Genomic DNA, 42,149 nt, shown 5'->3' with positions numbered 1-42,149 from the left:
CCCCCCCCCCCCCCGGCGCCCCCCCCCCCGGCCGGCCCCGGCCCCCCCCCCCCCCCCCCCGCGGAAGGTGCTGCCGGCGCCCGGGGCGCTCTCGACCGTCAGCGTGCCGCCCAGCAGGTCGGCGATCCGGCGGCAGATCGCCAGGCCCAGCCCGGTGCCGCCGTAGCGCCGCGCGATCGATGAATCGGCCTGGATGAAGTCGCCGAAGATGCGGTCATGCATGTCGGGGGCGATGCCGATTCCGGTGTCCTTCACCGCGACATGCAGCATCGATCGCCCCCCCGGCCTCGGGTCCAGCCCGACGGTCACCTCGATGCCACCCTCCGAGGTGAATTTGACGGCGTTGCTGAGCAGGTTGATCAGCACGCGGCCGAGGCGGCGGGGATCGCTGCGCAGGATCGCCTCCGGCGGCGCGTCGATCGACAGGGTCAGCCCCAGCCCCTTGGCCGCGATCTGAGGGCGGATCAGCTCGACCGCGTCGGCCACCAGCCGGCGCAGGTCGAAATCATGCAGGTCGAGCGCCTCCTGGCTGTTCTCCAGCCGGGCGTAGTCCAGGATCCCGTCGATCAGGTCGAGCAGGGACTTGCCCGATTCCTCGGCGATCTCCAGGTAGCGGCGCTGCTCCTCGCCCAGGCGGTCGCGGTCGAGGATCTGCAACATCCCCAGCACGCCGTTCATCGGCGTCCGGATCTCATGGCTGACCACCGCCAGGAAGCGGGACTTCGCCTGGTTGGCGACCTCGGCGGCGCGTTTGGCCCGGCGCGCCTCGCGCTCCTTGGTCACCGCGCGGTTGCGGGCGGCGGCGAGTTCTGCGGTGCGCTCGCTGACCTTCTGCTCGAGTCCTTCATTCGCCTGCAGCAGATCCGTGCGCGCACCGTCTAGGGCGGTGAACAGCCGGGCATTCGCCAGGGCGATCGCAGCCTGCCCCGCCAGGACCTGCACCACCTCGAGCCGGCGCGGGCTGAAGACCCCGGTGGCGAGGTTGTTCTCGAGATAGATCAGGCCGTCGACCTGGCCCCGCTCGTCCAGCGGGGCGCACAGGATCGAGGCGACGCGGTTGGCCTGGATGTAGGGGTCCCGCAAGAATTCGGCCGAATGCTGGGCGTTGTCCAGCACCAGGGATTCGCGGGTGCGCAGCACATAGGACAGGACCGACCGGGGCACGGCGCCGCTCTCCTCCAGCCGCCCGGATCCTTCGCCGGCGAGCACCGAGATCTCCCGGTCGCGGCCGACGGCCTCGACATACAGGCCGTCGTCGCGCCGCAGCACCAGGACGCCATAGGACGCGCCGGCGCTCTCCTGGATCGCCCCCAGCACCCGCTGCACCAGCTGGCCCAGGTCGATCTCGCGCGAGATCGAATGCGCGGCCCGCAGCACCGCCCGGAAATCGATGTCGTCCTCGCCGGCCGGGCTGCCGGCCTCGCGCAGCGAGGCGCGCCCGGCGCGCGACCGCATCGCCAGGCGAGGGAATTCCTGCTCCAGCGCCGTCACCTTGGCGGCAGCCCCCCAATACCCGTACAGCGTCGCCGCCTCGCGCAGATGGGCCGTGCCGGCGACCTCGTTGCCCAGGCCGAGGCAGAAGCGCCCGGCATATTCGTTCGCCAGCGCGGCCTGATGGGTCAGCTTGGCGGCCTCGGCCCGATGGATGGCGTCGCCGTACAGGCGCAGCGCGTCGGCGGTCCGCCCCTCGGCCCGCGCCAGCTCCGCCTCGACCAGGCTGTTCATGGCGCCGAAATTATGCGGGCTCAGCTCGCTCCAGCCCCGCAGCTGGTCACAACGCGCCGCGAAATCGTCGCCGCGGTCGCCGTCATCCGCCAGCGCCGCCAGCAGCAGGAAGGCGACGCCGTCGGCTTCGACCGCGAGGCCGGCAGCGCCGGGCAGGTTCGCCAGCGTCGGGCCGATCAGGCGCCGGGCCGCGCCGAGATCCCGGAACAGCAGGGCCAGCTGCAGCCGGCGGATCAGGTAGTTGGCGCGGGCGACCAGATCCAGCGCCTGCAGATGGGCATCCTCCTCCGCCTCGCTCCGGACCCGGTCTCGGGCCATGCTGGTGGGCGCCGGCGTCCGGCCCATCAGCGCGGCGGCGAAGTCGACCTGCATCCGGCAGTGCTCGGCCGCCGTCCGGTTGCGGTCGCCGATCAGCCGCAGATGCTCCTCGCCGATGCGGGCCACCTCGGCCAGCGTCCCGCCGCTGCCCAGCAGGTGGATGACATAGGCCGAGGCATGATAGGAGCCGAACTGGATGTCGCCCATCTCGAAGCCGGCGCGGATGCCGTCGAGGTTGAGCTGCAGCGCCCCCGCCAGCGGGTGCAGCCAGTGCCGTAGGAAATAGGCGTAGACGAAGGTCACGCTGGCGGTCAGCGGGTGGCCGAGCCGGGCGTCGAGGGCGATCGCGGTCTGGGCGAAGGCGTCGGCCGTCACGCTGTCGCCCGTCATCCCCCGCAGCGTCAGGGCCAGGGTGACGATGATCCCGGGCGCCAGCGTGTCGCTGCCGTGCTGCAGCATCAGATTGGCGTTGCGCAGCGCCATCAGCGCGAACAGCGCCGGCTGCAGGGTGTTGTGCGCGTCGGGGGCCAGGCGGAACAGGATCTGCATCGCCGCCGCCAGGCGCCGGTCGCGCAGGGGCGGCAGGTCCAGCAGCACCTCGGCCGGGCGCCCGGCCATCAGCCGCTGGAACTCCGCGAATTCGGCGCCGACGGCCTCGCGCTGCTGCTCCACCGTCACCGGCAGCTCAATGCCGACCAGGCGCAGCGCCCGGCGGCCGACCTCGATCGCCTCCTGCTCCATCAGCCGCGCGTCGAGCGACACAAGCTGCAGCATGGCCAGTTGCAGCCGGTGCTCGTCGTCCTTGAGCCGCGCGGCCAGCACCTCGACCTCCCGGTCGAAGGCGACATGGTCCTGGGTCAGCATCCGGCATTCGGCCAGCAGCAGCGCGCCCTCGGCGATGTCGGCGTAGCGGGTGTCCCAGAGGCCCGGGTCGCTCAGGCGCAGCCCGGTCTCGGCGTAGTCGCGGGCCGGGGCGAAGGCCGCTGCCGCCCGGGCCTGCCGGGCCGCGATCAGGTTGATCTCGGCGCAGCGCGCCCGCAGCGCCGGGTCGTCGTCCAGCGTGCCCGCGGCATTCAGGTGCCGGGCGATGGCGAAGGCGGCGCCGGGCAACTGGGCCTCGCCGGTCCGCTCCAGCAGCAGCAGGGCGATGCGGCGATGCAGGACCTCGGGATCGTCGGCCAGCCGGTCGGCGGCCTCGCGGATCCGGTCATGGGCGAAGCCGATGCCGCCGTCGCGGGCCACCATCAGCCCCTCCGCCACGGCATCGTCGAGGATCCGCCGCAGCGGCGCGTCGTCGAGGCCGAGCACGGCGCCGAGCAGCTCCGCATCGACCTGCATGCCCAGGCAGGCGCTGGTGGTCACCACGCGCCGCAGCTCGGCCGGCAGATGGCCGATGCGATCGGCCAGGAAGCCGACCACGTTGTCGGTCGCCTCCACCGCCGCGATGCGGTCCAGGTCCCAGGGTCCGGACGGACCGATCGCGCCGGTGTCGCGCAGATGGCCCAGCAGCTGGCGGGCGAAGAGCGGGTTGCCCAGGGTCTTGGCATGCACCAGGGCGGCGGCCGCCGCTGCCTGGTCCGGCCGGCCGCGATAGGCGGCGACCAGCATGGCCTCGATATCCCCCGGCGCCAGCGGCTGCAGGGCGATGCGGCGGAGCCCGGGCAGTGCGTCGAGCACGTCCTTCAGCGCCGGTTCCAGATCCCCGTCGCGGCAGGTGCCGATCAGCAGCAGCCCGCCGGCGGGCGCGGCGGCGCAGATCGGGCCCAGCAGTTCCAGGCTGGCGCCGTCCGCCCATTGCAGATCGTCCAGCAGCAGCACCAGCGGATGGTCCGGCGCGGCGAAGACGGCGACCAGGTCCTGCACCGCCTGCGCCAGCCGGCGTCCGGCCTCGGCCGGGGCCAGCACGGCGGCCGGCGGCTGCGGCCCGATCAGCCGGTCGAGCCCCGGCACCAGCTCGGCCAGCACGCTGGCGCTGCGGCCCAGCCGGTCCAGCAGCGTGGTGCGCCAGGCCGCGACCATGGCGTCGGGCTCGGTCAGCACGCCGCGGACCAGCCCGGCGAAGGCCTGGACCAGGCCGAGATAGGGCTCGTCGCGCTGCTGCTCGAACTTGCCGGCGGCGAAACGGCCGCCGGCCTCGGCCACGCGGTCGCGCAACCCGGCCGCCAGCGCGCTCTTGCCGATGCCGGGGGCGCCGGTGACCAGCGCGGCGCCGCTGCGGCCGGACCGCGCCGCGTCGAACGCCGCCTGCAGCTCAGCCAGGGGGGCGGCCCGGCCGTACAGGATCGCGCCGTCGCCAAAGCTGTCGCCGCCGGCGGCGAGGGCAAAGGCGGCGATGCGCCCGCCCGCGGCACCCTCGGGCGCGAAGCCGGCGCGGCAGCGTCCCAGATCGGCCGCCAGGTCGGCGGCGCTGCGGTAGCGGGCGGCGGCGTCCTTCAGCAGCAGCGTCGCCACGATCTCCGCCAGCACCGGCGGAAACCCCGGCAGCAGCGCGTCCAGCGGCTCCGGACGCCGGGTGAGATGGGCGTGCAGCAGCTCCAGCCGCTCCTCGCCGGCGAAGGGCGGCCGGCCGGCGAACAGCTGGTACAGCACGGCGCCGAGCGAATAGAGATCGGCGCGGTGGTCGATCGGCCGGTTCATCCGGCCGGTCCGCTCGGGGGCGACGGCGGTCAGGTCCTCCACCGCCGGCAGGGCCTCGGCCGGAACGGAGTCGCCGCGGTCGAGCAGCACGGCGCCGCCGAAATCGATGTAGTTGACCCGGTGATCCGCCGGGTTGACCACGATGTTGTGGGCCGACAGGTCGCCATGCAGCACGCCGCGCTCATGCACATGGGCGAGGCCGATGGCCAGGGCCTCCGCGACCGCGATCCGGCCGGCGAGGTCCGGCGGCGCCGCGGCGATCCAGTCGGACAGGGTGATCCCGCCGATATCCTCCAGCACCAGGGCCGGCCCTTCCGGGCCGTCCGGCTGCAGCCCGACCGGACGGACCACGAGATCGGAGTCGAAGCGGGCCAGAAGCTCGTGCTCGCGCCGCAACCGGTCGACCAAGCCGACCGCCGGCTCGCCAAGCGCCTCCTTCAGCACGACCGGGCGGCCGTCGTCGAGGACGGCCCGGATCACCGTGGTGGTGGCGGTGCGGTGGATGACCTCGCGGCGACGAAGGCGATGGGCGACGTCCGGCACGGTTGTCATCTCCCGGGGGCAAGGCTGGCGCCACCCTTGATCAACCTAGAGTAGCACTTCCGTCAACGCCCCGGTGATCCGCAGCTGCGGTTGCAGGCCTGCGGCTTTTCGCTGGAGGAACCACGGCCGCGGTGTCATGCTGGCGGTATAGTCCACTGCATTTTGATGACGCCATGATTCCGCCCCGGCCTCAGGCCAACGACAATTACAATCCGGCAGATGCCTGCGCGCTGCAGATCGGCGAGGTGAAGCGCCGCTTCGTCGCCAGGATCGCCTGCGCCGCGCAGGGAGGCCAGGGTTCCCGGTTCGCCGCCGTGTCGGATCGGTCCGTCCCGGAACCGCCCGAGGATCTCTGACGGGACGCCGGGCGGAGATCCGATCGCCAGCCGGTCAGCGGCGGCCGGGCGGCTCCGCCGTGGTCGCGCGGACGATCAGCTCCGTCGCCAGCCGCTGCGCCGTGCCGTGGGACGGCCCGGACTCGATCTGCGCCAGCAGCATCTCGATGGCCGCCCGGCCGGCGTCATTCGAGCGGGAGGAGATGGTGGTCAGCGGCGGATAGGTGCGGGCGCCCAGCACGTCGTCGCAGCCGACCACGCTGAACCCGGCCGGAACCTCGACCCCCAGCCCGGCCAGGCCGGCCAGCAGGCCCTGCGCCACCAGGTCGTCGAAGGCGATCGCCGCGGTGGTGCGGGCGGACAGCACGGCCGAGGCTGCCGCCATCCCGCCCTCATAGGACGGCCGCTCGGCGGCGACCTCGACGGCCTCGACCCCCAGCTCCTCCGCCGTCCGCAGCACCGCCGTCCGCCGCTGCTGGTTCGACCAGGAGGAGGGCGGACCGCCGATATAGGCGATGTGCCGGTGCCCCAGCGCCTGCAGGTGACGGACCGCCATCGCGGTGCCGGGCGCGCTGTCGATCAGCACCCGGTCCAGCCCCTCGATGTCGCGGTTGACCAGCACCACCGGCCGCCGGCCGCGCAGCGCCCGGATCGCGTCGTCGCCCAGGCGCGACGAGGCCAGGACGAAGCCGTCGACCTGCGCCGCCATCTTGCCGGTCAGCCGCTCCTCCTGGGCCGGGTCCTCGTCCGAATCGCCGAGGAAGACGCACAGGCCGGCGGCATCCGCCCGGGCCTCGGCCGCCCGGATCAGCGGCGGGAAGAAGGGGTTGGCGACGTCCGGCACGATCAGCGCGATGTTGCCGTAGCGGCCGGTCGACAGCGCCCGGGCCACCTGGTTCGGGGCATAGCCCAGCCGCGCGGCGACGGCCATGACATGGGCGACGGTCCGCGGGCTCAGCATCCCCGGCCGGCTGAAGGCACGCGACACGGTCGACCGCGCCACGCCCGCGGCGCGGGCCACCTGCTCGATCGTCGGGATGGATTTCGGCGGCTGGTCCATGGGGGCCCGCTGGTTCGGCTGCCACAGTCTTAGCGCGGCGGAGCGAAATGGTACATCGCTTCAAATTTGATCGTGCAACCGGTTGCGACTTGACATGCAACCGGTTGCACAACACCCTTGCGCCAGAAGGCCCGCAACGATCGGGCCGGCAGCAAGGGGGACTTCATGGGGACGTTCGACTGGGCGGTGCTGTGGGCCTATTTCCTGCTGATGGTCGGCATCGGCGTCTGGGCCCGCAGCCAGATCAAGACGGCGGCCGATTTCTTCACCGCCGGCGGCCGGATGCCGTGGTGGCTGTCCGGCGTGTCGCACCACATGTCCGGCTACAGCGCCGCGGTCTTCGTCGGCTATGCCGCGATCGCCTATACGGCGGGCTTCACCCTCTATGTCTGGTGGGCGATCGGCATCGCCTTCGCCATGGTGGTCGGGTCGGTGCTGTTCGCACCGCGCTGGTCGCGGCTGCGGCAGCGGCTGGCGATCATCTCGCCGCTGGAATACCTGTCGACCCGCTACAATATCCCGACCCAGCAGGTGCTGGCCTGGAGCGGCGGGGCGCTGAAGATCTTTGACGTCGGCGCGAAATGGACCGCGACCGCCCTGCTGCTGAAGGTGTTCGCCGATGTGCCGCTGGTCTGGGGCGTGCTGCTGACCGGCGGTGTCACCCTGATCTACTCCACCATCGGCGGCCTATGGGCCGACGCGCTGACCGATTTCAGCCAGTTCATCATCCAGCTCTTGGCCGGCATTGTCCTGTTCGTCGCGGTGCTGGCCAAGCTGGGCGGCGTCTCGGCGCTGTGGACCATCTGGGACCAGCTGCCGCCGGGCCATTCCCAGCCCTTCAACGGCCAGTACACGATCGTCTTCGTGCTGGTCTATCTGCTGATCAACACCCTGTCCTATAACGGCGGCACCTGGAACCTGGCGCAGCGCTTCATCGCCGCGCCGACCGGCGGTGACGCGCGCAAGGCGGCGCTGCTGTCCGCCGCCCTCTACCTGGTGTGGCCGCTGATCCTGTTCTTCCCGATGTGGGCGGCGCCGATCCTGCTGCCGAACCTGGACCAGCCGCAGCAATCCTATGCGCTCCTGACCCAGAGCCTGCTGCCGACCGGCCTGGTGGGGCTGGTGCTGGCCGGGATGTTCGCGCACACCATGGCCATGACCTCCTCCGACGCCAACGCCGTCTCGGCCGTCGTCACCCGCGACATCCTGCCGGTGATCTGGAAGGGCGCGCGCCGGATGTCCGGCCGGACCGAGCTGTTCATCGGCCGGCTCAGCACCTTCCTGTTCATCGCCCTGTCGATGGGCATCGCGCTGACGGCCGACAGCTTCGGCGGCGTGCTGGGGCTGATCATCCTGTGGTTCGGCGCGCTGGTCGGGCCGATCGCGATCCCGATGCTGTTCGGCATGCTGCCGGCCTTCCGGCGCTGCGGCCCGACCGCGGCGCTGGCATCCTGGGCCACCGGGCTCGTCGTCTTCGTCCTGGTGAAATATGTCTTCGTCGACCAGATCAAGGCGCTGAACCCGGACTGGACCACCTCGATCACGGTGGCCGGGCCGGTGCTGTGCTCGCTGGCCGTGTTCACCGTGATCGGGCTGGTGGCGCCGTGGCGGAACGCCGAGGCCGACGCCCTGATCGACGCGCTGGAGAGCGACGAGACGGCGGCGGCCGGCATCCCCGCCCAAAGCCCGAGCGCCAGCCGTGCCTGAGATCGTCTCGATCGCCGATCCGGCGGCGCTGCGCCGGGCCACCGCCCGCCATCTGGTCGACGACGTCCTGGCCTGGTGGCTGGCCAACGGCCCGGACGACCGCCATGGCGGGGTCTTCACCTGCTGGTCGAACGACGGCGGCCGGCTGCTGTCGCGCGACAAATACACCTGGTCGCAGGGGCGGTGGGTCTGGCTGATGGCGCGGCTGGCCCGCGCCGGGCGGCGCGGCCTGGTCGACATCGACCCGGCCACCTGCCTCGGCCGGGCCCGCCGCACCGCGGTCCTGCTGCGTAATCATGCTTTGCTGCCCGACGGCAGCACCGCCTGGCTGCTGGCGCAGGACGGCCCGCCGAAGCCGCCGGCGCCGGGGCAGGAGCTGCACGCCAGCGTCTTTGCCGACCTGTTCACCGCCCTCGGCTTCGCCGCGCTGGCGGCGGAGAGCGGGGAGGGGGAATGGGGCGAGCTGGCAGAGCGGTTGCTGGCGAATGCCGCCGCCCGCATCGCCGCCGGCACCGCGCGCACCGAGCCCTATCCGATCCGGGCCGGCTTCCGCGGCTTCTCGCTGCCGATGATCCTGGTCGGTGTCGGGGCCGAGGTGCTGGACGCGACCGGCTCCGCGGTCGCCGCCGACACGGTGCTGGGCGCGGTGCGCGAGATCAAAACCGCATTCCTGGCCGGCGACGACATCGCCGAGATGGTGTCGGCATCGACGGATGATGCCGACACGCTGCTGGCCCGCCACCGCACCCCGGGCCATGTGCTGGAAGCCTGCTGGTTCCTGCTGCAGGCCGGCCGGTCGCTGCGGCGCGGGGGCATCGCGGCCGGCTCCCCTCTGTTCGATGCCGGCACCCTTGCGGACGTCGCCGTCCACGCCGCGGCGCTGGGCTGGGACGAGGACCAGGGCGGCCTGTTCCGCTATGCCGACCGCGACGGCGGCGCGCCGCGCGGCCGTCGGACCGGCGACCGCTATGAGGACCTCGTCGTCGACACCTGGGACACCAAGCTGTGGTGGCCGCATGCCGAGGCGCTGTACACGCTGGCGCTGCTGCATCTCGAGACCGGGCGGCGCGACCTCGCCGCCTGGCACGACCGGCTGGCGGACTACACGTACCGGGTCTTCCCCGCCGGCCCGGGCGGCGAATGGGTACAGATCCGCGACCGCGCCGGGGCGCCGCTCGACAAGACGGTGGCGCTGCCGGTCAAGGACCCGTTCCATATCGCCCGGGCCCTGCTGCTGACGATCGAAAGGCTGGCGGAGGCATCGCCGGCCGAACGGAGCTCTGAATGACCATGCCCGCATCCGCCCCGGCCGGCGGCATCGATGTTCAGGTCCATCCCAGCCGCGCCGCGATGGGCCGGGCCGCCGCATCCGTCGTGGCGGCGAAGCTGCGGCGCCTGCTGCAGGACGGCGGGTCCGCCCGCATGATCTTCGCCGCGGCGCCGAGCCAGGCCGAGATGCTCGACGCTTTGGTGGCGGAGCCCGGCATCGACTGGGGCCGCGTCACCGCCTTCCACATGGATGAGTATATCGGCCTGGCGCCGGACGCGCCGACGCGCTTCGCCCTGTGGCTGCGGCGCCAGCTTTTCGACCGGCTGCCCTTCGGCGCCGTCCACCTGATCGACCCCGGCGAGACCCCGGCCGCGGCCGCCGCTGAGTACGCGCGCGTCCTGGCGCAGGCGCCGATCGACATCGTCTGCCTCGGCATCGGCGTGAACGGCCACCTCGCCTTCAACGACCCGCCGGTGGCCGACCTGACCGACCCGCTGGATGTGAAGGTGGTGGAGCTCGACGCCGTCTGCCGACAGCAGCAGGTCGACGATGGCTGCTTCCCCGGGCTCGCCGACGTGCCGACCCACGCCATCACCCTGACGGTGCCGCGGCTGCTGCGCGCCGACCGGCTGGTCTGCGTGGTGCCGGGCGCCGCCAAGCGCGAGGCGGTGCGCCGCGCCCTGAACGACCGGATCGGCGCGGCCTGCCCGGCGACGGCCCTGCGCCGGCATCCCGCCGTGACCCTGTTCCTGGACCCGGAGTCGAACCCCCATGGCTGACATCGACGCCGACGCCCTCTGCGCCGCCTATCTCGACCGCACGCAGGAGCTGATGCGCACGATCCTGGAGACCGAGCGCAACAGCCTGGACCGCGCCGCGGCCCGCCTGGCCGACCAGATCGAAGCCGACCGGCTGGTCCATGTCTTCGGCCCCGGCGGCCATTCCAACCTGGCGGCGCAGGAGATCTTCTTCCGCGCCGGCGGGCTGATGCATGTCTCGGCCATCCTCGACGAGGGCACGCTGCTGTCGAACGGCGCCCTGCGGTCGATGGCGATCGAGCGCACGCCGGGCTATGGCCGGGTGGTGATTGCCGATCGCGGCCTGGGGCCGGACGACCTGCTGATCCTGGTCAACGCCTACGGCATCAACGCCGCGCTGATCGATGCGGCGATCGAGGCGAAGCGGCGCGGTGCCTTCGTCATCGGGGTCAGCTCGCGCGGCCATGCCGACCAGACCGCGCCGGACCATCCCGCCCGCCACCCGACCAAGCAGAACCTGCACGACCTGGCCGACATCGCCATCGACACCAAGGTGCCGGTCGGCGATGCCGTCGTGCGGATCCCGGGGGTGGGCGAGCCGGTGGCGGCCGTCTCCACCTTCGCCAACGCCTTCGCGCTGAACTGCCTGATCATCCGCACCATCGCCAAACTGGCCGAGCGCGGCATCGAGCCGCCGGTCTGGCGCAGCGGCAACGCCCCGGGCGGCGACGAGGCCAATAGCCGCTTCATCGGCCGGTTCCGCGGCCGGGTGCGGTCGCTGTGATCACCGGCCGCGACCCGGCCACCGGCCGCAGCCTGGCGGTCACGGTCGCGGACGGCCGCATCGCCGCGATCGAGGACGGCCCGGCGGGCGAGACGGCGTGGCTGTCGGCCGGGCTGGTCGACCTGCAGGTCAACGGCTTCGCCGGGCACGACCTGAACGGCGGCGGCCTGGTGCCGGAGACGGTGACGCGGCTGGCATCGGTGCTGCGGGAAGGCGGCGTCACCAGCTTCCTGCCGACGCTGATCACCGCCTCCGAGGCCTCGATCACCGCGGCGCTTTCCGCCATCGCCGCGGCCCGGGCGGCCGATCCGCTGATGCCCCACGCCATCCCGGCGGTGCATGTCGAAGGCCCGCACATCTCGCCGGAAGACGGGCCGCGCGGGGCGCATCCGCGCGACCAGGTGCGGCCGCCGGACCTCGCCGAATTCGACCGCTGGCAGGCGGCCTGCGATGGCCTCGTCGGGCTGGTCACCCTGTCGCCGCATCACGAGGGCGCGCCCGACTACATCCGTGGCCTCACGGCGCGCGGCGTCCATGTCGCGATCGGCCACACCGACGCCTCGCCGGCACAGATCGCGGCGGCGATCGAGGCCGGGGCGAGCTTGTCGACCCATCTCGGCAACGGTATCGCCGCGATGCTGCCGCGCCATCCGAACCCGATCTGGTCGCAGCTGGCCGAGGACCGGCTGACCGCCAGCTTCATCGCCGACGGCCACCACCTGCCGGCCGAAGTGTTCAGGGCGATGCTGCGGGCCAAGGGGCTGGACCGCGCCGTGCTGGTCTCCGACGCGGCGGCGCTGGGCGGCCTGCCGCCCGGCCTCTACGACCAGCCGATCGGCGGCCGGGTCGAGCTGACGGCCGACGGGCGGCTCCGCCTCGCCGGCACGCCCTTGCTGGCCGGCGCCGCCCGGCCGCTGAAGCAGGACGTCGCCCTCGCCATCGAGATGGCCGGGATCTCGCTGGCCGACGCCCTGCGTCTCGCCACCGTCAATCCCGGCCGCTTCGCCGGCGCGCGCGGCGTGCTGGCCGTGGGCGCGCCGGCCGACCTGATCCGCTTCCGCTGGGCCCCGGGCGACCCGGATCTGGCCATCGACACCGTCCTGGCCCTGGGCGAGGAGCGGCCGTGAGCGACCTGGTGCCCGCCGGCGCGGCTGTGATCGACGTGACGCCGCCGGCCGGCCTCGCCATGTCCGGTTTCGCCGCGCGCACCAGCCCCGCCACCGGCGCGCACGATCCGCTGACCGTCCGGGCCGTGGCGGTCGGCGAGACGGCGCTGGTGGTCGCCGACGCCATCGGCCTGCACGAGGACAGCTGCCGCCGGATCCGCGACCGCGCCGGGCTCGCCGCCGGGCATCTGATCGTCGCCGCCACTCACACCCATGGCGGGCCCGTCGCCATGCCGGGACGGCTCGGCACGGGGCCGGACCCGGCCTGGCTGCAGCGGCTGGAGGATGCCTGCGTCCAGGTCGCCGCCGAGGCCCGCGCCGCGCGGCGGCCGGCCCGGCTGGGCTTCGGCATGGGCGCGGACCCGGGCATCGCCCGCAACCGTCGCCACGCCGGCGGCCCGGTCGACCCGGCGCTGCCGGTGTTGCGCATCCGGGAGGAGGGCGGGGCGGCGATTGCGGTGCTGGCCTGCCACGCTCTGCATCCGGTGGTGCTGGGCGCCGACAACACGCTGTTCACCGCCGACTATCCGGGCGCGGTCCGCCGCCACCTGGAGGCGGCGCATCCCGGCGCCGTCGCGATCTTCCTCACTGGCTGCACCGGCGACATCAACACCGGCCATCCGGCGCATGCATCGATCTCCACCGCGCCGCGGCCGGACCGGACCTTTGCCGAGGCCGAACGCATCGGCGCCCGGATCGCGCAATCGGCGCTGCAGGCGCCGGAGCAGCCGCTCGGCGGCGACATCCGCGCCGCATCGACCGAGCTGATGTTGCCTTTGGCGCGGACCGAAACCGAGGCGCCGGTTGTCCTGGCGGATGCCTGGCGCCGGGAGGCCGCGGCGGCGGACCCGGCCCGGGCGGCCCTGCTGCGATGCTGGATCGACTGGGCCGAACGGGTGGCGCCCCGGCCGCTGGCCCCATGGCCGGCCCGGGTCACCCTGTTCGACTGGGGCGGCGCGCGGCTGATCGGCCTGCCGGGCGAGATCTTCGCCCGGACCGGGCTCGACCTGCGCCGGGCGCTGGACGGCGACCCGCTTGCCGGCCGCACCATGACGTTCGGCTTCGCCGATGGCTGCCCCGGCTACATCCCGCCGGCCGGCGAGTACCGGCACGGCGGCTATGAGGTGGAGGAGGCGCACCGCTACTACGGCCTGCCGGCCGCCTTCGCGCCCGGCGCCGCCGAGAGGCTGGTCGACGCCGCGATCGGCCTGACGCGCCGCTGAGCAGCGCGTCAGTGTCCGCAAAGCCTCAGGCGAGGTATCGCTTGAACCAGGCGATCGTCCGGTCCCAGGCCAGCTTGGCCGCCGCCTCGTCGTAGCGCGGCGTCGAGTCGTTGTGGAAACCATGGGTGACGCCGGGATAGATGTAGGCCTCGTAGGTCTTGCCCCCTGCCTTCAGCGCCGCCTCATAGGCAGGCCAGCCCTTGTTGATGTCAGCATCATTCTCGGCGTAGTGCAGCAGCAGGGGCGCCTCGATGCGCGGCACGTCCTCCGGCTTCACCTGCGGTCCATAGAACGGCACGGCGGCGGCCAGCTCGGGATAGGCGACGGCCGCGGCGTTGGCGACGCCGCCGCCGTAGCAGAAGCCGGTGATGCCGACCTTGCCGGTGATCAGCTCGCTCCGCATCAGGAACTCGACCGCGGCGAAGAAGTCGTTCATCAGCTTGACGCGATCGACCGTCCGCTGCAGCTCGCGCCCCTTGTCGTCGTTGCCGGGATAGCCGCCGACCGAGCTCAGCCCGTCGGGGGCGAGCGCGATGAAGCCAGCCTTCGCCACGCGCCGCGCCACATCCTCGATATAGGGGTTCAGGCCGCGGTTCTCATGGACCACGACCACGCCCGCCACCTTGCCGGCGGCCTTGGCCGGGCGGACCAGATAGCCGCGGACCTCGCCATTGCCCTTGGGCGATGGGTAGGTGATGTACTCCGCGACGATGTCCGGGTCGGTGAACTCGACCTGCTGCGCCATCGCATAGTTCGGGCTCAGCGAGGCGAGGATGGCCGCCGCGCTCAGCCCGGTGACGGCGAAGGTGCCGGCGCGGTCGAGGAACTCGCGCTTCGTGATCCTGCCATGGACGTAGAAGTCGTAGAGCTCGAGCAGCTCCGGGTCAAAGTCCTGTGCCGTAAGACGGGTCATGAGGTCCTCCCCTTTCCATGAGGCCGCCTCAGGACTCCTGAAGCGGCTCCACGCACCTCACGTTCGTCACGACCAGACCCGTCGGTTGCAGACCTATTTCGCCAGCTCGGCCCGGATCTTGTCGACCTCGGCGGCGCTCATCTCGCCGACCGTGGTGACCTTGCCGTCCTGGATGCGCCACAGCCGGAACGGGCCGGTGATGTCGCCGTACTGGTCGAAGCTCACCGGGCCGATCACGCCCTCGTACTTGATCGGCTTGCCGTCCTTGATCAACTGCAGCGCCTTGGCGAACTCGTCCTTGCCGGCATGGATCGGCGTGCCGCCCTCGGCCACCACCTGCGGGATCGCCGCCTTGATCGCCGCGGCGTCGGCCTTGCCGGCCTTGGCGATGGCCAGCCCGACGATGGCGCCGGCGTCGTAGGAGCGGTCGGCCGCAGGCGCGTCCGGCTTGATGCCGCCGGAGAACGCCTCATAGGCGCCGTAGAAATAGTCGGTCGATGCCGTCTTGCTGGTGCCCGACGAGGTGCCGTAGGCGTCGTTCAGATACTGCGCGCCGACGCTGTCGATGAAGTCGCTTGAATTCATGCCGTCATTGAGCAGCAGCTTCTGCGCGCCGCCGCCCGAGATCCAGGCGCGGGCGATGGTGGCGCCGTCGACCGGGGTGCTGACCAGGTACAGCGCCTCCGGCTCGCCCGCCATGGCGGCGCTGGCCTCGGCGGAATAGCTCGCCTGCTGCTCGTTGTAGGGCGTGGTCGAGGTGATGGTGCCGCCGAGCTTGGTGTAGGCGGCCGAGAACTCGCGGACGATGTTGACGCCGAAATCGTTGTTGACGTGGATGATGGCGATCTTCTTCAGGCCCTGGTCGAGGGCGTATTTCGCCGCCGCCGTGCCCTGCAGCGCGTCCGAGGTGATGGTGCGGAAGAACACGCCGTTGGTCTTGCCGTCCCGGCCCAGCGCGGTCAGCGTCGGCGAGGAGGAGGCGGGCGACACCTGCACCACCCCGGCCGGCGCCGTCACTGAGGTCAGGATCGGGATCGACACCGAGGAGATGATGCCGCCGATCACCACCGGCACCTTCTTGATGTTGACCAGCTGCGTCGCCTGGTCGACGGCGACGGTGCCCTGGCTCTGGCTGTCGCGGGTGTCGGTCACCAGGTTGCAGCCGGCGGCGCCGCCGGCCTCGTTGATGTCGCGGAACGCCATCTCGACCGATTTGGCGCCGGCCTGGCCATAGGCGCCGGCCGGGCCGGTCAGCTCCATCACCAGCCCGACGGTGATGTCGCAGGCGGCGGCCGGCAAGGCGGGTGCGGCGACGGCCGCCACCAGGGCGGTGGTCAGAAGGAACTTTTTCATTGCTGTACTCCCTGTCTGTTGGGCCGGCGACCTGCCGCCGGCCGTTGTTTGACGACGGTCAGGCGGCACCCTTGTTCAGATTGTATTTCATGATCGCGCCGTGGCGGCCGTGGCGGTCGCGCTCCAGCGTGAAGACGTCGCCTTCGATCTCCCGCGCCCCCGCCAGCGCCTCGGCGATCAGGGCATGGTCCTCCTCGGTCAAGCCGAGACCGGCGATGGCGAGGTTGGCCGCGAGGTGGTCGCGGTTGCGGGCGCCGACGATCACCGCCGCCACGCCCGGCCGGCCGAGCATCGCGGCGCTGGCGACCGTGGCGATGTCGCTGCCCTGCCGGTCGGCGACCCGGCGCAGCGCCTGCAGCAGGGCCTGGAACAGGTCCCAGCCGCCGAAATCGTCGATGATCAGCTTGTATTTGACCAGCGACCGGTTCTCCAGCGCCTCCACCGCCGGCTCCGTCACGCCCAGCCAGCGGTCGCCCAGGAAGCCGCCGGCGACGGTGCCGTAGCACAGGAAGGCGACGCCGTTCTCGGCCGCGGCCCGGGCCATCCGCCCCTCCGGCCGGCGGTCGAGCAGCGAGTATTGCACCTGCATGGTGGCGAGCGGCACGCCGGCCTGCACGATCTCCAGCATGTGGTCGGTGTCAAAATTGGTGCCGCCGATCTTGTGGATCTTGCCGGCGCGGTGCAGCTCCTCGAGCCACAGCGCCGCCTCGCGCCAGCGCGGCGCGTCGTAGTCCCACCAGTGGAACTGCACGAGGTCCAGCCGCTCCAGGCCCAGGCGCCGCAGCGACTGGTCGATCACGGCCTCGACATCGGCCTTGCCGATCCGCGGCAGCACGTCCAGGTCGGGCACGAATTTGGTGTGAATCTTGATCCGGCCCAGCGCCTCCGCCCCGCGCAGGTCGCGATACTGCCGCCGGAAGCGGCCGATCATCTCCTCGACGCCGGTGTAGATGTCGGCGCAGTCGAAGGTGGTGATGCCGGCGTCGGCGAAGGCCACCAGGTCGGCCACCGGGTCGTCGCTGCGGACCGTGCCGTGGCCGCTCGACAGCTGCCAGCCGCCGCGGATCACGCGCGAGATCTCGTAGTCCGGGGCCAGCGGGAATCTCTGCATGGTCTCAGCCTCGGTCGTCTTGGAGCGGCACGGCGGTGGTCGCCGCGTGGCTGAACCGGCGCTTGCCGGTCCGGGTGATGCGGAAGCGCGACGAGCAGTTCGGGTCGGGGCAGGCGACCTCGGCGTCCGTCGTCATCCAGTCGTTGGCATGGGTCGGGCGCTGCTTGGCCGGCAGCAGCGGCAGCAGCGCCGCCAGCGAATAGATCGAGAAGCCCTGGCCCGGCGGCAGATGCAGCATTTCGCCGCGCAGCTCGAAATGGTCGCCGACCTTGGCGCCGCAATAGATCGGCCCGCCCTCGGGCGCCACCACCTCGACCCGCAGGTCGTACAGCTCGAAGCTGTCGTCGTGAGCGTCAGCCATAGGCTCTCTCCTCGGCATCCTCGGCATCGAGCCGCCCGCGGATCAGGCGGAACGATCGGGTGATGTCGTCGGTCAGCGCCCGGGTCGACCCGCCGGCATCGCCGCGCTCCAGTGCCGCGATCAGCTCCCAGTGGAAATGCGTGGCCGGGATGTCGCGCTGCTCGTCATGGATCTGCGCCGCGGCGCGGACATAGGGGCCGGATTGCAGCCACAGGCTCTCGACGATCGGGATCAGCACGGCCGACCCGGCGGCGCGGTAGATGGAGAAATGGAAATCGTGGTTCAGCTCCGACGTCCGGTGCGCCTTGTCCGCCTCGTCGCTGCGGAAGGCCGCCTCGCACGCCACCGTCAGCTGCCGCAGCCGGTCGAAATCCGCCGCCGACAGGTTGGGCAGCGCCAGCGCCGTCACCTGGCCCTCGATCAGGCAGCGGGCGCGGGCCAGGTCGTCCAGCCGCTCGCGGGTGATCAGCGGCACCCGCACCGAGCGGTTGGGCAGCGCCTCCAGCGCCTGCTCCGACACCAGGCGGCCCAGCGCCTCGCGCACCGGCATGGTGCTGGTCTGCAGCGTCTCGGCCAGCTCGACGATGCGCAGCACCTCGCCGGCGTCGAACATGCCGTGGATCAGCGACCGGCGCAGCTCGGCATAGACCCGGTCGTGCAGCGTCTCGCGCCCGACCGGCGACAGCGTGCGGCGCCGACTCATGCGGCCGCGTCCCTGCAAGGCACCGTATGTCGCTCGTCCCGATCGGGCATGGGCCCTCCAGGCTGTGGGCAGTTTGGCTGCCCCCAATTTTCTACTTGCCAACCCGCCGCGTGTAAACTTTGATCAAACATCACCGATCAAATTTGGTCCGAGGCGGATGCAGCCAGCCGCACATGCCCCGAACGCTTCCGCCGGCGCGCCCGTGATCGAGGGGCGCGACCTGGTCAAGCAGTTCGGCGGCCTGCGCGCGGTGGACGGCATGTCGATCGCGCTCGGCCGCGGCGAGATGCTGGGCCTGATCGGCCCGAACGGCGCCGGCAAGACCACGCTGTTCAACCTGCTCGCCGGCAGCCTGGCGCCGAGCGCCGGCACCATCAGGGTCGCCGGCCGCGCGCTGTCGCATCGGGGGCCGGAGCAGCGCATCACCCATGGCGTCGCCCGCACCTTCCAGATCCCGCGCCCCTTCGCCGAGATGACGGTGCTGGAGAATGTGCTGACCGGCGGCCAGAAGCAGGCGGGCGAGCGGATCTGGCTGAACCTGGTCCGGCCAGGCCGCGTCGCCGCCGAGGAGCGCGCGGCGGTGGCGAAGGCGCGGGCGCTGCTCGACTTCGTCACCCTGTCGCATCTGGAGCACGAGCCGGCGCGCGTGCTGTCCGGCGGCCAGCGCAAGCTCTTGGAGCTGGCGCGGGTGCTGATGGCCGACCCGCAGGCGATCCTGCTCGACGAGCCGGCCGCCGGCGTCAACCCGACGCTGCTCGAGCTGATCATCGACCGGATCCTCGAGCTCAACCGGCAGGGCCGGTCGATCCTGCTGATCGAGCACAATATGGAGATGGTGGCACGGCTGTGCGGCCGGGTCGTGGTGATGGCCGGTGGCCGGTATCTGACCGAGGGCACCGCGGACGAGATCGCGCGCAACCCGGCGGTCGTCGACGCCTATCTCGGCGGGGTGGCGTGATGGACACGGCCGCCCTCTCGACCAGGGACCTCGTCGCCGGCTACGAGCCCGACCTGCCGATCGTGCGCGGCGTCGGTTTCCGGGTGGCGCGCGGCGAGCTGGTGGTGCTGCTGGGGCCGAACGGCGCCGGCAAGTCGACCCTGGTCAAGGCGATTGCCGGGCTGGTGCCGGTCCATTCCGGAACGGCGGCGCTGGGGGCCACCGACATCACCGTCGTGCCGGCGCATCAGAAGATCCGCCACGGCCTGGCCTTCGTGCCGCAGACCGAGAACATCTTCGCCACGCTGTCGATCCACGACAATCTGCGCGCCGCCGCCGACATCCTGCCGAAGGACCGGCGGGCGCGGCGCATTGCCGACCTCTACGCCATGTTCCCCGATCTCGCGGCGCGGCCGTCGCTGCGGGCCGGCCAGCTGTCGGGCGGCCAGCGCCAGATGCTGGCGGTCGCCCGCGCCCTGGTGGTCGAGCCGTCGGTGCTGATCCTGGACGAGCCCTCGGCCGGCCTGTCGCCGAAGATCGTGGCCGAGGTGTTCGCCCGGCTGCAGACGATCAACCGCGCCGGCGTCACCATCGTGCTGGTCGAGCAGAATGTGAAGGCGGCGCTGGCCATCGCCGACCGCGCCGTCATCCTGGTCGAGGGCCAGGTGCGCCACGAGGGCCCGGCCGCCGGCCTCGCCGACGACCCGATCGTGGCCGAGCTCTATCTCGGCGCCCGCCGCCACGCGGCCGCGCCATGACCCCGCAGGTGCTGATAGACGGGCTGATCACCGGCGCGATGATCGGGCTCGGCGCCATCGGCGTGACCCTGACCTATTCGATCCTGCGCTTCGCCAATTTCGCCCATGGCGAGCTGCTGTCCTGGGGTGCCTATGCCGCGCTGGCCGCCGCCGGTGCGCTCGGCAGCGTCTCCGGCGGGCTCTTGACCCCGATCGGTCCATTCTCCTTCGGCTGGGCGCTGCCGATCGCGGCGCTGATCGCCGTGGCGCTGACCGGCGGGCTGGCGCTGCTGGTCGACGCGCTGCTGTTCGGCCGCCTGCGCGACAAGCGCAGCAGCATCATCATCCTGGTGATGGCCAGCTTCGGCGCGGCGCTGACGCTGCGCAGCCTGCTCGAATTCATCTTCACCTCGAAGCCGGCCTACTACACCAAGGCGCTGCAGATCGCCCTGCCGCTCGGCGGCGGCCTCAGGGCCACGCCCGACCAGCTGCTGTCGCTCGGCGTCGCCGCGATCCTCGTCCTCGCCGTGCATCTGATGCTGACCCGCACCGCGACCGGCCGGGCGATGCGTGCGGTCAGCGAGAATCCGCAGCTGGCCGGCGTCGTCGGCATCGATGTGCGCAAGGTGGTCCGCACCGTCTGGCTGATGGGGGCGGGGCTCGCCGCAATCGCCGGCATCTTCGCCGGGCTGCTGGTCCAGATCCGGCCGCAGATGGGGCTCGACCTGCTGCTGCCGCTGTTCGCGGCGGCGATCCTGGGCGGCATCGGCAGCGTGCCCGGCGCCATGCTGGCCGGGCTGGTCGTCGGCCTGGCCGAGGCGGTGGCCGTGCCGCTGGTCGGCGGCGAATGGCGCGCCGCCGTCGCCTTCGTCGTGCTGGTGCTGGTGCTGCTGGTCCGCCCGCAGGGCCTGTTCGGGAGGGCGGAATGAGCGTCGAGCTGGTCGCCTATGGCTGCTTCTTCCTGACCATGGCGCTGACCTATGCCGTGATGTGCCTGGGCCTCAACCTGCAATGGGGCCAGACCGGGCTGTTCAATGTCGGCGTTGCCGGCTTCGTCGCCATCGGCGCCTATGTCTCGGCGCTGCTGACCACGCCGGACGCGCCCGACCGCCTCGGCGGCTTCGGCCTGCCGATCGTCGTCGGCTGGCTCGGCGGGGCGCTGGCCGCGGCCCTGATCTCGTTCCTGATCGGGGCGCTGACCATCCGGCTGCGGGCCGACTATCTCGCCATCGCCACCTTCGGCGTCGCCGTCACCGTGCAGCTCTGCGCCCTCAATATGGTCTCGGTGACTGGCGGGCCGTTCGGCATCGGCTTCATCCCGCGGCCCTTCGCCGACCTGGCCGGCGACCCGCTGCTGTTCGGCCTGGCCAATCTCGGCGTGCTGGCCGCGGTCGTCCTGGCCCTCTACCTCGCGCTGGAACGGCTGGTGCGCAGCCCGTGGGGCCGGGTGCTGCGGGCGATCCGCGAGGACGAGACCGCGGCCCGTGCCCTGGGCAAGAACGCCCGGGCGTTCCGGCTGCAGGCCTTCGCCATCGGCGGCGGCATCATGGGGCTGGCGGGGGCGGCGCAGGCGCATTTCATCGGCTTCATCGCGCCCGACAACTACCTGCCGCGGCTGACCTTCCAGGTCTGGGCGATGCTGATCGTCGGCGGCTCCGGCAACAACCGCGGCGCCATCCTGGGCGCGGTCTTCGTCTGGGGCCTGTGGGCGGCCTCGGGCGGCGCGATCTCGGCCCTGTTCCCGCCCGACCAGCAGGCGCGCGCCGCCGCGCTGCAGATCGTCATGATCGGCGTCGCCCTCTGCGCCGTCCTGCTGCTGCGCCCGCGCGGCATGCTGGGCGAGGACCGCGTGGTGTCGCGCCATCTCGGCCGGCTGTCGCGCCGGACCATCAAGGAGACATCCCGTGCCGGCAACCCCTGAGCGCATCGATCTCGGCCCCGGGCTCTCGATCAGCCGCCTGGTCTGCGGCCTGTGGCAGGTGGCGGACCTGGAGAAGGACGGCACGATTCTCGACCCCGAGCGCGGCGCCGATGCCCTCGACGCCTATGCCCGGGCCGGCTTCGACAGCTTTGACATGGCCGACCATTACGGCAGCGCCGAGCTGATCGCCGGCCGGCTGCTGGCCCGCCACGGCAAGGGCCCGGGGCGGCCGGTCGCCTTCACCAAATGGTGCCCGGAGCCGGGGCCGATGACCGCCGCGGTGGTCCGCCGCGGCGTGCAGGACCGGCTCGACCGGCTCGGCGTCGACCGGGTCGACCTGCTGCAGTTCCATTGGTGGACCTTCGAGCATCCGGCCTGGCTCGACGCGCTGCACGAGATGGCGCGGCTGCGGGAAGAGGGGCTGATCGGCGCGATCGGCGTCACCAATTTTGACGCCGCGCATCTGGCGGTGGCGCTGGCCGACGGCGTGCCGGTCTTGACCAACCAGGTCTCGTTCTCCCTGGTCGACCGCCGCGCCGCCGGCGCGCTGTCCGATCTGTGCCGCGCCAAGGGCGTGAATCTGCTGGCCTACGGCACGCTCTGCGGCGGTTTCCTCTCCGACAAATGGCTCGGCCGGCCGGAGCCCGCCGCGATGCCGGACTGGAGCCGCTCCAAGTACAAGCGGTTCATCGACGCGGCCGGCGGCTGGGATGTGTTCCAGGGCATCCTGCAGGCCGCCGCCGACGTCGCCGGCAAGCATGGCGTCTCCCTCTCCAACGTCGCCACGCGCTGGGTGCTGGAGCATGAGGCGGTCGCCGCCGCCATCATCGGCGTGCGGCTGGGCGAGAGTGAGCACCGCGCCGACAACCTCGGGGCCTTCGGCTTCGCCCTCGACGCCGAGGACCGGGGGCGGCTCGACGACGCCTTCGCCGCGGCGACACCGATCCCCGGCGATTGCGGCGACGAGTATCGCCGGCCGCCTTATCTCACCGCCTCGGGCGACCTCAGCCACCATCTCGACGCCATCCCGTCGATCTACACCCCCGAGCCGGTGCCCGGCCGGCCGGACCGGCTGCGGGTCTCGTCCGGCAGCGTGTGGGAGCCGATCGCCGGCTACAGCCGCGCCGTGCGGGTGAAGGACACCATTCGCGTCTCCGGCACCACCGCCACCCATGGCGGCGACCGCTGCGTCGCGCCGGGCGATCCGGGGGCGCAGACCACCTACATCCTCGACAAGATCGCCGCCTCGATCACCGCGCTCGGCGGATCGATGGAGGATGTGGTGCGCACCCGCATCTATCTGCGCGACGCCGCGAAATGGGAGCCGGTGTCGCGCGCCCATGGCCGGGTCTTCGGTGCGATCAAGCCGGCCAACACGTTGGTCCAGGCCGGCGACCTGGTCGGCGACTACGAGGTCGAGATCGAGGTCGAGGCGGTCGTCCCCTGACGGGGCGGGCGGGCAGGGCGGTCAGATCGCGTCACGGACCCGGTTCCAGCTCTCCGCCATGTGGCGGCTGAGGATCGCGGCCAGGCGCTCCGGGTCCCGGGCCTCGAGGGACGCGATCATCTCCTCATGATCGGCCACGGCCGCCGCCCATTTCTCCTCGCTGCCATTGCCGATGAAGCGGATCCGCTTCAGCCGTGACTGCAGGATGCCGTGCACCGTCACCAGCGCCGCGTTGCCGGACAGGCGCAGGATGGCGGAGTGGATGGCCTGGTTCAGCTTGAAATATTCCAGCCGCTCGCGCCGACCGTAATATTCGAGCATCCGGTCGTGCAGGCCGCGGACCTCGCGGATGCCGGCATCCGAGGCATCGGCGCAGGCCAGCCGGCCGGCCTCGGCCTCCAGCAGGCCCAGCACCGCCAGCATGTCCTGGACCTCCTTGGCGGAGAAGCGCTTGACCACGGCGCCGCGGCCCGGGACCAGGTCCAGCAGGCCCTCGCTGGCGAGATATTTCAGCGCCTCGCGCAGCGGCGTGCGCGACACGCCGAGCTGCGCCCCCAACTGGCCCTCATGGATGCGTGCGCCGGACGGCAGCACGCCCTCGATCACCATGTCGCGGATGCGGCTGACGATCTGGTCGTGCAGCGACGGGCGGGCGATCGGGCCGCTCTCGGCCAACGCGTCCTGCAGAAGTTCCATCCCGTCCTCGCACCCCGCCGGCGGCATCGCCCGGCGGGGCCAAGCATGGCGAATAAGCCCGGCGGAGGTCAATCTCAGCATTCTGCATGCAGAGTGCAGCATGCTTGATGTGTGAATGCATGGCTGATACGGTGCCTCCAGAAGCAAGAAGATTTGGGGAGCACCGTGGCAGCCCAGCCCGACATCCGGCCGACCGAGACCGAGGTCTCCCGCCGTCCCGTCATCGCCCTGGCGATGGGCGACCCCGCCGGGATCAGCCCGGAGCTGACCGCCCGCCTGCTGGCGCTGGACGAGCTCCGCGCCGCCGCCCGGTTCGTGGTGTTCGGCGACCGCCGCATCCTCGATGCCGGGGCGCGGACGGCCGGCGTCACGCTGGACCTCGAGGTCACGACCGACGAGGCAGTGCCGGGCGACCGGCCGGTGCTGGTCGATCTCGGCAACCTCGACTCGGCCGAGGTGACGCCGCGCGAGGCGACGCTGGCGGGCGGCAAGTTCGCATCGGAGAATTTCCGCCGGGCGCTGAAGCTGGCCGCCGCCGGTGGGGCCGATGCCGTGTGCTTCACCCCGTTCAACAAGCAGGCGATGCGCTACGCCACCCCCGGCTACGACGATGAGATCCGCTTCGTCGCCGACGCCATCGGCTGGTCCGGCGCGGCGCGCGAGTTCAACATCCTGGACACGATCTGGAACGCCCGGGTCACCTCGCACATCCCGCTCTCGGCGGTGGCCGCGGCGATCACGGCGGACGGCATCCGGGCCGAGCTGGCGCTGACCGCCGGCTGCCTGCGCGCCTCGGGGATCGAGCGGCCGCGCATCGCCGTGGCCGGGCTGAACCCGCATGCCGGCGACGGCGGCAATTTCGGGCGCGAGGAGATCGAGGTGATCGGCCCGGCGGTCCGCGCCGCGGCGGCGGAAGGTCTCGATGTCGTCGGCCCCTATCCCGCCGACACCGTCTTCCTGCGGGCGCCGAAGGAAGGCTGCCACGCGGTGCTGACGATGTATCACGACCAGGGGCAGATCGCGATGAAGCTGATGGGCTTCGACCGCGGCGTCACCATGCTCGGCGGCTTTCCCTTCCCGATCTGCACCCCGGCCCACGGCACCGCCTACGACATCGCCGGGAAAGGCATCGCCGATATCGGCGCCAGCCGCGCCGCGGTGCTGCTGGCCGCCCGCATGGCGGCGCGGAGGCACGCCCCGCCGGGCTGATCCGGCCCGTCAATCACAATCAAAGGGAGGAGAACGCAGATGCTCAAGACATTGACCCTGGCGCTGGCCGCGCTGCTGCCAGCCGCTGCCGCCCAGGCCTGGGAACCCCAGAAGCCGATCGAGTTCGTCGTCACCTCGGGCCCCGGCGGCGGCACCGACAGCTTCGCCCGCGCGGTGCAGGCGATCATCGTCAAGCACAAGCTGGTCGACCGGCCGATCATCGTCAGCAACAAGGGCGGCGGCAGCGGCGCCGAGGGCTTCGTCTACGGCAAGGGCGCTGCCGGCGACCCGCACAAGCTGGTGTTCGGCACCAACAACGAATACCTGCTGCCCTTCGTCGCCAACCTGCCCTATGCGCCGGAGGACCTGACCCCGGTGGCGGCGATGGCGATGGACCAGTTCGTGCTGTGGGTGAACGGCGAGGCGCCCTACAAATCGGCGGCGGAGCTGCTGGCCGCGGCGAAGGAGAAGCCCCTCAAATTCGGCGGCAGCCAGTCCAAGGATGTCGACCAGACCCTGGTCACCATGGTCGGCGAGGCCACCGGCACCCGCTTCACCTACATCCCGTTCAAGAGCGGCAACGAGGCCGCGGTGCAGCTGGCCGGCGGCCATATCGCCGGCAACACCAACAACCCGAACGAGAATCGCGGCCAGTGGCAGGCCGGGATGGTGCGGCCGCTCTGCGTCTTCGCCACGCAGCGCCTCCCGGCCGGCCCGAAGGTGTTCGGCGATCTCGGCTGGGCCGACATCCCGCTGTGCCGCGACGAGGGCATCCCGATCGACAGCTACCAGATGCCGCGCGCCGTCTGGCTGCCCGGTGGCGTGCCGGCGGAGGCGACCGCCTTCTACACCGACCTGCTGCGCAAGGTCAGCGAGACGCCGGAATGGCAGGACTATTTGGCCAAAAGCTCGCAGAGCGGCCGGTTCCTGACCGGCGAAGAATGGCAGGCCTATATCCGCGCCGAGCAGGACCGGGTCCGCGCGGTCTACCAGAAGCAGGGCTGGCTCGCCGGCTGACGGAGTTCGGTCATGCAGAACGGCATTTCCCGCTTCGCGATGGAATGCGTAGCGTCCGCGGCCACCGGCGCGGCCGGCGCCGCGGTCGCGGTCGGCGGGCTGCAGGGCGGCATCGGCTGGAACGAGGCCGGGCCCGAGCCCGGCACCTTTCCCTTCGCCGTCGGCCTGATCATCGTCGCCGGCAGTCTCGGCACGCTGGTCCAGGCGATCCGATCGCGCGGCCGTGACGGCGGCGGGGTGTTCCTCGACGCCGTCCGTCTGCGCCGGGTGGCCGCCTTCTTCGGGCCGATGGCGGCCTTCGTGGCGCTGTCGATCCCGCTCGGCCTCTATGTCGCCTCGGCCCTCTACCTCGCCGGGGTAATGGCGCTGCAGGGCGGCTACCGGCTGCGCAGCGCCGTGCCGGTCGGACTCGGCGTCGCCGCGCTGCTCTGGCTGGTGTTCGAGACCTGGTTCCAGGTGCCGCTGTTGAAGGGCCCGGTCGAGGCCTGGCTCGGCCTCGCCTGATATCCGGAGATCCCCCGTGGACAACCTCGCCCATCTCGTCGACGGCTTCGGCACGGTGCTCAGCGGCTACCATTTGATGCTGATGGTGCTGGGCGTGATGCTCGGCATCCTGGTCGGGGTGCTGCCCGGCCTCGGCGCGCCGAACGGCGTGTCGCTGCTGCTGCCGCTGACCTTCGCCATGGACCCGGTCTCGGCCATCATCCTGCTCAGCTGCATGTATTGGGGCGCTTTGTTCGGCGGATCGACCACCTCGATCCTGTTCAACATTCCGGGCGAGCCCTCCTCGGTTGCCACCACCTTCGACGGCTATCCGATGGCCCGGGCGGGGCAGGCGGCGCGGGCCCTGACCCTGGCCTTCCTGTCGGCGGGATTCGGCGCCCTGGCCGGGGTGGTGGTGATCACGCTCCTGTCCGGCTGGGTGGCGCAGTTCGCGCTGCGCTTCAGCTCGCCGGAATTCTTCGCCGTCTACTTCCTGGCCTTCGCCTCCTTCGTTGGCATGGGCAGCGGGTCGCCGGTGAAGACCGTGGTGTCGATGATGCTGGGCTTCGCCTTCGCCACGGTCGGGATGGACACCGTCTCCGGCAACCTCCGCCTGACTTTCGGGCTTTCCGACCTGATCAAGGGCATCAGCTTCCTGGTCGCGGTGATCGGCCTGTTCGGCATCGGCGAGCTGATCCTGACCATGGAGGAAGGGCTGCGCTTCGACGGCATCCGCGCCCGGGTCGGGCTGCGCGATGTCGGCCGCGCCATGCGCGAGCTGCCGCGGCACTGGCTGGCGCTGCTGCGCAGCGTGCTGGTCGGCTGCTGGATGGGCATCACCCCGGGCGGGCCGACCGCCGCCAGCTTCATGAGCTACGGTCTGGCCCGCCGCTTCGCCCGGCGCAAGGACGGCTTCGGCAAGGGCGACCCGGCCGGCATCGTCTCGCCCGAGGCCGCGGACCATTCCGCCGGCACCTGCGCCATCCTGCCGATGCTGGCGCTGGGCGTGCCCGGATCGGCCACCGCCGCGGTGATGATGGGCGGGCTGATGATCTGGGGCCTGACGCCCGGCCCGATGCTGTTCATCGACCAGCCGGACTTCGTCTGGGGCCTGATCGCCAGCATGTATCTCGGCAATGTCGTCGCCGTCGCCCTGGTGCTGGCGACCGTGCCGCTGTTCAGCGCCATCCTGCGCATCCCCTTCGCCGTGATCGGGCCGGTGATCGTGGTGGTTTGCTTCGCCGGCGCCTACACGGTCGCCAACTCGCCCTTCGACATGGGGCTGGTGCTGGCCTTCGGCATCGTGGGGTACGTGTTCAAGCGGCTGGACTACCCGATCGCGCCCCTGGTCCTGGCCATGGTGCTGGGCGACAAGGCGGAAGACGCGTTCCGCCAGTCGATGATCATGTCCGGCGGCGACCTGTCGGTGTTCTGGTCGAACGCCCTGGTCGGCAGCATCACCACGCTCGGCCTCGCCATGCTGGCCTGGCCGCTGATCGGCCGCGTGCTCGGCGCGGCGTGGCCCGGCCGCCTGTTCCGCATCGGTTCGAACTGAAGAACAGCCTCGGGAGGACGCGATGGCGCAGATCGGGATCACGGGCGCGGCGGAGCGGGCCGAAGCGCCGACCGCGGTGCGCTGGAAGGTGTTCGCCTTCGTCGCCGTGCTGACGGTGATCAACCTGGCCGACCGCACCTCGCTGTCGGTCGGCATGCCGGCGATCGCGAAGGAGCTGGGGCTGTCGCCGGCGATGCAGGGCGTGCTGCTCAGCGCCTTCTTCTGGAGCTACGCGCTGCTGCAGATCCCCGGCGGCTGGCTGATCGACCGGATGGGGCCGAGCCGGATCATCGCTGGATCGACCCTGCTGTGGGGCGTGTTCCAGACCGCGGCGATGTTTGCGATGAACGGCTTCACCCTGCTCCTGACCCGGATCGGCCTCGGCGTGGCGGAGGCGCCGCTGTTCCCGGCCGGCGGCAAGCTGAACGCGCTGTGGCTGGCGCCGCAGGAGCGGGCGCGCGGCGCGGTGATCATGGACAGCGGCAGCTATCTCGGCGCCGCGCTGGGCGGGGCCGCGATTGCCTGGCTGATCTACGCGCTCGAATCCTGGCGCCTGGCCTTCGGCATCGCCGGCGTCGTCACCATCGGGCTGGGTTTCCTGGCCTGGCGGCTGCTGCGCGACGACCCCGCCGCCCATCCCGGCGTCAACGCGGCCGAGCTGGCGCAGATCCGCGCCCCCGCGCCGCAGGAGGCGGCGGAGAAGGGCCGGACCGGCGATGCGGTCGCCGCCCGGGTCGTGGCGCCGATGATGCTGGGCCGCTTCGGCTGGGCGATGATGAATTTCGGCCTGCTGACCTGGGGGCCGAGCTACCTGGCCCAGGCGCGCGGGCTGGATCTCAAGGCGATGGGCGCCGCCACCTTCGTCATCTTCGGCGCCGGCTTCCTGGGCGCCCTGACCGCCGGATTCCTGGCCGATGCGCTGCAGAAGCGCGGCCTGCGGCGCGGCGTGACCCTGAAGCTGCTGCTGACCATCTCCGGCCTCGGCACCCTGGCCGGATTCCTGCTGCTACCGCATGTCGCCGAGGCGGGGACGGCGGTGGCCCTCCTGGCCGCGACCGATTTCCTGCTGTGCTTCGGCAGCCTGTACTGGAGCCTGCCGGCGATGCTGGCGCCGCCGGGCAAGGAGGGCACGGTCGGCGGCTTCATGAACTGCGCCGGCAGCGTCGGCGGCATCGTGGTGCCGATCGCCGCCGGGCTGATCCTGCAGGCCACCGGCGCCTATGCCGCCGTGCTGACCTTCTTCGCCGGCTGCGCCGCGACCTATGTGATCGGCACGCTGGCCATCCCCTTCGCCCGCCGCGGAGCCGCCCGATGACCGAACCGACCCTCTGGACCGGTCCGATCGTCGACGCCCACCAGCATTTCTGGATCCCGGAGGACGGTCATCATCCCTGGCTGCTGCCGGAAGCCCGGATCCCCTTCCGCTACGGCGACTACACGCCAATCAAGCGGCGCTATCTGCCGGAAGACTACGCCGCCGATTCGCGCGGCCACGACATCCGCGCCACCGTCTATATGGAGGCCGAATGGGATCCCGCCGACCCAGTTGGTGAGACCCGCTGGGTATCGGATCTGGCGGCGCGGACCGGCCGGCCCAACGCCATCATCGCCCAGGCCTGGCTGGACCGGGCCGAATGGCCGGAGGTGCTGCAGGCCCAGGCCGGCTTCCCCCTGGTGCGCAGCGTGCGCCACAAGCCGGGCGGGCCGGCGCGGCCGGGCGAGGCGGGCCGCAGCCCGATGTCCGACGACCGCTGGCGCGACGGCTATGCCCTCTTGGAGTCCGCCGGGCTGCATTTCGACCTTCAGGCCGCCTGGTGGGTGCTGCCCGAGGCCGAGGCGCTGGCCCGCGACTTCCCGCGGACCCTGATCGTGCTCAACCACACCGGCTTGCCGGCGGACCGTAGCGAGGACGGCCTGCGCGGCTGGCACGGCGCCATGGCCCGGCTGGCGGAATGGCCCAATGTCGCGGTCAAGATCTCCGGCCTCGGCCGGCCGGGCCTGCCCTGGACCACCGAGGCCAATGGCTGGATCGTGCGCGAGACGGTGGCGATGTTCGGGCCCGACCGGGCGATGGTGGCCAGCAACTTCCCGGTCGCCAGCCTGTGCGGCAGCTTCGACGACATCTTCACCGGCTTCAAACGGATCCTGGCGCCACTGCCGCCGGACGACCAGGCGAAGCTGTTCCACGGCACCGCCACGGCGGTGTATCGGCCGGCGTGAACTGGCGCTCGGTCAGAACCCGGACGCGTCGAACCGCCGGAGCGGAGCGTCCGGATTGAGCTCCAGCCCGAAGCCGGGGGCGTCGGAGACGTCCAGCCGGCCGTCCTGCGGCACCGGCTCGTTCCGGAACAGGCTGCCGAACACCGGCCGCACGCTGCGCCCGTCCGGGCTGTTCGCCACATATTCGCAGAACGGCGCGTTCGGCTGCGACATCACGTAGTGGTAGCTGTAGGGCCCGCTGCCATGCGGCACCACCGGGATGTCATAGGCGGCGGCGTGGGCGGCGATGCGCAGCAACTCGGTCAGGCCGCCGGCCCACATCACATCCGGCTGCAGGATGTCGATGGTCCGCCCCTCGATCAGCCGGCGGAAGCCGTAGCGGGAGTATTCGTGCTCGCCGGTGGTGAAACGCATGGCCGGCAAAGCCCGCTTCAACAGGCCATAGCCCTCGACATCGTCGGGGTGCAGCACCTCCTCCCACCAATGGATGTCGAGATCGGCGCAGGCGGTGGCCAGCTCGATCGTGTAGGGCACGTCGAGCGCCATATAGCAGTCGACCATCAGCGGGAAGTCCGGTCCCACGGCGGCGCGGTGCCCGGCCAGGAACGCGCGGTTCGCCCGCACCCCTTCGCGGCCGTCGGCGGGGCCGTGCGGCAGCGGCACCTTGCCGCCCCAGAAGCCCATGCGCTTGGCTTCCGCGGGAATAGGCCCGGTGCAGTAAAAGCTCAGTTCCGGCTTGGTCCGGCCGCCGATCAGCTTGTAGACCGGCTCCTGCCGGATCTTGCCGACCAGGTCCCACAGCGCCAGGTCGACCACGCTGATCGTCGCCAGCGGCAGGCCCTTGCGGCCGTAGAACATGCTGGCCCGGAACATCTGATCCCACAGCAGGTTCAGGTCGCGCGGGTCGGCGCCGACCAGGAATCGGCGGAAGTGCTTCTCGATCAGCCAGCAGGCCGGCGGGCCGCCGAAGCCGGTGGCGAGGCCGATGCGGCCCTGGTCGTCCTCGATCTCGACCAGGATCGAGCCCAGCACGTCGATGCCCCAGCTCAGCCGCGACGCCTTGTAGGGCGCATAGCCCGACATCGGGTTGGCGATCAGCGTGTCGATGATCCAGTGGCCGCCCTTCTGGCGGTGATAGTCGCCGCCATCCCCGGTGCCTTCGATCAGATGGGTGCGGATGTCGGCGATGCGCAATGCGGTCATGATGGTGTCCGGAGGGTGGCGGGAACGGCTAGCGCATCAGCTGGCCGCCATTGACGTCGAGGGTGTGGCCGGTGACGTAGCCGGCCCAGTCGCTAGCCAGGAAGGCGACGCAGCGCGCCACCTCCTCCGGCATCGCGGCGCGGCCGAGCGGGATGGTGGCGAGGAAGCGGGCCAGCGCGTCGGGGGCCACGCCGTCATGCAGCATGGGCGTGTCGGCGGCGCCCGGCGACACGACATTGACCGTGATCCCCTCCGCCGCCCAGGCGCGGGCGAAGGATTTGGCCAGCGCGATCACCCCGGCCTTGGTCGCGGCGTAGATCGCCGAGCCGACATAGCCGCCGGTGTGAGCGCCCTGGCTGGCGAACATCACGATCCGGCCGCGGCCCTGCGGCGCCATCGCGGCATGGGCGGCGCGGCACAGATGAAACGGCCCGGCCAGGTTGACCCGCATCTGCCGGTCGATGGCGTCGTCGCCGACCTCGTCGATCGGCTGCCGGATCATCAGCGCCGCCGCGTTCACCAGGATGTCCAGCCGGCCATAGGTCTGGGCGGTGGTCTCGACCAGCTCCCGGCAGGCCGCCGGATCGGCCAGATCGAACACCGCCGGCGCGATCCGGCCCTCCGCGCCCTGCCGCGCGGTCTCGGCCGCCCCGGCGGCGTCGCGGTCGGCGGCGGTGACGACGCAGCCGAGCCGGGCCAGCAGCAGCGCCGTCGCCCGGCCGATGCCGCTGGCCGCCCCGGTGACGATGGCGATGCGGCCCGCCAGGCCCAGATCGTCGGTCATCTCCGCTCTCTCCGTCACAGCGGCAGCCGGTATTTGTCGAGGCAGGCCGCGCGCGGCTCGACGCCCAGGCCGGGGCCTTCGGGCGGCCGCACCAGCCCGTCCGTGTGCCAGATCGGCGTGTCGACCAGCTCGTGCTGCATGGGGTTCTCCACCGGCTTCAGCTCGAACAGCCGCGCCGCCGGGCTGGCGACCGACAGGTGCAGGCTGGCGGCGCTGGTCACCGCGGTGCTCCAGGCATGGGCGTTGACGGCGATGCGCGCCGCCTCGGCCAGGGCCGCCACCTTGCGGAAGCCGGTGATGCCCTCGGCCCGGGCGGGGTCGATGCCGAGCACGTCGACCAGCCCGGTGCGGATCAGCCGGGCGTAGCCGGCCACGGTCCATTCCCGCTCGCCGGTCGCGATCCGGGTGGCGACCGCGGCGCGCAGCCGGGCCAGGCCATCCAGGTCGTCGGGATGCAGCGGCTCCTCCACCCAGTCGATATCGAAGGTCTCGAACCGGCGGATGGTGGCGATCGCGGTGGCGGCGTCCCAGCGCACGCCGTTGCCGATATCGACCATCAGCCGGGCGGCGGGGCCGGCGGCCTGGCGCACCGCGCGGACATAGTCGACATCGTGGTCCGGGTCCCGGCCGACCCGCGACAGGCCGCGCTTGCCGAAGCCCAGCTTGGCGCCCTTGAAGCCGCGGCCGATGTGGCCGGCCACCTCGGCCGCGCCCTCCTCGATGGTGGCGCGGTTGACATGCATGCTGGCGATCGCCGGCAGCGCCTCGTGCACCCGGCCGCCGAACAGGCGCCACAGCGGCAGCCCGGCCGCCTTGCCGCAGGCGTCCCACACCGCCATGTCGATGCCGGCCAGCGCCATGGTGGCCAAGCCGCCTTCGCCGTACCACCATGTGTGCCGCTTCAGCGCCTGCCACACCGAATCGGGCTCGCGCACATCCATGCCGGCGATGACATCGGCCAGGCCGCCCTGGACCAGCGCGGCGACGGCGCGGCAGGCCTCGGGCCACATCGCGATGCATTCGCCCCAGCCGGTCAGCCCGCCCTCGGCCTCCAGCCGCAGCAGCACGGTGTGCCGGATATTGCCGTGGTCGTTCGGCTCCGGATAGCGCAGCACGATCGGAGTGATGCCCTGGATGCGCATTGGTCTCCTCCCACCGGCCGCTTCGGCGGCTCCTTCGTCCCGGTTCCGAACACCCTCTTGCCAGGGCGGCGGGACCGACACTACGATGCCCGAAAAGAATTGGCCTGTCCAATTTACCAGTGGACCGGAATGGAGGGGAGGAAAGGGATGATCCGCGCGCACCGCTTCCGGGGTTTCGCCATCGCTGCCGTTGCCCTGCTCGCCGCGGGTCCCGCGGCCCGGGCCCAGGATTTCCACGGCTTCGATCCGGGATCCTTCTCCGGCGCCATGCTGTCGGCCGACCAGCTCAAGGCCATGGTGGCCGACGCCAAGGCGGCGACGCCGCCGCGCAACGGCTCGGGCTACGTCATCGGCTTCGCCAACCTGCAGCGCGACATCTCCTTCGGGGTGAAGGTCGAGGGCGGCATCAAGGCCAATGCCGACGCCGCGGGGGTCGAGCTCGCCGTCGCCGACAACCGGCTGGACGGGCCGACCGCCCTGGCCAATGCCGAAAGCTTCGTCCGCCGCAACGCCGACTTCGTCATCGAATTCCAGACCGACGTGAATTTCGGCCCGGCGGTGATGAACCAGTTCGACACCGCCGGCATCAAGGTGGCGGCGATCGATATCCCGATGCCGAACGCCACCTTCTTCGGCGCCAACAACCCGCGCTCCGGCTTCATGGGCGGGTCCTACCTGGCCCAGGCCGCGGTCGCCGAATACGGCACCGACAAGGTGGCGCAGGGCTATCTCGTGGTCGGCGAGCTGCCGCAATCCGGCGCCATCCCGGCGATGCGCACCGGCGGCCAGGTCGCCGGCTTCCAGGCCGAGCTGCCGAATTTCCCCGCCGACCACATCCTCAAAATCGACACCAAGAACACGCTGCAGGAGAGCTTCCAGCAGATGAGCAACCTGATCGGCCGCATCCCCGCCGGGGTGCCGATCATGGTGACCGCGATCAACGACCAGGCGGCGACCGGCATGCTGCGCGCCGCCCAGCAGGCGGGGCGCGAGGCCGACACCATCGTCGTCGGCATGGGTGCGGACGAGACCGAGACCCTGGCGAAGGAGCCGCGCTTCGTCGCCTCGGTCGGCTATTTCCCGGAGCGCTACGGCAACTACCTGATCCCGATCGCCCTCGCCACCCTGGCCAACAAGCCCCTGCCGCCGGCGGTGCTGGTCAACCACGTCATGGTGACCAAGGCCAACATCTGCGAGTTCTACCCGGACGCGGCCTGCGCCAAGGACGCCAAGGTCCTGGACTACAAGTTCCCGCAGGAGGCCTTCGCCAAGCACCTCGCCGCCCTGCGCGGGCTGGAGGAGCTGAAGGGCTACGAGACCCTGATCCCGAAGGAGTGACGGCATGACCGCCTCGGCTCCCCGTCTCGAGATGCGCGGCATCCGCAAGGCCTTCGGCGGCGTCGACGTGCTGCGCGAGGTCGAGCTGACGGTCGCGGCGGGGCAGGTGCTGGCGCTGCTCGGCTCGAACGGCGCCGGCAAGTCGACGCTGGTGAAGATCCTGGCCGGCAGCTATGGCCGCGACGCCGGCACGGTGCGGCTGGACGGCGCCGAGGTCAGCTTCGACCAGCCGCGCCAGGCCGTCGCCGCCGGGGTGCGCCTGCTGCCGCAGGAGATCTCGGTGATTCCGGACATGACCGTGGCCGAGAACATCTGCATCGGCGACCTGCCGATGCGCGCCGGCCCCGGCTTCCGGGTGGTGGACACGGCGGCGATGCGCCGCCGGGCGGAGGAGCTGCTGCAGCAGCTGGGCTATCCCGGCATCGACCCCGCCGCCCGGGTCAAGGGCTTGAGCGTGCCGGAGCAGCGGATCGTCGAGATCGCCCGCGCCCTGGCCGGCCGCGCGCGTGTGCTGATCATGGACGAGCCGACGGCGTCGCTGACCGAGCAGGAGGCGGCGACCCTGTTCGCCATCATCCGCCGGCTGAAGGCGCAGGGCGTCGCGGTGATCTATATCTCGCACTACCTGTCCGAGGTGTTCGAGGTGTCCGACCGCATCGCCGTGCTGCGGGACGGCCGCAACGCCGGCAGTTTCCGCACCCATGAGGCGACGCCGGCCGAGGTGCTGCGCGCCATGCTCGGCGGCGTGGTCGACGACCTGTACGGCGCCGGCCCCGCGGCACCGCCGGGCGAGGCCGTGCTGGCGGTGGAAGGGCTGCGGATCCCCGGCGAGATCGAGGATGTCGACCTGACCGTCCGGGCCAGCGAGATCGTCGGCCTGTTCGGCCTGGTCGGGTCCGGGGTGGAGAGCCTGGGCCGGGCGCTGTATGGCGCGCTCGGGCCAGTGGCGGCGCGGCGGGTCGCGATCGGCGGCGCCTCCTATGCGCCGCGCAATCCGCAGGCCGGCAAGGCTGCCGGCATCGGCTTCATCGCGGCGGAGCGCAAGCGCGAGGGCATCGTCGCCGAGCTGACGGTGCGAGAGAACATCGCCCTGCCGTTCCTGGAGCGCTTCCGCACCGGCCCGTTCATGGATGTGGCGGCGGAGCGGCGCCATGCCGAGGGCTGGATCGATCAGCTCGGCATCCGCACGCGCGGCAGCGAGCAGCGCCTGCGCACCCTGTCCGGCGGCAACCAGCAGAAGGTCTGCATCGCCCGCTGGCTGGTCGATGGCATGCGCCTCTTGATCCTGGAGGAGCCGACCCGCGGCGTCGATGTCGGCGCGCGGCGCGAGATCTATGCCGAGCTGCGGCGGCTGGCGGATGCCGGCCGGGCGATCCTGGTGCTGTCCTCCGACGTCGAGGAGGTGGCGGGCCTGTGCGACCGCGCCATCGTGCTCGACCGCGGCCGGGCGGTGGCGGAATTTTCGCGCGGCCGTGAGCCGGCGGAGCTGATGGCCGCTGCCAGTGCGCCGGCGGCGGAGAACGGGGAGCTGAGGGCATGACGACGATCGATACTCCCCGCCGCGTCCAGGGCTTCGCCCGCGGCGCGCTCGGCCGGTCCTGGTCCGGCGTGGTGGTGCTGCTCTTGTTCTACGTGGCGCTGCTGGTCGCCTTCTCGCTGCTGTCGCCCTGGTTCCTGTCCTTCAACAACATGATGAGCATCGGCTCCAACGTCGCCTTCATCGGGCTGATGGCGGCGACCGGCACGCCGTTGATCATCGCCGGCGGGCTCGACCTCTCGGTCGCCGCCGTGGCCGGGCTGACCGGGGTGGTGCTGGCTCTGCTGCACGGGGCAGGACTCGACATCTGGGTGGCCGCCGTGGCGGCGGTGCTGTGCGGCGCCGCGATCGGCCTGGTCAACGGCATCTTCACCACCGGGCTGCGGCTGAACCCGCTGATCGTCACGCTGGCGACCATGAGCATCATCACCGGCAGCGCGCTGGTGATGACCGGCGGCCTGACCCGGCCGCTGATGGTGCCGGGCTTCAACTGGATCGGCAGCGGCCGGCTGTTCGGCATTCCGGTGCCGCTGATCCTGATGCTGCTGTGTTACGGCGCGCTCTGGGTGGTGCTGGCCAAGTCCCGCTTCGGCCGCTTCGTCTACGCCTCGGGCGGCAATCCGGAGGCCAGCCGCCTGGTCGGCGTGCCGGTGGCGCGCACCCAGATCACGCTCTATGTCCTGTCCGGCATCAGCGGCGCCGTCGCCGGGCTGGTGCTGGCGGCGATGTTGGGGGCGGCTGCGCCGGACGCGGCGGGCAAGCACCTGCTGACCGTGATCGCCGCCATCATCCTCGGCGGCACCAGCCTGTTCGGCGGCCGCGGCAGCGTCTGGGGCACGCTGCTGGCCGTGCTGATCCTGGGCACGCTGAACAACGGGCTGACCCTGCTCGACGTCTCCAGCTTCTGGCAGGACGTGACCCGCGGCATCGTGCTGCTGCTGGCCGTCAGCCTCGACCAGATCCGCAGCCGTGCGGCGGGGGACTGATCGTGGTCACCGGCCTCGACACCGTCGCCCCGATCGAGCGGCAATCGGTCGCCGAGCAGGTGGCGAAGAAGCTCCTGGAGCTGGTGCGCACCGGCAGCCTGAAGCCGGGCGACCAGCTGCCGCCGGAGCGCGAGCTGGCGCAGATCCTGCAGGTCAGCCGGCCCAGCGTGCGCGAGGCGCTGCGCGGCCTGCAGATCCTGGGCGTGGTCAAGATGCGGCAGGGCGGCGGCGTCTATGTCACGGCGCTGGAGGCATTGGACCTGTTGGCGCCGCTGCAGTTCCTGCTCGAGCTGAACGCGCCGACGGTCGATGCGCTGCACGAGGCGCGGATCCTGGTCGAAGGCACCATCGCCGGGCTGGCGGCGGAGCGGATCGACGCCGCCTCGCTGGCCCGGCTGCACGCCCTCCTGGTGGTGCAGCGCGGCCTGCTGCGCGAGCCGGTCGGCTTCCGCGTGTCGGACATGGAGTTCCACCGCATCATCTACGCCGCCTCCGGCAACCCGTTCCTGGAGCGGGTCGGCGGCTCGTTCTTCGTGCTGGGTATGGAGTACCGCCGTATCGCCTCGGAGACGCCGGGCGTGCTGGAGCGCAGCTTCGCCGACCATGAGGCCATCCTGGCGGCGCTCGATGCCCGCGACGCCGCGGCGGCCGGGGAGGCGATGCGGCGCCACATGACCAGCGTCTACGAGACCACGCTGGCGGCGATGGAGAAGGCGCGATGACGAGGAAAGCGCGGATCGCCGTGGTCGGCGCCGGCTGGTGGGCGGCGCAGAACCACATCCCGGTGCTGCAGCGGAATCCCGATTGCGAGTTGGTTGGGGTGAACCGGCTGGGCACGGCGGAGCTGGCGGCGCTGCAGCAGCGCTTCGCCATCCCGGAGGGCTCGGAGGATTACCGCGAGCTGCTCGACCGGGTGAAGCCGGACGGTGTGGTGGTGGCCTCGCCGCATGTGCTGCATCACGAGCACGCGGCCGCGGCGCTCGACCGCGGCTGTCATGTGCTGGTCGAGAAGCCGCTGGCGACCCGCGCCGAGGACGCCCGCGACCTGGTCGCCCGTGCCCGCCGCGCCGGCCGCGCCATCCTGGTGCCCTATGGCTGGAACTTCCTGCCCTGGGTGCGCCAGGCGCGCCGGCTGGTCGGCGAGATCGGCGCGGTCGAGCATGTCGTGCTGCAGATGGGCTCGGCGCTGGAGGACCTGTTCGCCGGCCGGCCGATGGCCGAGACCAAGGGCCATATGTTCCGGCCGCCACCCTCGACCTGGGCCGACCCGAAGCGCGCCGGCGGCTACGGCTGGGGCCAGCTGGTGCATGCGCTCGGTCTGCTGTTCCGCATCGCCGACCTGGCGCCGCGCGAGGTCTTCGCCATGACCGGCGCCTCGCCCACCGGGGTCGACTACTACGACGCCGCCACGGTGCGGTTCGAGGGCGGCGCCACCGCCGCGCTGTCGGGCGCCTCCACCGTGCCGAAGCATCGCGGCCCGCATATCGACCTGCGCATCTACGGCTCCGAAGGCCTGCTGCTGCTCGACATCGAGCGCGAGCGGCTGGAGGTGCGGCGCCGCGACGGCCGCGACACCACCGTGCCGATGGCGCTGGGCGCCGGCGAATACAGCTGCGAGCGGCCGGTCGATGTCTTCGTCGATCTCTGCCTCGGCCGCGATGTCGAGAACGACGCGCCGGGTGAGGTCGGCATGCGCGCGGTCGAGGTGCTCGACGCCATGTACCGCTCCGCCGCCAGCGGCCATGTCGAGAGGGTCTGATCCATGCAGCTTTCGCTCACCTCCTGGTCCCTGCGCGCCTGCTCGCTGCAGGAGGCGGCCGGCATCGCCCGGGCGCTCGGCATCGGCGCGCTCGACCTCGGCTATTTCTACGGTCCCGCCCTCGACAAGGCGGCGCTGCTGGCCGATCCGGACGGGATGGCGGAGACGGTGCGGGCGCTCGGCATCCATGTGCCCAGCTTCTACCACCTGTTCGGCGACAGCCTGTCCGACTGCAACCTGGCCGATCCGCGCCACCGCGAGCGCAACATCGCGGATTTCCGCAAGGCCGTGCAGTTCTGCGTCCGGGCCGGGATCGATACGATCTTCATCCTGCCCGGCGTGTGCAACCCGGGGCAGGGCAGGGCGCAGGCGCTGGCGGAATCGGCCCGCTCGCTCAACGCCCTGGTGCCGATCGCCCTCGAGGCCGGGGTGACGCCGACGATCGAGCCGCATGTCCACTCCTTCCTCGAAACTCCGGCCCTGACCGAGGAACTGCTGGGCCGGGTCGAGGGGCTGCGGCTGACGCTCGACTACGCCCATTTCGTCTGCCTCGGCTACCGGCAGGAGGAGATCGACCCGCTGGCCCGCCACGCCGCGCATGTCCATCTGCGCCAGGCCCGGCCGGGCGCGCTGCAGGCCAAGGGGCATGAGGGCACGATCAACATCGAGGCCCAGCTGGCCACACTGCGCGACGCCGGCTTCCAGGGGCATCTCGCGCTCGAATATGTGCATCAGGACTACATGGCGACGCTTTATGACGACGTGCTGACCGAGACGATCCGGATGCGGGACCAGGTGCGGGGGTGGCTGGCATGACCGGACGCCGGCTGACGGTCGAGGAGATCCTGCAGGGCGGCTTCTCGACCCCCTGGGACGCGCCGATGGTGCCGCCCTTCCCGTTCAGCTTCCGCGACGTCGAGGTGCTGACCCTGGCCTGGCGCACCGACCCGGAGGCGGTCGAGCGGCTGCTGCCGCCGCCGCTGGAACCGACCAGCGACGTGGTGCTGGCGCATATCTACAAGATGAACGACACCGACTGGCTCGGCCCTTACGGCGAGTCCAACATCATGGTCGGGTGCCGGCTGCCCGGGACCGGCGAGGCCGGCTCCTACTCGCCCTATCTGTTCCTGTCCTCCGACATCGGCGTCGCGCATGGCCGTGAGGTGCACGGCCAGCCGAAGAAATCCGGCATCCCCACGCTGGAGGCGCGCGGCGACGCCTGGGTCGGCACCGTCGCCCGCAACGGCATCGACGTCATCACCGGCACGCTGGCCTACAAGCAGCGGCGCGACCGGATCGAGAGCCTGGCCGCGCATTTCGACTTCGCCACCAACATCAACCTCAAGGCGATCGACCATATCGACGGCCGGCCGGCGATCCGCCAGCTCACCGCCCGCCGCCTGGCCGAGGTGGCGGTGCATGAATGCTGGAGCGGACCCTGCACCGTCGAGCTCAGGCCCAACATCCAGGCACCGGTCTACCGGCTGCCGGTCAGGGAGATGCTCGACGGCTTCTACTGGCGCGCCGATTTCACCCTGGCGCCCGGCCGCATCCTGCACGATTACCTCGCCGCCTGACGACGGAGACAGCGAATGACGCAGCACTGCTGGATCCTGGAAATCCGCCCCGGCTATGAGGAGGAGTACAAGCGGCGCCACGACGAGATCTGGCCGGAGATGGTGGCGGCGCTGCGGGCGGCCGGGATCCGCAACTACTCGATCTTCAAGCACGGCCTGACCCTGTTCGGCCATTTCGAGACCGACGACCTCGACCGCACCGTCGCCGTCCTGCGCGACGACCCGGTCAACCGGCGCTGGGGCGAATACATGGCGCCGATCATGAAGGTCGAGATCGACAGCCGCACCGGCTTCCCCTTCCTGCTGCCGCTGCAATGGCACATGGATTGAGGGCGTCGGGGCGGGCGGCTCAGTCGATCGCGTCGGCGGTGACGTCCAGAGGTGCTGCGGCGACATGGCCGGCCACCGGCACCACCTTGACCACGGCGCTGGTGGTGCGGAAGGGCAGGGCCACGAGGCCGCAGCCGCCCAGCCCGGCGGCCACGGCCAGGATCAGCAGCGCGGCCATGGGGCGGCCGGATCGAGGGCGGCGGGTCACCGGCTTTTCTCCTTGCCGGCGGCGGCCCGGGGCGCGTGCGGCAGGCGCCACCGCCGCGGCAGGATATTCGCGGCATAGCCCCACAGATACAGCCCGGCGCACAGCAGGATGCTGCCGAGCCAGAGCATCTCGAAGATCATGGTGAACCTCCTATGTGACGATGGCGGTGGCGGTCACTTCAGCTGTGCGACCAGGGCGTCCGCGCCCTTCTCGAGGCCGGTCTTCGCCGCCGCCAGCGAGCCGAAGGTCGCCCCGATGTTGAACGACCCCGGGTATTGCTTGGAGACGAAGGCGTTGAGCAGGCGGTTGGTCGGGGCATCGTAGATCTCGACCGCGTAGATCACGGCGCCGGTGAACAGGCCTTCGCCGCCGCGCACCGCCTGCACCCCGTTGTAGAGGCCGCCGCCGATGTCGACGCGCGAGACCGTGCTCAGCACCGGCGTGCTGGTCGACGCGCCGGTCAACGTCAGCCGCAGGCGCAGGGTGCCCGGCGCCGGGTCGCCGGCCAGGGTGAAGCGGGTCTTCAGCTTCTCCACGAATGCGGTCTGCATGGTGTGGGCCAGCTCGGCCTTGTCCTCCTCGGACATGTCGCCGAACTGGTTGTCCGGGCCGCGGTAGATCACGATCGGGTCGATGATCATCCGGTTGTAGCTGCGCCAGTCCACTGGGGTGGCGTAGCGGAACGGGATGTGGTCGTCCTGCGGGTTGGGCGCCAGTTGCGCCGACGAGGCGATGCCGGAATAGGCAACCGGATCGGCGCTGCCGCAGCCGGCCAGGGCCACGCCGACGGCCGCGAGCGACAGCCACGCCCGGGCAGGGATCGGCCGTCGCGGCCTGTCTGGGAACGCGTGCATTCAGGTCTCCAGGTCGAAGTCTGGGGCCGGTGTGAGCCGGGCCGTGGGGCGCCGTTCTCCGCCGGGATGGAGTGCGTTGCCGCCGATGCGGGGAATGGGGATGTCGACGGCGGCGCCGTCGGGGTCAGGTGGTGGTCAGGGCCGCGGCTGCCTCGGCCCGTCCGGTATTCAGATTTTGAGGCAGATCACGCCGATGAGATCGAATTTTGTGCAACCGGAGAGATCGTTGACACTATAGACCG

40 protein-coding genes are annotated in these 42,149 nt (G+C 71.5%); 26 read left to right on the top strand and 14 right to left on the bottom strand.

Going from position 1 to position 42,149, the window contains the following annotated elements; genetic code table 11:
• Positions 1-5,223 (bottom strand): AAA family ATPase (locus tag AAHM41_RS15405; protein WP_342237439.1); only part of this gene is annotated, 5,223 nt, incomplete at its 3' end.
• A gap of 173 nt (positions 5,224-5,396) precedes the next feature.
• Here AAHM41_RS15405 and AAHM41_RS15400 point away from each other — a divergent pair.
• Positions 5,397-5,579: a hypothetical protein gene (locus AAHM41_RS15400; protein WP_342237438.1), complete on the top strand. Its 183-nt coding sequence runs from the start codon at positions 5,397-5,399 to the stop codon at positions 5,577-5,579.
• 34 nt (positions 5,580-5,613) lie between these two features.
• On the opposite strand, the gene AAHM41_RS15395 is transcribed toward AAHM41_RS15400, so the two are convergent.
• Complete coding sequence (locus AAHM41_RS15395; protein WP_342237437.1) at positions 5,614-6,618, bottom strand: LacI family DNA-binding transcriptional regulator; 1,005 nt, start codon at positions 6,616-6,618, stop codon at positions 5,614-5,616.
• A gap of 165 nt (positions 6,619-6,783) precedes the next feature.
• Here AAHM41_RS15395 and AAHM41_RS15390 point away from each other — a divergent pair, with 165 nt between their 5' ends.
• From AAHM41_RS15390 to AAHM41_RS15365, 6 genes are read left to right on the top strand one after another with little or no spacing between them, the layout of a single operon-like run.
• Entirely contained in the window at positions 6,784-8,325 is a 1,542-nt protein-coding gene (locus AAHM41_RS15390; protein ID WP_342237436.1) for a sodium:solute symporter family protein, read from the top strand.
• Positions 8,318-9,613 (top strand): AGE family epimerase/isomerase, encoded by a 1,296-nt coding sequence (locus tag AAHM41_RS15385; protein WP_342237435.1) that lies wholly within the window; start codon positions 8,318-8,320, stop codon positions 9,611-9,613. The genes AAHM41_RS15390 and AAHM41_RS15385 overlap by 8 nt, the downstream gene beginning before the upstream one ends.
• On the top strand, positions 9,610-10,374 hold the full coding sequence (locus AAHM41_RS15380; RefSeq protein WP_342237434.1) for a glucosamine-6-phosphate deaminase: 765 nt from the start codon (positions 9,610-9,612) through the stop codon (positions 10,372-10,374). The genes AAHM41_RS15385 and AAHM41_RS15380 overlap by 4 nt, the downstream gene beginning before the upstream one ends.
• Positions 10,367-11,137 carry an SIS domain-containing protein gene (locus tag AAHM41_RS15375; RefSeq protein ID WP_342237433.1) on the top strand — a complete coding sequence of 257 codons (771 nt, stop codon included), beginning with the start codon at positions 10,367-10,369 and terminating at the stop codon, positions 11,135-11,137. The genes AAHM41_RS15380 and AAHM41_RS15375 overlap by 8 nt, the downstream gene beginning before the upstream one ends.
• Positions 11,134-12,264 carry an N-acetylglucosamine-6-phosphate deacetylase gene (locus AAHM41_RS15370; RefSeq protein ID WP_342237432.1) on the top strand — a complete coding sequence of 377 codons (1,131 nt, stop codon included), beginning with the start codon at positions 11,134-11,136 and terminating at the stop codon, positions 12,262-12,264. The genes AAHM41_RS15375 and AAHM41_RS15370 overlap by 4 nt, the downstream gene beginning before the upstream one ends.
• Positions 12,261-13,526: a hypothetical protein gene (locus tag AAHM41_RS15365; protein ID WP_342237431.1), complete on the top strand. Its 1,266-nt coding sequence runs from the start codon at positions 12,261-12,263 to the stop codon at positions 13,524-13,526. Before AAHM41_RS15370 ends, AAHM41_RS15365 begins: the two co-directional genes overlap by 4 nt.
• Positions 13,527-13,551: 25 nt before the next feature.
• Here AAHM41_RS15365 and yghX read toward each other — a convergent pair whose 3' ends face one another.
• The 5 genes from yghX to AAHM41_RS15340 all read right to left on the bottom strand — a co-directional run bounded on the left by yghX (position 13,552) and on the right by AAHM41_RS15340 (position 17,967).
• Positions 13,552-14,439, bottom strand: coding sequence for a YghX family hydrolase (gene yghX / locus AAHM41_RS15360; protein ID WP_342237430.1), 888 nt, complete (start codon positions 14,437-14,439; stop codon positions 13,552-13,554).
• Positions 14,440-14,532: 93 nt separating this feature from the next.
• On the bottom strand, positions 14,533-15,792 hold the full coding sequence (locus AAHM41_RS15355; RefSeq protein WP_342237429.1) for an ABC transporter substrate-binding protein: 1,260 nt from the start codon (positions 15,790-15,792) through the stop codon (positions 14,533-14,535).
• Between the two features lie 58 nt (positions 15,793-15,850).
• Positions 15,851-16,903, bottom strand: coding sequence for an aldo/keto reductase (locus AAHM41_RS15350; protein WP_342237428.1), 1,053 nt, complete (start codon positions 16,901-16,903; stop codon positions 15,851-15,853).
• 4 nt (positions 16,904-16,907) lie between these two features.
• Entirely contained in the window at positions 16,908-17,264 is a 357-nt protein-coding gene (locus AAHM41_RS15345) for a TIGR04076 family protein (RefSeq protein WP_342237427.1), read from the bottom strand.
• On the bottom strand, positions 17,257-17,967 hold the full coding sequence (locus AAHM41_RS15340; RefSeq protein WP_342237426.1) for a GntR family transcriptional regulator: 711 nt from the start codon (positions 17,965-17,967) through the stop codon (positions 17,257-17,259). Before AAHM41_RS15340 ends, AAHM41_RS15345 begins: the two co-directional genes overlap by 8 nt.
• Positions 17,968-18,124: 157 nt before the next feature.
• Between AAHM41_RS15340 and AAHM41_RS15335 the strand changes: the two genes are divergently transcribed.
• Genes AAHM41_RS15335 through AAHM41_RS15315 form a run of 5 tightly spaced genes read left to right on the top strand, consistent with a single transcriptional unit; the run spans position 18,125 to position 23,009 of the window.
• Positions 18,125-18,925: an ABC transporter ATP-binding protein gene (locus AAHM41_RS15335; protein WP_342237425.1), complete on the top strand. Its 801-nt coding sequence runs from the start codon at positions 18,125-18,127 to the stop codon at positions 18,923-18,925.
• Positions 18,925-19,662, top strand: coding sequence for an ABC transporter ATP-binding protein (locus tag AAHM41_RS15330; RefSeq protein WP_342237424.1), 738 nt, complete (start codon positions 18,925-18,927; stop codon positions 19,660-19,662). Before AAHM41_RS15335 ends, AAHM41_RS15330 begins: the two co-directional genes overlap by 1 nt.
• The gene (locus tag AAHM41_RS15325; protein ID WP_342237423.1) at positions 19,659-20,570 is read left to right on the top strand and encodes a branched-chain amino acid ABC transporter permease; all 912 of its coding nucleotides are present in this window, start codon (positions 19,659-19,661) and stop codon (positions 20,568-20,570) included. The genes AAHM41_RS15330 and AAHM41_RS15325 overlap by 4 nt, the downstream gene beginning before the upstream one ends.
• Complete coding sequence (locus AAHM41_RS15320) at positions 20,567-21,562, top strand: branched-chain amino acid ABC transporter permease (RefSeq protein ID WP_342237422.1); 996 nt, start codon at positions 20,567-20,569, stop codon at positions 21,560-21,562. The genes AAHM41_RS15325 and AAHM41_RS15320 overlap by 4 nt, the downstream gene beginning before the upstream one ends.
• Positions 21,546-23,009 carry an aldo/keto reductase gene (locus AAHM41_RS15315; protein WP_342237421.1) on the top strand — a complete coding sequence of 488 codons (1,464 nt, stop codon included), beginning with the start codon at positions 21,546-21,548 and terminating at the stop codon, positions 23,007-23,009. Before AAHM41_RS15320 ends, AAHM41_RS15315 begins: the two co-directional genes overlap by 17 nt.
• Positions 23,010-23,030: 21 nt before the next feature.
• Here AAHM41_RS15315 and AAHM41_RS15310 read toward each other — a convergent pair whose 3' ends face one another.
• Positions 23,031-23,705, bottom strand: coding sequence for a GntR family transcriptional regulator (locus AAHM41_RS15310; protein WP_342237420.1), 675 nt, complete (start codon positions 23,703-23,705; stop codon positions 23,031-23,033).
• 165 nt (positions 23,706-23,870) lie between these two features.
• Here AAHM41_RS15310 and AAHM41_RS15305 point away from each other — a divergent pair, with 165 nt between their 5' ends.
• From AAHM41_RS15305 to AAHM41_RS15280, 6 genes are read left to right on the top strand one after another with little or no spacing between them, the layout of a single operon-like run.
• Positions 23,871-24,914 (top strand): 4-hydroxythreonine-4-phosphate dehydrogenase PdxA, encoded by a 1,044-nt coding sequence (locus tag AAHM41_RS15305; protein WP_342237419.1) that lies wholly within the window; start codon positions 23,871-23,873, stop codon positions 24,912-24,914.
• Positions 24,915-24,953: 39 nt separating this feature from the next.
• A complete protein-coding gene (locus tag AAHM41_RS15300; RefSeq protein ID WP_342237418.1) occupies positions 24,954-25,931 on the top strand; it encodes a tripartite tricarboxylate transporter substrate binding protein in 978 nt (325 codons plus the stop codon).
• Between the two features lie 12 nt (positions 25,932-25,943).
• On the top strand, positions 25,944-26,435 hold the full coding sequence (locus tag AAHM41_RS15295) for a tripartite tricarboxylate transporter TctB family protein (RefSeq protein ID WP_342237417.1): 492 nt from the start codon (positions 25,944-25,946) through the stop codon (positions 26,433-26,435).
• A gap of 16 nt (positions 26,436-26,451) precedes the next feature.
• The gene (locus AAHM41_RS15290) at positions 26,452-27,969 is read left to right on the top strand and encodes a tripartite tricarboxylate transporter permease (protein ID WP_342237416.1); all 1,518 of its coding nucleotides are present in this window, start codon (positions 26,452-26,454) and stop codon (positions 27,967-27,969) included.
• 22 nt (positions 27,970-27,991) lie between these two features.
• The gene (locus tag AAHM41_RS15285; RefSeq protein WP_342237415.1) at positions 27,992-29,284 is read left to right on the top strand and encodes an MFS transporter; all 1,293 of its coding nucleotides are present in this window, start codon (positions 27,992-27,994) and stop codon (positions 29,282-29,284) included.
• On the top strand, positions 29,281-30,189 hold the full coding sequence (locus AAHM41_RS15280) for an amidohydrolase family protein (protein WP_342237414.1): 909 nt from the start codon (positions 29,281-29,283) through the stop codon (positions 30,187-30,189). The genes AAHM41_RS15285 and AAHM41_RS15280 overlap by 4 nt, the downstream gene beginning before the upstream one ends.
• A 12-nt stretch (positions 30,190-30,201) precedes the next feature.
• Here AAHM41_RS15280 and rhmD read toward each other — a convergent pair whose 3' ends face one another.
• Genes rhmD through AAHM41_RS15265 form a run of 3 tightly spaced genes read right to left on the bottom strand, consistent with a single transcriptional unit; the run spans position 30,202 to position 33,318 of the window.
• Complete coding sequence (rhmD, locus tag AAHM41_RS15275) at positions 30,202-31,392, bottom strand: L-rhamnonate dehydratase (protein ID WP_342237413.1); 1,191 nt, start codon at positions 31,390-31,392, stop codon at positions 30,202-30,204.
• A 28-nt stretch (positions 31,393-31,420) separates the two neighbouring features.
• Complete coding sequence (locus tag AAHM41_RS15270) at positions 31,421-32,176, bottom strand: SDR family NAD(P)-dependent oxidoreductase (RefSeq protein ID WP_342237412.1); 756 nt, start codon at positions 32,174-32,176, stop codon at positions 31,421-31,423.
• A 14-nt stretch (positions 32,177-32,190) separates the two neighbouring features.
• Positions 32,191-33,318 (bottom strand): mandelate racemase/muconate lactonizing enzyme family protein, encoded by a 1,128-nt coding sequence (locus AAHM41_RS15265; protein WP_342237411.1) that lies wholly within the window; start codon positions 33,316-33,318, stop codon positions 32,191-32,193.
• A gap of 147 nt (positions 33,319-33,465) precedes the next feature.
• On the opposite strand from AAHM41_RS15265, the gene AAHM41_RS15260 reads away from it, so the two are divergent.
• From AAHM41_RS15260 to AAHM41_RS15225, 8 genes are read left to right on the top strand one after another with little or no spacing between them, the layout of a single operon-like run.
• Complete coding sequence (locus AAHM41_RS15260) at positions 33,466-34,656, top strand: sugar ABC transporter substrate-binding protein (protein WP_342237410.1); 1,191 nt, start codon at positions 33,466-33,468, stop codon at positions 34,654-34,656.
• A gap of 4 nt (positions 34,657-34,660) precedes the next feature.
• Positions 34,661-36,196, top strand: coding sequence for a sugar ABC transporter ATP-binding protein (locus AAHM41_RS15255; RefSeq protein WP_342237409.1), 1,536 nt, complete (start codon positions 34,661-34,663; stop codon positions 36,194-36,196).
• A complete protein-coding gene (locus AAHM41_RS15250; RefSeq protein WP_342237408.1) occupies positions 36,193-37,179 on the top strand; it encodes an ABC transporter permease in 987 nt (328 codons plus the stop codon). The genes AAHM41_RS15255 and AAHM41_RS15250 overlap by 4 nt, the downstream gene beginning before the upstream one ends.
• Positions 37,180-37,181: 2 nt before the next feature.
• The gene (locus AAHM41_RS15245) at positions 37,182-37,901 is read left to right on the top strand and encodes a FadR/GntR family transcriptional regulator (RefSeq protein WP_342237407.1); all 720 of its coding nucleotides are present in this window, start codon (positions 37,182-37,184) and stop codon (positions 37,899-37,901) included.
• A complete protein-coding gene (locus tag AAHM41_RS15240) occupies positions 37,898-38,938 on the top strand; it encodes a Gfo/Idh/MocA family protein (protein ID WP_342237406.1) in 1,041 nt (346 codons plus the stop codon). The genes AAHM41_RS15245 and AAHM41_RS15240 overlap by 4 nt, the downstream gene beginning before the upstream one ends.
• Before the next feature lie 3 nt (positions 38,939-38,941).
• A complete protein-coding gene (locus AAHM41_RS15235) occupies positions 38,942-39,754 on the top strand; it encodes a sugar phosphate isomerase/epimerase family protein (protein ID WP_342237405.1) in 813 nt (270 codons plus the stop codon).
• A complete protein-coding gene (locus AAHM41_RS15230; RefSeq protein WP_342237404.1) occupies positions 39,751-40,515 on the top strand; it encodes an acetoacetate decarboxylase in 765 nt (254 codons plus the stop codon). Before AAHM41_RS15235 ends, AAHM41_RS15230 begins: the two co-directional genes overlap by 4 nt.
• A 15-nt stretch (positions 40,516-40,530) precedes the next feature.
• Positions 40,531-40,845 (top strand): L-rhamnose mutarotase, encoded by a 315-nt coding sequence (locus AAHM41_RS15225; RefSeq protein WP_342237403.1) that lies wholly within the window; start codon positions 40,531-40,533, stop codon positions 40,843-40,845.
• 19 nt (positions 40,846-40,864) lie between these two features.
• Here AAHM41_RS15225 and AAHM41_RS15220 read toward each other — a convergent pair whose 3' ends face one another.
• Genes AAHM41_RS15220 through AAHM41_RS15210 form a run of 3 tightly spaced genes read right to left on the bottom strand, consistent with a single transcriptional unit; the run spans position 40,865 to position 41,907 of the window.
• On the bottom strand, positions 40,865-41,053 hold the full coding sequence (locus AAHM41_RS15220) for a DUF6726 family protein (protein ID WP_342237402.1): 189 nt from the start codon (positions 41,051-41,053) through the stop codon (positions 40,865-40,867).
• Positions 41,050-41,193, bottom strand: coding sequence for a hypothetical protein (locus tag AAHM41_RS15215; protein WP_342237401.1), 144 nt, complete (start codon positions 41,191-41,193; stop codon positions 41,050-41,052). The genes AAHM41_RS15220 and AAHM41_RS15215 overlap by 4 nt, the downstream gene beginning before the upstream one ends.
• Before the next feature lie 33 nt (positions 41,194-41,226).
• Positions 41,227-41,907, bottom strand: coding sequence for a DUF3313 domain-containing protein (locus tag AAHM41_RS15210; protein ID WP_342237400.1), 681 nt, complete (start codon positions 41,905-41,907; stop codon positions 41,227-41,229).
• Positions 41,908-42,149 lie beyond the last annotated feature (242 nt).

This window comes from Inquilinus sp. OTU3971, assembly GCF_038440215.1.
This window is presented reverse-complemented; position numbering and strand designations above follow the sequence as displayed.

Coding starts and splice junctions, on each gene's coding strand:
- AAHM41_RS15400 (WP_342237438.1), top strand. CDS start 5,397: ATGATTCCGCCCCGGCCTCAGGCCAACGACAATTACAATCCGGCAGAT.
- AAHM41_RS15395 (WP_342237437.1), bottom strand. CDS start 6,618: ATGGACCAGCCGCCGAAATCCATCCCGACGATCGAGCAGGTGGCCCGC.
- AAHM41_RS15390 (WP_342237436.1), top strand. CDS start 6,784: ATGGGGACGTTCGACTGGGCGGTGCTGTGGGCCTATTTCCTGCTGATG.
- AAHM41_RS15380 (WP_342237434.1), top strand. CDS start 9,610: ATGACCATGCCCGCATCCGCCCCGGCCGGCGGCATCGATGTTCAGGTC.
- AAHM41_RS15375 (WP_342237433.1), top strand. CDS start 10,367: ATGGCTGACATCGACGCCGACGCCCTCTGCGCCGCCTATCTCGACCGC.
- yghX (WP_342237430.1), bottom strand. CDS start 14,439: ATGACCCGTCTTACGGCACAGGACTTTGACCCGGAGCTGCTCGAGCTC.
- AAHM41_RS15355 (WP_342237429.1), bottom strand. CDS start 15,792: ATGAAAAAGTTCCTTCTGACCACCGCCCTGGTGGCGGCCGTCGCCGCA.
- AAHM41_RS15350 (WP_342237428.1), bottom strand. CDS start 16,903: ATGCAGAGATTCCCGCTGGCCCCGGACTACGAGATCTCGCGCGTGATC.
- AAHM41_RS15345 (WP_342237427.1), bottom strand. CDS start 17,264: ATGGCTGACGCTCACGACGACAGCTTCGAGCTGTACGACCTGCGGGTC.
- AAHM41_RS15340 (WP_342237426.1), bottom strand. CDS start 17,967: ATGAGTCGGCGCCGCACGCTGTCGCCGGTCGGGCGCGAGACGCTGCAC.
- AAHM41_RS15335 (WP_342237425.1), top strand. CDS start 18,125: ATGCAGCCAGCCGCACATGCCCCGAACGCTTCCGCCGGCGCGCCCGTG.
- AAHM41_RS15330 (WP_342237424.1), top strand. CDS start 18,925: ATGGACACGGCCGCCCTCTCGACCAGGGACCTCGTCGCCGGCTACGAG.
- AAHM41_RS15325 (WP_342237423.1), top strand. CDS start 19,659: ATGACCCCGCAGGTGCTGATAGACGGGCTGATCACCGGCGCGATGATC.
- AAHM41_RS15320 (WP_342237422.1), top strand. CDS start 20,567: ATGAGCGTCGAGCTGGTCGCCTATGGCTGCTTCTTCCTGACCATGGCG.
- AAHM41_RS15310 (WP_342237420.1), bottom strand. CDS start 23,705: ATGGAACTTCTGCAGGACGCGTTGGCCGAGAGCGGCCCGATCGCCCGC.
- AAHM41_RS15300 (WP_342237418.1), top strand. CDS start 24,954: ATGCTCAAGACATTGACCCTGGCGCTGGCCGCGCTGCTGCCAGCCGCT.
- AAHM41_RS15295 (WP_342237417.1), top strand. CDS start 25,944: ATGCAGAACGGCATTTCCCGCTTCGCGATGGAATGCGTAGCGTCCGCG.
- AAHM41_RS15285 (WP_342237415.1), top strand. CDS start 27,992: ATGGCGCAGATCGGGATCACGGGCGCGGCGGAGCGGGCCGAAGCGCCG.
- AAHM41_RS15280 (WP_342237414.1), top strand. CDS start 29,281: ATGACCGAACCGACCCTCTGGACCGGTCCGATCGTCGACGCCCACCAG.
- rhmD (WP_342237413.1), bottom strand. CDS start 31,392: ATGACCGCATTGCGCATCGCCGACATCCGCACCCATCTGATCGAAGGC.
- AAHM41_RS15270 (WP_342237412.1), bottom strand. CDS start 32,176: ATGACCGACGATCTGGGCCTGGCGGGCCGCATCGCCATCGTCACCGGG.
- AAHM41_RS15265 (WP_342237411.1), bottom strand. CDS start 33,318: ATGCGCATCCAGGGCATCACTCCGATCGTGCTGCGCTATCCGGAGCCG.
- AAHM41_RS15260 (WP_342237410.1), top strand. CDS start 33,466: ATGATCCGCGCGCACCGCTTCCGGGGTTTCGCCATCGCTGCCGTTGCC.
- AAHM41_RS15255 (WP_342237409.1), top strand. CDS start 34,661: ATGACCGCCTCGGCTCCCCGTCTCGAGATGCGCGGCATCCGCAAGGCC.
- AAHM41_RS15250 (WP_342237408.1), top strand. CDS start 36,193: ATGACGACGATCGATACTCCCCGCCGCGTCCAGGGCTTCGCCCGCGGC.
- AAHM41_RS15240 (WP_342237406.1), top strand. CDS start 37,898: ATGACGAGGAAAGCGCGGATCGCCGTGGTCGGCGCCGGCTGGTGGGCG.
- AAHM41_RS15235 (WP_342237405.1), top strand. CDS start 38,942: ATGCAGCTTTCGCTCACCTCCTGGTCCCTGCGCGCCTGCTCGCTGCAG.
- AAHM41_RS15230 (WP_342237404.1), top strand. CDS start 39,751: ATGACCGGACGCCGGCTGACGGTCGAGGAGATCCTGCAGGGCGGCTTC.
- AAHM41_RS15225 (WP_342237403.1), top strand. CDS start 40,531: ATGACGCAGCACTGCTGGATCCTGGAAATCCGCCCCGGCTATGAGGAG.
- AAHM41_RS15215 (WP_342237401.1), bottom strand. CDS start 41,193: ATGATCTTCGAGATGCTCTGGCTCGGCAGCATCCTGCTGTGCGCCGGG.
- AAHM41_RS15210 (WP_342237400.1), bottom strand. CDS start 41,907: ATGCACGCGTTCCCAGACAGGCCGCGACGGCCGATCCCTGCCCGGGCG.